The organism is Fulvivirga imtechensis AK7 (assembly GCF_000331535.1).
GTDB lineage: Bacteria > Bacteroidota > Bacteroidia > Cytophagales > Cyclobacteriaceae > Fulvivirga > Fulvivirga imtechensis.
Genome location: NZ_AMZN01000010.1, coordinates 1 through 57671, shown reverse-complemented (window position 1 = coordinate 57671; position 57671 = coordinate 1). Strand labels below are relative to the sequence as shown.

Below are 57671 nucleotides of genomic sequence, written 5' to 3'. Positions count from 1 at the left end.
GTCTACGATTTTAAATCTGGCGCCCTGTTTTACCAAAGCCCTGACCCTGCTTTCAAGCGCCCGGTCCATAGTATTGCTTCTGCTTAGAAGGCAAAAGTTGCGAGCACCTCTGGTAAACATCCACTCGACAACGGTGAAGGCAATACCCTTATACCCGGTGATCAGATGATATCCTGATCCGGAGAAAGTATTTTTATCAAAGCAAAGCTCCGGCTCATAATGCTCAAGACGGGCAAAATATACCTCTTCATTTCGAATGGCCACTTCTTTTTCATCCGAAGGCCGTTGGGTAATCAATTGGGCCAGTGTCTTTAACTCTAAAACATTGGGATTATAGCTAAGATCGATTGTTTGTAATTCATACTGCGATAGTTCATTGGCAGCCACACGGCTCACCCCAATTACCTGTGCGGTAGACATATTGATATGAGCAGATTTGATCGAATACGCGCCATGGGTGATCACTGTTAATTTTGGATAACGCAACAGTTTTTTAGATTCCAGACACTGTAGAAACCGGATCAGATCCAGGGCTGGTTTTGTAGATGATGGATCCTCCCTGGTATTATCAAAATAGATGATCTCATCAATGTTATCAATATTAGTTATTTCCTCCTGGGTGTTTGTCAGGTGGAGATCATGCCCTGCTTCTCTCAATGCTGATAAAAAGGGCGTTATATCATCTGTGCTTTCCGGTGCTACAACTAAACACGATTTTCTCGAATTATCCTTTAACTCAGGTTGTCCATGTATCCATTTAATATGGTGATACCACTTGTCTTTAGCCTCCTGAGCGTCTTCCACTCTAAAGATCTTGCCGCTCAGGCCCTTGATCTTTAGCAAAACCTTTCCTGTGACATCAGCAATAGTGGCATTGGCAGTTAGAGATATTAGTTGACCTCCACCGGATGTCTCCTGCCTGGTGATCTCGGCGCTTACCAACAGCTCATCGCAAAAGCTTATTGAACCAAGTATCTGAAGGGTGTCTATACCTGTAAGATAGGTGGTTGCAGCCTTGTCAGTAGTATTGGTTTGCGTGGTAAATAATGTTTGCATACAGGCATCCAGCACTGCCGGGTGAAAGCCATATTGGCTGAGGTGATACCTCAGGTTTTCTTTCACCCTGACAGCGGCCAGAATGTGGTTGCCATCGGTTTTAATCTTTGCTATTCCTTGAAAATCAGGTCCATAGTTGAGCCCCAGACTTTGTAGTTGCTGATACAGCGCTGCCGGAGGAATAGTGCCTTCAAAATCAGGGGTATTATTGGTTTCCTGTTTATGAGATGGATTTAGCTGATAAGTACCATTGGCGGTTTCTACCCACTGGTCGTTATTTAATTCATAAAAATGGAATTTGTTTTCACCTGCTTTGTCTTCGATCTTCAACTGAATGTTTGTTTTTTCGTCATTGCTTAAAACAATAGCTGATTTGAACATCAGGCTATTGATATCCAGTTGCTGCCGACCCGTTAGCTGTGCCACTGCAGCATGTAGCATTTCCACATAGGCGACACCGGGAAGTACCACCTTGCCGGCAACCGTATGATCTTTAAGGAAAGGGAACTCATCCAACCCTAGCTGGGCTTCCCAAAAGTGAACATGGTTCATTTGGGCCAGCTTCACCTCTTTGGCTATCCACAGATGCCCTTCGCGTTTTGAATGAAGGCTGACTTTTCGTTCAGTCAGGCTGTAGGTGGCTCTTTGGAACGGGTATGGCGGTAACGTAACAAATGGAACAATCGGATCATTGTAAAATTTCTTCCAGTTTACCTTTAATCCCTGCTGATAAAGCAGATCAAAGTTGCTGTACAGTTCGTCTGTTTCAGGTTTGTTTCTGTATAAAGAACCGGAAACTAAACCATTTCCTTTGAAGGCTTCCATACACTCATTGATTGAAGTGGTAAGCACGGGATGGGGGCTGACCTCGATAAAAACATTGTATTCATTTTTGATCAGCTCCTCCATTACACCGGCAAACTGAACCCCATTTCTTAGATTATTGACCCAATATGCTGCTGTCAGCGTTTCACCGGACACTTCCTGATTTTTTACGGTTGAATAAAGGGCAATCGTATTTTTTTGTGGCTTAAGATCTTTAATCGCTTGAGCCAGAGAGTCTTTCAGTGGCTCCATCTGTTCACTATGAGATGCTACATCAACTTTTACCTGCTTGCAAAACTTCCCGAGAGCTGCTAATTCTTCCAGCAGGGCTTCTATCATAGACTGGTCTCCTGCTATTACTGTAGATTTCGGACTGTTGTTTACAGCTACTGACAAGCCCCTGTATTTTTTGATGATCTCATTGGCCTCAGCTACTGTTAGCTCAGTTACGGCCATAGCGCCTCCCTTACCGCTGACGGTTTTCATCAGGGAGCTTCTGGTGCAGATCACTTTGGCAGCATCGCTTAGGCTGATACTCCCTGAAATATAAGCGGCAGCTACTTCACCCATGCTGTGTCCGGTAACGGCATCAGGCTCAATACCGAACGATTGCCATAGCCTGGCCAGGGCCACCTGCATAGCAAATAGTGCAGGCTGGATAACATTTATTTCGTCTAGCCGGCCCGTGTCAGCATCGGCTTGCAATTGTGCTATTAATGACCAGTCGCAGTATTTTGAAAATGCAGCTTCACATTTATCGATCATCTTTCTGAAAACAGGTTCTTGTTTGTATAATTCACGGCCCATACCTATCCACTGAGAGCCCTGGCCGGGGAAAACAAATACTATTTTCTGCTTTTCCAATGTAGAGAAGGCAGCATCAGGATCTTTTATATAGCTATCCAGTTTTTCTATCATTTCAAGTTTGCCATCAGCGGCAAACAACTTTCCAAACTCAAAGCGAGGCCTTCGCAGAGCGGCTGCTGTGGCTACATTGATAAACTCATCCACAATACCATTGATGTTGAACTCAAGGTGATGTTTGTATGCCCTGGCATAATCTACCAATGCTTTTTCTGAACGAGCCGAGATGGGTAACACAAATTGATGGTGGTGTTTATACCTGGTGCTTTTTCTGTCTTTCGTAGGTCTATATTCTTCAATTACGGTATGGCCATTGGTGCCTCCCCAGCCAAAAGAATTGATGCCGGCTTTCCGGGTTTCCCCGTTTACAACAGGCCAGGGGGTATGTTTCGCCTGCACTTTTAGATTGAGGCCGTTAAAATCTATTTTCGGATTGGGCTTATTGAAATTAAGGTTTTTGGGAAGACTGTTGTTATTGATGGCCAATACTGTCTTTATCAAACCAGCCATGCCTGCTGCTCCTTCCAAATGGCCGATGTTGGTTTTAACCGAACCCACATGCAGCGGCTTTTTACGATTCTTACTAAAAAAAGTACCCAACGCCTTACTTTCCGTAGGGTCCCCGAGCTGTGTGCCGGTGCCATGAGCCTCAACGTAGTGGACTTCGTGAGGTTGTATACCTGAGTCACGATAAGCTTCCTCAAGTACATCCATTTGTCCTTTTACACTGGTGGCGGGTAAGTTTTCATTAAAGCCATTGTTGTTGATAGCACTGCCTTTGATAACGGCATAGATGTGATCTCCATCTCTCTCTGCATCGGAAAGCCTTTTTAATAGCAGCACGCCACCTCCTTCACCCCGGACGAAACCATCAGCATTTTCATCGAATGTGCTGCATTTGCCCCTGGCAGAAAGACCGCCAAATTTGGAAAGCAGTATATTTTGGTCCGGGTCGAGCATATGATTTATACCGCCAACTATGCCCTGTTCTGTTGAGCCATCCCATAAGCTTTGGCAGGCCAGGTGAAGGGCTACAAGCGATGATGAGCAGCCTGTGTCAACCACCAGACTGGGACCTGAAAAACCATAAAAAAAAGAAATGCGGTTGGCAATGATATTGGCAGACTGCCCCACAGCCGAATGAGACGTCACCTCGGCATACTTATGTTTTCTCAGGTGTTCAAAGTCACTCCATATATTCCCGACATAAACCCCTACCTTTTTCCCGGAAATATGATCAAATGCCGTGTTGCTGTTTTCAATACACTCCCATACCAGCTCCATCATCAGCTTTTGCGAAGGGCTCATTTCTGCGGCTTCAGCCGGTGAGATGTTAAAAAATAAAGGATCAAAGTCGTCAATATGCTTCAGCATAGAACTGTGACGCTGGTGCGTTTTGTCCCTGGCACTTTTGTCAGAGTTGAAATATGCTTGAATATCCCAACGGTTGATCTCTTCGATGGTCTCTTCTCCGTTTTTCAGGAGGTTCCAAAAATCCTGCAGGCTCTGGACTTTGGGAAACCGGCAGGACATACCGATAATAGCTATTGGTTGCTTGAACATGAGTAAGTTGGTTTTAGACGTACAAACTTTGGTAGGTACAATTTGAAAAGAAGCATTGTGGAAGTAGTCAGGGGAATCACGGATTTACATAAATCAGTAAATCTTTGATAAAAACTTGTGATTCAGCCGCTAAACAAGGGTGTTTAAACATACATCGCCGGGATCAATGATCCGGTAGGGTGAATAGGATCATCAGGATATATCCCTGTTTTCAGGGATGTCCCCGATAACCATCAGAGAAACCCCTCATATTTTTGGAGGAGGAAAGAGAAAATTAAATCAATGGGATTGGTACATATTTTAAATCTTTGGTTAAATTAACGTGAGTTCGATATAGTAGAACCGATTAAATTGTATTCGTATCCAAAAATAACCTGAAAACCTCTTTTTAAGGTCATTCTGCCTGTCCCGAACTTGCTTCCATAGCCGTTAACTTAACAGTCAATATAGTTCCAGAGGACATACGCGGTAACTTAAAGAAACTATGACTTTTAGAAAATACATGTTTCACACCCATCAAAAGCCTGTGCTTTTACTACAGTCTGTACATCCCTCTCCTTGAGGAGAGGGCGGTTCTTCTGTGGCTTTTATTTCAGCCTGTTCAAGGGTGAGGTGATAACTCAATGCCAGGAATAAAAATGATTGGATTTAGAGTTATTCCATCATTTTATGAGGTCTACAGGCATTGAGTTCCTAGCGGAGTGTTTAAGTTAATGGCTATGGAACTTGCCTCGGGGAGGCACGAAGAATCTTACTAAGTTCAAGGATACTGCCGGCAACTTAGGAAGATCCTTCTCTCGAAAGCCTTAAAGCCTTCGGGATAGGATGACTGCCCTTTTTTTAAGCATTTTATATCAAACTCACGTTAAATTATGACCCTGGGACCAACGACCGCCAAGAGTATGCGAGCCTGTATTTAGACATACTCCAGCGAAGTAGTCGTTCGAATTAAACGGAAAGATCAATTGCTCCAAAGAAAAACACATTACTTCTTTCCAAGTACAAAGCTTAGTACAGGCACCCCGGCATGAAGCAGAAGTGAATCAGTAACACTCATGTGATATGCAGGCTGTCCTCTACGTCCGTGAGTGATCAATGCTACCAAATCAGGTTTACTTCTTTCCATAAAGCTCAATATCCCTTTACTCACGTCCGATTCATTGTAAATAAAAGTATTAAACTTAACTGTTCGTGATTTTGAAGCATATTTAGCCATTCTTTTTTCTGCTGTTTCAGTGTCTGCAAAATTGCCCGGTGTATTGATGTATAAAAAATCTACTCCGGCCTTTGTCTTTGAAGCTAGTTTTTCAACTGTACGAACAGCATCCGATACATTTTCTTCAAAATTGGAAGTGAATAATATCTTTTTGATGGATTTGATCTCCGTATTCTTCTTCACAGAAAGGACCGGACATGTAGCCGTCCGTATTACCCTTTGGGTAGTGGAACCTATAAACAACCTGTCCTTTTCGTCTGCGCCATGGGCTCCGATAGCGATCATGTCCATATTATTGCTTTGCGCAAAGGCGGCAATCCGATCATAGATCAGGCCGCCAATTACATATGTCTTAACCTTACAGCCTTTAAACAGCTTGTCGGCTGCCACCTTCTTAAGCTGGGTCTCTGCTTCATTGATTTGGATTTCGATGTTAGGATATTTCTTTTTTGTCTGAGCTGACAGGCCACTCCAGTCCGCAGGCGCATTGACCACATGTAGGAGATAAATGGTAGCTTTAGTTTGCCTGGCAATGAACACCGCAGCTTTGGCAGCGCTAAAAGCAAATGATGAAAAGTCCGTGGGAACTAATATCTTGGTCATAGCAATCAGGTTTTAATGAGTGATAAAGGTAGGAGCCTTGTAGCTCACCCGGTATGAGGCATGTCATGGCTTTTTTATGACTTATGTCAGGTAAAGACTGTTCGGATCAGATGGGCCACAAAAGGAGGATTTTCCCTAAATCCTTGAGACTTCCAACTAACCATCGGATATTTGCGGATTGGAATTGAACTAAATTTTTAGCAAGCAGTTTAATATAACTATGGCAGAAACATCTCACTGGATAGGATCAGATAAATACTTATGCGACCCTGCTCTGGCTCAGGCATTCCACATGGCACGTGTGTTGGGTATGCCGCTGTTGATAGAAGGGGAGCCTGGAACGGGAAAAACCGATCTTCCCATCCATTACGCAAACGACCGCGGGCTCGATCTGGAAGTATATCCTGTTGGCTCCAAAAGCAATATAGAACAATTTGTAGCGCGGTTTGACCATGTGAAGTACCTGCGTGATTCACAAATAGAGATACTCAATGCCCAGCGAGAGGAAAAAGGGCTGGCGAGTAAACTTACCACGGGCAATAGAAATCCCGAATCGCTGGCTGACTATGTGGTAAAAGGACCTGCCGCAATCGCCTATAGCAAGCCCAACTCAGTGCTGCTGATAGATGAGATAGACAAAGCTCCCAGAGAATTTCCCAACGACCTGCTGTATGCGCTGAGCCATAGAAAATTTATTATGCCGGAGTCCGGTGAGGTGATCGAAATTTCGGAGAAAGATATGCCGGCTATCGTCATCACTTCCAATCGTGAACAGGAGTTGCCCACTGCATTTAAGGGAAGGTGCATCTATCATTACATCGATTTTCCGGATAAAGAGGTGATGGCAAAGATCATTGAAAAGCACCACCCGGTCCTGGACGAGCAGGTAGTGAAGGTGGCATTGGATGTTTTCTATCATCTGCGAAGGCTGGGGCTGGAAAGGGCGCCTACTACACGTGAAATTCTGAATTGGCTGAAGTACATGAGTGATATAGCGCCAAAAGAGGCGGTGAAGAGGATCCAGGGACTGGAAGGAATAGGCGCATTGATCAAAACCCAGGCCGATATGGAGCGAGTGGCCCGTATGCTGGGCGCCAACAATGCTGCTTTCGGAGGTTTAAACTAATTTTGATATGTTAAGCTCGCTGCCGGAAAAATTTCGATCCCATGGTTTAAAAGCAGATGTAAGAACTCTGCTCCTGCTTCGTAAAGCCATGCAAAAAGGGTTGATCAAGACCCTTGGGGATGTTTACAATGTCTTGAAAGGAATTGTTGTAAAAGAGCCGGCAGACATAGGGCCGTTCACCAAGGCCTATTATGAGTATTTCCTTCACATACCTATTACACCCGGACAGACATTACAGGATGCCATTCTCCGCTCCGAAACCTTTGCTCAATGGAAAACCCAGTTTTTGGATGAGGCGGATCGGGACCTTACTGATGAAGAGTTGGTCAACACCTTTCTGGATCAGGTACATCTGACGAGCTACGACATCAAGGAAGTGATCTCAGGTAAAGAGATCTGGGATAAGGACAACCCCGACCAGGTGGATAAGGATTCTGTTGACAATGGCAGCGAGCCGGCAGAACGCCTGTTGGATAAAATGGCTGATTACTCGGACTTATCGCTCGAAGAACTGCTGGAGCGTATGGAAAAGGTTCGCCAGCAGCAAAGAAGCCGACACCAGGGAGGGAGCCATTGGATCGGCACAGGGGGTATTTCTCCTTACGGGCATGGAGGTGCTGCTAAAAATGGTATTCGCGTAGGTGGCCAGGGAGGGGGCAAGATGGCCAGAAAGGTGATGGGTGACAAAAACTATTTTCCTATCGACAGGGACGCGCTGCTCAACGATGATAATGTAGATGCAGCATTGGCCTCGATTAAAGGGGTGATAGAAGAGAGCGCCATAGAGAAACTGGATGTGCCTCAGACCATCAAATCAGGGTTAAAACGTGGGGGGCTATTTATTCCGGAGCTGTCGAGCGAAAAAAGTGAAGAGCTGAAAGTGATGGTGTTGATTGACAATGGAGGTTATTCAATGGCGCCCTACGTCAGAAGTGTGCAAAAGCTTTTCAGGAAAATGAAGACACGCTTTGCCCATGACCTGGAGGTATATTACTTCCATAACACCATTTATGACCGCATCTATACCGATGAGCGCAGGTCAAAGTCCATACCGGTAGAAAACCTCTTGACGCATAACAAAGCATACCGGATCTTCTTCATTGGTGATGCTGCCATGGCGCCTTATGAGCTAAGTACATTGAGTATTAAAAACCTGCAGGCAATAGCGCAAAAATTTAAAAAGTGCGTTTGGCTCAACCCTGAGCCGCTAAGATACTGGCCGCACACCTACACCATCCAGGTGATGAAAGAACTGATCCCCATGTTTCCGCTGACTCCCGCAGGAATAGAACGTGCCGTAAGAGCGATGAATGCTAAGAGCATGGAGGTTTAAACCACAGAGGTAACGGAGACTCTTAGAGAACATTGAGAGATTTCTCTGTGATCTCTGTTTCCTCTCAGTTTACCTCTGCGGTTAAAGTCACCGGAGTTGGTCCTGCAAAATTTTCTAATCCTTCATCAAACTAACATAATACACTCCATCCCCTTCAACAGCAACAATGTACATCCCCGCGTCAAGATCACGAACATCCAGTTCAAAAGTATCATACTTTTCTTTCACAGGAATTTCCTTCACCGTCTTTCCTGACAGACTGATTATTTTTATGGTATTTACATTGTCTTTGATTTGACTTAAATCAAGTACAGTGTAGGAAGTAGCGGGGTTTGGATATAGCTTCAGCGCTGTTGGTTTTTCCTGGTTTTCAACAACATTGGCCAGACTGGTCAATCCATATTCCCTTAGCTGTGCTGCCAGGTCCGGAATATTCTCTTCCCTGACAAATTCGGTAAGGCGCTCATTATTCAGCGCTTCTGTTTCAGTGCGTAATGCCAGGATGGATTCTTTATGTGTGCCTGGTTCATCATGCTGATCTTTTCTATACTCATCAAATTTAAGTTTTGACACAAACAGGGCTATGGGTGCACACTCCCGATGTTTAAAAGGTCCCAGCGGAACTGCAGCCACACGTCCTCCCGCTCCTCTCAAAAAGAAATTAAACCAGGCAACAACTGAGTTTGCCGGATCTACCTGGTCGTCTTCTGTGCAGTAATACAACCGGGCTTGGGTTCTTGGAGCCCAGGCATAAACATTGTTTTTCCGTAAAGCCACATTCACGGGATCAAAGTGATTATTGGCTACATCGTTTAAGAAATCATTTCGGAACATAGTTTTCCAGTTGGCCGGTAGTTGGGCATCTATTTCCTCTGTAGACAGTGAGCCATCCAGTAATACAGGTATCATTTCATCATAGGGCGGAACGTAAACTTTGTCCAACGAGCTATATATGTTTCGGTACACTTCCTGATATCCTTGCAGGATATAAGGGAAAAAGGAAGGATTAGGGTAATACGGGTTGCTAAATGCAAAGCTTTTTTGCGTGCCGGACAGGTCATAAGGGCCTGATCCGGCTGCGACAAAATCCAGATCAAATTCACTGGCGTGGTGGCGCTCGATCTCCCTTTGAGTGGCCAGCGCAGAATGTCCTCCCTGAGAATAACCTGCTATGAAGACCTGACCGTTTAAACCAACTCCGATCATGCCGCACAATTGTCGTGACGCACGCATCATATCAATAGAAGCTGTGGCCTCACTTTGTGCATGAACATAGGGATGTGGGCCAGGGCTCTCACCCAGACCAATGTAATCGGGCAAGGCCACTACATATCCATCTGTAGCCATAGCCCAGCCTATCGCTCCTTCCACACCTATCAGGTTAGAGGGTACGCTGGCCTCATCTATGATCGTGCCATGCAAATATGCTGCAAGAGGGGCTGCACCGGGATATGGCAGGGGAATATATAAGGCGCCAGAGGCAATGGTCGGGTTTCCGCGGCCATCGATGGTGTTGTAAATTACCTTGTAAACACGGACATCAAATGTGGTTGGCACTAAAAAACCAATAAAAAGACCGGGAATGCCACCGACTGATTCAGTCAGTAGTTCATCAATCTGATCAGTATTTTTTTCTGCGATCAGTTCATAGCTTACTAAATTGCCACGATCCTGCGCTTGAAGTTGAAGCAAAAAGAATAGGGCAAGCAAGAGAGTAGATATTTTTTTCATATGGGTATGGGTTAGGTGAGAAAATTGTGTTTTAATAGCATATAAACAACTTCACTTAAGGAGTTGTTGCTGCCTGAATACGCTATTTGGGGAAATAAACCATCTGCACTGAGAGGGATGAATGCGCTTATTGCACCAGCTATGAGTTATTCTTGCAAAACACCTTTCGGGTATTCAGGTAGGTCACCTTCTCACCGTTATCATAACAGGTAATTTCAATTTGGTACTTTTCAGCCTGCTGTCCGGTTTTCCTTTTGTAAATGTTAGAGGTCATTTTATAGTCCAGTGTAATAAAATGGATCTTACCGTGACGAGGATCTTTATTGAATTTGATCAGTACTTCATTTTTTGAGTGGTTTTTTTCAGCCAGCGCATTGATTTTAAGCGTGTAAAACATTGTCAAAAACGGATTTTAGAGCAAAAATCCATAATTGCTGATCGACAAATGGAAGGAAAAAATTATCTCTTGGTTAAGAAATTGAAATGAATTTTAAAAAATTGCTAAAGCTGCATTTGATCAGAAGCCATCTTCCATGATCAGCGTGTATTAGGAATAAACTTTTTAGTTGCTATTTTTAATGGTGTCATCAGAACTTCAAGTAAACACCTACAGATCATGAGAAAGGTTTCCTTTTTTTTATTTTTTATAAGCCAGGCTTGTACCCTTTATGGGCAGGACAATACTAAAAACTTAATCCAATATGTTGACCCCATGATAGGCACGGCTCGTATGGGCCACACCTACCCGGGAGCTACAGCGCCATTTGGTATGGTGCAATTAAGTCCTGATACGGATACTATACCTTATGCTGTAAATGGGAAATATACGGGAGATGTTTATAAATACTGTGCCGGGTATCAACATGAAGATAAAACCATAGTGGGCTTTAGTCATACGCATTTCAGCGGTACGGGCCATTCCGATCTGGGTGATTTCCTGGTGATGCCTACCGTGGGTGAGTTGCAATTAAATCCTGGAACTGCGAAAAATTCGGAGACCGGCTACCGCTCAGTGTTTTCGCATGAAAATGAGACTGCTGAAGCCGGCTACTACAAGGTTAAACTTGATGACTACAATATTACGGCTGAACTGACTGCCACTACCAGGGTAGGTATGCACAGATATACCTTTCCGGAGTCGGACAAAGCTCACATCATCCTCGATCTGATGTATGGGATTTACAATTACGATGAAAAAACAACCTGGGCCTTTTTGAGGGTCGAAAATGATACCCTTGTCACCGGCTACAGGTCTACCAACGGCTGGGCCAGAACGCGTACCATCTATTTTGCCATGGCTTTCAGTAAGCCATTCAAAAGCTATGGACTAAAAACCTATGAAAAGCATCCATATCGTGGTTTCTGGGGGCGATTTGACCAGGAGAATAACTTTCCAGAGGCTGCCAACGAAAAGATACGGGCGCATTTCGATTTTGATACTAGTGAGGGGGAGCAGATCAAGATCAGGTTTGCTTTATCTCCGGTGAGTACAGAGGGCGCCATTAAAAATATGCAGGCGGAAGTGCCAGGATGGGATTTTGATCAGGTTAAATCACAAACACAGGCCACCTGGAATAAGGAGCTTAACAGAATTACCGCTGATGCCGGCAGTGATGGGGAAATGACCAATTTTTATACAGCCATGTACCATGCCTTTTTAGGGCCGACTGTATACATGGATGTAGATGGACAGTACAAAGGACTGGATCAAAATATCCATCAGGCCGATGGTTTTATCAACTATACGAGCTTTTCCCTTTGGGATACTTACCGTGCTTTGCATCCTCTTTTTAATATACTACAGCCCGCACGCAACCAGGATATGATCCGGTCTATGATGGCCCACTATGATCAGAGCGTGCATAAAATGCTGCCCATCTGGTCGCACCATGCCAATGAAAACTGGTGTATGATCGGCTACCATAGCGTACCTGTCATTGCCGATGCAGTGATCAAAGGCAATGCTGATTTCGATGTGGAACGAGCTTTGGAAGCCTGTATTCAAACCGCCAACACGCGGTATTTTGACGGAATTGGTGCATACATAGACAAGGGCTATGTGCCAGAAGATATAAGCAGCGCCTCAGTGTCCAAAACTCTTGAATATGCTTATGACGATTGGTGCATTGCTCAAATGGCCGGGAGGCTGGGCAAAGAGGATATTTATAATGAATTCATCAAACGGTCAGCATCCTACAAAAATGTATATGACGCCAGGTCAGGTTTTATGCGTCCCAAACTGTCTAACGGAGAATGGAAGAAGGAATTTGACCCGTTGGATACCCATGGACAGGGATTTATAGAGGGCAATTCGTGGAATTACAGCCTGTATGTGCCGCACGACCCGGCCACCATGATCGACATGATGGGTGGGAAGCAGAAGTTCACACAACACCTGGATTCGCTTTTCTCAATGGAGCTTCCTGATAAGTATTTTGAGCATACCGAAGATATATCCAGAGATGGTATCATTGGCAATTATGTACATGGCAATGAGCCTTCTCACCATGTGGTATATCTTTACAATTGGACGGATGCACCCTGGAAAGCGCAGGATAAGATAAGAATGATATTGAAAACCATGTATAAACCTGCAGCGAACGGCCTGGGGGGCAATGATGATTTTGGCCAGATGAGCGCCTGGTACCTGTTCAGTGCCCTTGGATTTTACCCCGTAGCGCCGGGTTCCAACGAATACATGCTGGGGAGCCCTGTAGTAAAGTCAGCGACCATACATTTGAAAAATGGCAAAACGTTCACAGTTGAGGCTAAGGATCAAAGCGATAAAAATGTGTTTGTGAAGCGGGTGACGCTGAATGGTAAACTGCTGGACAGAAGATATGTTACTCATGAAGATATAGTAAATGGAGGAACGCTTACTTTTTATATGAGTAGTAGGCCGGATAAGAGATGATGCTTAGCTTTCCGTTACCATTTGTTTTTCCCGGACAATACTCTGGCCTACTTCATCTTTTAACCCCGGGTATATCAGCAGCATGTTATAATCTTTAAAATATTTATTGAGCTTCTCAGGCATTTTTCTTAATTCACCATGGTATGAAATGCTATCCTCTCGTGCTGATACCACAACAAGAAGATCATCGGTTTTTACCTCGCGGGCTAAAACCAGGAAATCGCTCAGGTCGGGAAAAGCATGATATTTTATCGGGGGGATCGACTTTTTAACGATTGATGAAATGCCGGTTCGTGTTTTTTTACTACAGAAAAAAATAGTTTCAGAGCGTAGTTGTGCGGCAAGCAGCCGGAGTTTATTGAGCCAGTAATAAAAGCCAGGCTCAAGCTCAGCATTTGGCGGACACACCACTTTTATGGTTTTGGTGGTGTTTACAGGTCTTCTGATATTACAAAACAGAATGGTTTTGTCAGTGGAACTGATGATGGTTTCAGTGATCTGGCTGAAGATCCGGCTCAGGAATGTCCGCTTCTGTGGCCATCCCATAATGAAAATTTCGGCCATTACCTCCCGTGACTTCCTTATAATTCCTTCGGCTGTATTCACATCAAATGTAACCACAGGGTTCAGGGTTGTATCTGTGGCAGACAGGTACTGCACGAAGTAATCTAGCTTACGCTTTACTTTTTGCATGTTTACTTCCGCCTCGCTGTCGTATTTCACTACGGTGAGTATATGGATAGTGAACGAACGTTTTTTCGGTTTGAAAAGAACAGCCAGATCTACCAAGGGCTCAAGATTCTTGAAATTAGCAATAGGGATCAGTACATTTTCCTCTTGTGGAGGAGCTTCGGTCTCCAGGCTCTCCAGGTTATCATGGTCCCTGGCTACTTTTTTTGCAGCATGTTCAGTAACAAATGAGGCTACGATACAGGTGATCAGGATGAGGATTATAGTGCCGTTGAGAATATTTTCATCAATGATACCGGCCCGGTAACCCACCAATATTACTGCTAATGTAGCTGCTGCATGTGCACTGCTCAGCCCAAAGATCAATTGACGCTGATGAGCACTGTACCTAAATGTTTTTTGAGTAACAAATGCCGCAATATACTTGCCTGCCAGGGCTACAGCAGACAGAGTGAGAGCAATAATGATGGCATCAGGCCCGCGGAACAGTATACTCAGGTCCACCAACATGCCGACATTGATCAGGAAGAAAGGAATAAAAATGGCATTCCCTACAAACTCGATCCTGTTCATTAAAGCAGATGTATGTGGAATAAGCCTGTTTAATGCCAGCCCCGCCATAAAAGCTCCGATAATGGCTTCCACCCCGGCAGCTTCAGCAAGAAATGCGGCAAAGAATACCAAAGACAGCACCAGCACATAGTGAGATATCCTGTCTTCCTGCAGATTGGTGAAAAACCAGGTAGCTATTCTGGGCAAAATAAGAAAGACAATAAGCAAAAAAATAGCCAGGGAAATACTCAGGCTAACCCAGAATTCCGGTGTTAATCCGCCATTGGCAGACCCGGTGATCACTGCCAGTATGATCAGCACCGCCGTGTCGGTAAGTATGGTGCCGCCAACTGTAATGGCCACCGCCTGGTCTTTCGAAATACCGAACTTCGTAGCTATAGGGTATGCTACAAGTGTATGTGTGGCAAACATACTGGAGATGAGTATGCTGGCGGTAAAACCATAGTCTAACAGGTAATAGCAAATAGGTATGCCCAGGGCCAGCGGAAAAATAAAAGTGAAAAAGCCAAAACCTAAGCTCTTGTGCCTGTTTCTCTTAAATTCAAACATATCCAGTTCTATACCAGCGATGAACATAATGTAGAGCAAACCTACTGTCGAAAATAAGGTGATGGCATCATTCTGTTCAAGTACATTGAGTCCATGTGGGCCAATAACGACTCCGGAAATAATCAAACCGATAATACCAGGCAGCCTGAGCTTTTTTAGAAGTATCGGGGCTAACAGAATGATAAAAAGGATCAATGAAAAGATAAGTACCGGGTTGGAAAGCGGCAACTCAAACTCATGGATCAGGTGATCAAAATTTCCCATATCTCATTACTTCATGAAAAAGTCAAATTCTGCCTTACAGCAACCGCTAAAAGCAGAACATTAAGAAAACAATGGATAAATATCTTTGTTATTGCTGCGATCTATGTTTATCGAAAACCGAACGATCCTTGAAACAGATTATTTGAAAACAACGTATGAAGTACTTCGGAGCAAACATGTAAACCGGGTGGCAATTATTTCAGTCTGGCTCTGGAATACATCCCTTAGTACAAATCTTCTAAAAAAGAAAAACCGGCAGATAATATGGATGAGTCTACACTTAAGAGTATAGCCGGACAGCTTCGCCAGCCTTCGGGAGAGCATGCCGTGGAGGTGGGCGAGAAAATGAATGACGGAAACCTGCATATCAATATAAATACGATTGCTGCACTTCAATTGACTGCCAATGACAATATTCTAGAAATTGGCATGGGAAATGGCTTTTTTGTGAAGGACATACTTTCAACAGATCCCTCGATCAGATATACCGGCCTTGATTTTTCCGAAGCCATGGTCAGGGAGGCGTGCAAACGAAATAGCGGATTCATAAACAAAGGACAAGCTCAGTTTCTAATGGGTGACGCTCGGAATTTGCCTTTTGATAACGCCATGTTTAGCAAAGTATTTACAGTCAATACCATTTACTTTTGGGAGGATCAGGAGCAGGTATTATCGGAGATAAAAAGAGTACTAAAGCCAGGTGGGAAAGTGTTCATTGCGATAAGACCAAAGTCTGTTATGAAGCTTTACCCGTTTGTGAAGTACGGGTTCAATATGTTTAACAAAAAAGAGCTTGCCGATTTGTTGCTGGGAATCGGGTTCAACATATGTGAAATACTGGAGAAAAAGGAGCCGGAGCAGGAAATTAATGGGGAAAAAATGAGGGTGGAGACATTAATTGTTTGCGCAGAAAAGAGTTAAGTAGTGTTTGTAAGAAACTCTAAGTGGCTTTAAGAAAACGTTAAGGTCAAGGCTTGTGAAGTGCCAAAAAGCGGAGCGTACTGGGGTACGTGAGCATTTTTAGTATCATCTCATGATCTACATTACTCAGTTCATATTTATAAAACCCGGCAAAGAGGAGGTTTTTCATCAATTTGAAGAGCTGGCCATACCTCTGATGAAAAAGTATAACGGCAGACTCATTTATCGCTTGCGGCCGGGTACCGATAGCTTCGTTGTCACAGAAGAGGAACAGCCCTATGAGATCCATTTTGTCTCTTTTGCATCTGAAAATGATCTGGAAAGTTTTATGGGGGATGAAGATAGGTTGAAGTTTATGCACCTGAAAGAGGAATCGATAAAATGGACGTTGCTGGTGAAAGGTGAAAAAATGTAAATTTCATATCTTAGGGATCAATAATACAGCAAATTGAATAATCACGATACCATACTCAATAACATCAGGCGCTTTGTGACCCTGCTTCCGGAAGAAGAGCAGGAGTTGATATCGATTATCAGAACCACGAGGATGAAAAAGCGGCAATTCCTTGACCAGCCGGGCTTCGTCAGTGGCTATCGCAACTATGTGGTAAGGGGAGCATTTCGTTCGTTTTTTGTCGATAATGATGGAAAAGATCATACTGTTCAGATCGCGATAGACGATTGGTTTGTGAGTGACTTTTATAGCTACATCACCCAAACACCAGCAACACTTTTTGTAGAAGCGTTGGAAGATTCCGTCATCTTTCAAATGAAGTATGACGACATTGAAGGCTTGTGTGCAAGAAGTCACAACATGAGTGAATATTTCAGGATTACCACAGAGCGGGCATTTGCCTATTCCCGGAAGCGGGCCCTGTCTAATATTAGCAAAACGGCCGAAGAACGGTATCTTGAATTTCTGGAACAGTATCCCGGCATTGTACAGCGTGTACCGCAAAAAGTAGTAGCTTCCTACCTGGGCATGTCAGCCGAATTCTTAAGCAAGATCAGAGCCCAATTGGCCGGTAAACCCTAACAGAGCCACTAGCCTTAAGCACCAGGCCTCTAATTTTTTGTGAAGAAACTGTGAACTGAGAACCAGAGAACTGTAAACGGCCACACCATTCAGCTACAACTACACCCCATACAGCTAAAAAATTAGGAGAAATATCGGTGTTTAGGTAATATGCCCTTGTTTTAATGCCGGATAGACGGAGTGTTTGCAACTCTATTTAACTGCATTATTTCATTACTTCAACCTAAAACCAACCAATTATGAGTACCAACTACCAACCAATTCAATTTCCTCCCGACTGGCATTCTATCATTTCGGAGCAGAGGCTTTAGAAGCCTGATTAAATCGAGATCACCCGTAGACAATCACAGCGACACTTACCAATACCATCCAGGTAATGAGGGAAATGCTTTGCATTTAAATTCTTGTAGACGGTCGATCTATGTCAAAAATAAGTCTATAGCAGCAGATCTATTTGTTCAACTAAAATTTACTCCTATGAAACCAACTATTTGTACCATTTTTCTTCTTCTATTGGGCACAGTCTTCAGTCATGCCCAATACAATTTCCCGGATTGTGCTTCACCCTGGGATCCTGATAACCCTCAACATGTGCAGGGAGATCAGGTTTCTTATAACGGTATTAACTATGAGGCGAAATACTGGACCAGCAGTACGCCTGGCAGCGATGGAAGCTGGCAGAACATGGGGGCCTGTGGGGACGGAGGCCTCGGGCCGGACTATGATGGACCGCAACGTATTATCGGATACCTGCCCACCTGGGTACAGGGCTACGACATTGCCAATGAATTTAATCCGGAGGTAGTTACGCATTTGAATGTATCGTTTTTGATGTTTAAACAAAACAACAATGACTACAACAGCAGCAATTTTGCCTCTATTGCTTTCGATGCCACCCAGGAATATAAAGTTGATTCTGTTTTATTTGACCTGGGGGTGTATGAAAAATCCAAACAGGCAGGAGTAACAGTGTCTGTAGCACTGGGAGGGGCCACGGACTTTGCCTTCCTATGGCTTATGGACAGATATTATAACAATGACCAAAAGCTGGAAGAAATTGCCGACCTCATCCTCAATTACCTCGATGCCAGAGGATTAGATGGTGTGGACCTGGATATGGAATGCTGGTGGGCCGATGCTTCAATCTCAGGTACCAGTGATCAGGGTGGTCGTGTTCGGGGCAGTAAGTGGGGAGATAGCGACCAGGGTCCGCATCAGGCAGCTATTGGTCTTACGAGGCTGGCGCAGAAGCTGAGGGAAAAAGATCCTGATAAGTTGCTTTCAGCGGCTGTGTTCGGCACCTCCTGGTATGGTAACAACTATGACGACAAACTGGTAGATTACCTCGACTGGCTCGGCCTGATGACTTATGACTTTACAGGTTCATGGAATGAGTCCCCCAAAGGGCCGCATTCATCACTCTACAAAGTGCCGTTAAGCACTTACCCTGGTCAATCGGCCAATAACCCAATCTACAGCGCTCAGGATGCACTGGAATATTGGATGGGACTGGCAGAGCCCGCGTGGAATCATGACGGAGGTTTTTCTGTGCCGAAAAGTAAACTTGCCATAGGAGTACCTATGTATGGCTACGACTTCTCACAAAGGAAGCCGGTCGGCAATGGATTTACTTATGTGCCTTACAAGGATATTGTCAACGAATTCCCTAATGCCCCCACCAGCTACGATCCGCTGGACAGTCGTATGTTATTGGGAAATGTGGCGGCTAATGGTAAAAATATTTACTTCAACACCCCCAAACTGGCAGGTGAAAAGCTGGAGTACTCCCGTGACTACGGCCATCAGGGGTTGATCATATGGGAGCTTACTCAGGATGTTCCTTTCGAATCGGAAGGCAGCATTATGAAGGCCATTAATGAGGCAGCCGGTAATACGGATATCAACAAGCACCCGAATGTTAGCTGGGTGGCTCCGGTAGATACGGACACCATAGTAATGGAAACATTTACTCCAATTACCCTGCAGGCGTCAGCGTCAGATGCAGATGGCACCATAGCTGGTGTTTCTTTCGAGGCAGCAGGTGCAACACTAAGCGGAGCGCTCAACGGGAATTTATATGAAGCGCAGTTCACACCGCAGCAGTATGGTGAGTTGACCCTGAAAGTTACTGCAGAGGATAATGACCAGGCCACTTCATCGAAGATCATCAAGGTTTACATTATTAATGAAATCGGCAACCAGCCTCCGGTGGTGAGCATGTTAAGCCCTGCTGATGGTCAGGTCATTGAGCAGAGCGAATTCAGTGAAATAAGACTTAGCGCTTCCGTTACAGATGACACGAGTGTGCAAAATGTGGTGCTGAGCATCGATGGACAGCTTTTGAATGTAAGTACAGCAGGAGATGAGTACTATGCCCTCTGGACACCTACAGCAGAAGGAAGTTACGTCTTCAAAGTAGAAGCTACCGATAACGAAGGCTCAACCACAATTTCAGAGGCGGCATTTGAGGTCAGGTTGCAGACCAGTACCTGCGATGCACCTCAGTGGGATGCAGGCACTACTTATGCCTCTGGAGGTAATGTGGTGCAGTACAATGGCAAGCTGTACCAAAACAAATGGTGGACACAGGGAGAGGTGCCTGGGGAGGCCGATGTGTGGGAATTTATTAAGAATTGCAATGGTGAAACAGACCCTTGTGGTGAGGCCTGGCAGCCACAAAAGGTGTATGCCGCTTCAGGTACTGAGGTGGTTTATGAAAACAAAATCTATCGCAATAAATGGTGGTCGCAGGGAAATGTTCCAACTGCTGGCGATCCATGGGAGTATGTCAGGGATTGTGACATGCAAATGCTTCAGTCGAGTTCGGTGGAGGCCGGTGATCTGGCATATCCAAATCCTTTCAGTGATAGGCTGAATATTAAAATCAACCTGAAACAGAAAGGTGATGTTACACTAAAGCTGATTAATAGCGAAGGCAGGACAGTCATTAGTCAGTATGTTGGCGGCCTTGATCCGGGTTGGTATGAGTTGACACTGAAAGATAGTGGAAAAGTAAAACCAGGGATATATCTATACCAGGTAGAAGCCAATGGCCAGGTAATCGGTAATAAGCGGGTGATCCGGGAATAGTAAACAGAAAATCTAACCGCTAGAACAAGCAGAGAATTCTCTAAAGAAATTTTGAGGAGAATTCCCTGCTACCTCTGAGCTTCTGCACCTGGCGCAAGTGTTAAGCGATAGTGTCACTTGTGCCTTTTGCCGGAGAGTTCTCTGTGTCCTATGAGTCTCTTCCCATTTCTCTGGCCATCCCATCTTCAGGACAAGTTGAACTAGTTCAAGTGCCTTTCCTAATCCAGTTCATTTTTCCACGGCACAAACTGGCAGACCTTTGTAAAGTCAATTTTATTAATTACTTAAAGCGATTTTACAAATGAAAACTCAAACTACAAACTTCTGTAAGGCAGCGTTTCAGAGATATTTCCGCCTCATAACAGGCAGCATTTTCATTACGCTGCTACATGGCGCAGTCAATGCACAAACTACAAAATGGTTCTATGACGCCTCACATGCTAAGGTAGGTTTTGCCATTTCACATTTCGGTATCTCTGAGACAGAGGGAAAGTTCAATAAATTCGATGGGATTGTGTTATCGGATAAGACCGATTTTTCGGATGCAAAAATTGACTTTTCCATTGATGTAAACAGTATTGATACGGAAAATGAGCAGCGGGATACACACTTGAGATCATCAGATTTTTTTGATGTAGCCAAATATCCCTCGATTACCTTCAAGAGCCGTTCATTGAAGCCGGTAGGGAAAAATAAATATAAGCTTACCGGTGATTTCACCATGCATGGGGTAACGAAACAAATAATACTCGATGTACTGTACCGCGGCACAGTGACTGACCCATTCGGAAATATAAAAGCCGGATTTAAAGTAACCGGTGCTATCGATCGTACAGACTGGGGTCTCGACTGGAACGGTACCCTGGCTGCAGGTGGTCTGTTGGTGGGCAATGAGGTGGAACTGGACATAAACATCGAACTAACAAAAGCGAAAGAATTATGAGAAAAATCTGGTTGATAACAGGTATATCCAGCGGTTTGGGCAAGGCTATTGCCCAAGCTGTTATGGAAAAAGGCGATTTTGTTATAGGCACATTCAGGAAAGCATCTCAGGTGGAGGAGTTTAATGCAAACTTTCAAAACAAAGGATTTTCATATCAGTTAGACGTCACCCAGCCAGATCAAATACGGAAAATGACGGCCGCGATCAGAGCAATGTTTCACCGTGTGGATGTACTGGTCAATAATGCAGGTGTTGGTATGGTTGGGGCTGTAGAAGAAACTTCGATGGATGAGGTAAGGGCTATTTTTGAAGCTAATTTTTTTGGTACATTAAAGCTTACTCAGGAGGTACTGCCGCTTATGAGGGCTCAAAGAAGTGGTCATATTGTACAGATATCTTCACATGGGGGAGTGAAGGCCTTCGCAGGTTTTGGCATCTATAATGCCAGCAAATTTGCGGTTGAGGGATTTAGCGAAGCGCTTGCCCAGGAGGTAGCCCCCTTGGGCATCAAAGTTACAATAGTGGAGCCAGGACCTTTTCGGACAAGGTTTGCAGGCGATTCACTGGGTACCGCAGTGCGTGTGATTGAAGATTATAATGAAACGGCCGGAGCATTTCGCATGAAGCTGAAAGGAGTGAACGGCAAGCAGGAGGGAGACCCGCAAAAAGCCGCTCAGGCTATCTACCGGTTGGTAGATAGTGAAGTCCCACCTTTGCGCCTGCCGTTGGGTAAAACAGCGCTGTTGACAATAGGTATGAAGATAGATAGTGTAAAGGCGGACCTTGAAGCAGCACGAACAATAGCTGAAGGTGCGATATATTCGTGAGTAGCTCCGGGCACGTGACGGGTATGAGCCGTATGACGCCTGAATCAGGATAATATTAATGTGAGTTCGATATAACAAAACCGGTTAAAGGTATGCATATCAGGAAAATTGACTCAAAACTCTCTGTTTAAGGTCATTCTGCCTGTTCCGAACTTGCCTAACTTGCCTCGGGGAAGAATGAAGAATCTTACTAAGTACAAGGGTACTTATTCACAACTTAGGAAGATCCTTCTCCCGAAAGCCTTAAAGCCTTCGGGATAGGATGACAGCCTATTTTTAGGCATTTTATATCCAACTCACGTTAATATTACTTGCAGTATTGTTGCGTTCAAAGTGAAGGTTTATATATTTGCAACAATGTTGCATTTAAAAAATATAATATGACCGATCCACACTACGATGTTGTAATTATCGGGGGCAGTTTTGCAGGCTTGTCCGCAGCCATGACCCTTGGAAGGTCTTTGAGAGACGTGCTGATCATTGACAGTGGAAAACCCTGTAACAGGCAAACGCCCGCTTCTCATAACGTGATCACTATGGATGGTGAAAAACCTGCCGCATTACTTAATCGTGCCCGGGAGCAAGTGCTGTTCTACAATACTGTTGGTATCATGAATGACGAAGTCAGGTTTGTAAAGAAGAAAACAACGGAGTTTGAAGTGCAGGTGGGTGATGGAAAAGTTATAACCTCTCGAAAGATCATTCTGGCCAATGGTATCAAAGATATTATGCCTGAGGTTTCCGGATTTGAAGATTGCTGGGGTATATCGGTATTACACTGCCCATACTGCCATGGATATGAAGTAAAAGGCAAAAAAACCGGGGTATTGGCTAACGGAGAAATGGCCTTTGAATTTGCAAAAATGATACACCACTGGACACCCGAGCTGACATTATTTACCAATGGTATTTCTACATTAACAAATGAGCAGGAGTTAACATTGAAAAGCCATAACATAGCAATAGTCCAAAGCAGGTTGGTAGAAATAATTCATAAAAAAGGCCATCTTTCGAAACTTGTCTTTGATGATGGGACTGGCATTCCATTGGAAGCTCTTTATACCCGTCTGGCCTTTGAGCAGCATTTGCAAATACCACAACTATTGAGTTGCCGGCTCAACGAGGGTGGCTATATTGAGGTGGATCAACTCCAAAAAACATCTGTGCCTGGTGTATTTGCCGCTGGTGACAACACCAATCCCTTTCGCTCGGTTAGTGGGGCTATTGCTGCAGGGAGTATGGCTGGTGCCGCTTTAAATAAAGAGCTTATCGAAGAAGATTTTTAGAACATTTCAGATCCTTTTTATTATAAAATGGAAATGTAGCCAAACATGCAATACCATTGCACGTCATTTTTCGTTAGCTTTGCAGCGAAATGAAGCGCTTCTTTTCCATATCATTGCTGGTTTTATTCCTGATCAGAGGGCTGGCGCCTACTATGGATCTATGTTGTGAGCTACAAAAATTGCCCGTGCTATTTGAACACTACGAGGAGCACAAGGCTTGTAGTGGAGGATCATTCTGGAAGTTTTTGGTACAGGAATATGCCAGCGAGCATGTGGATTCCGATCAACATCACGACAATGCAGATCATGACAAGCTGCCCTTCCACTCGAATGATCAATGTTGTAATACTGCCATCTTTTATGTAAGTGATCAGCATTTTGAGCTGCGAGCGCTCGATAGTACGTTGCCTGTCAAATCAGACTTTTATATATCTTTTTTATCCTCCCGTTTTCCCGATTCTCTTTTTCAGCCGCCACAGGTTTGATCAATAACTTTATCCGGACAGGTCTGTTCCTGTCTGAATTTAATTGAAGTTTATTGATTTAACCCTGAATGAATGTTTGATTCAATTATTAGTTTTTCTATAAAGAATAAACTGGTTATCGGGCTGTTTGTAGTTGCCCTGATCAGTTGGGGGGCGTATTCCCTCACGCGCATCCCTCTTGATGCCGTGCCGGATATTACCAATAATCAGGTGCAGGTAATTACGCAGGCGCCTGATCTGGCTACACAAGAGGTGGAGCAGTTCATTACCTACCCGTTGGAGGTGTCGATGTCGTTTATTCCTAATGTGGAGGAGATCCGGTCCATATCGCGCTTTGGACTTTCGATGATCACTATAGTTTTTGAAAAACAAGTGGACCCTTACCTTGCCAGACAGTTAGTAAACGAGCAGATACAGACTGCTGTAAAGGACATCCCCGAAGGCTTTGGCTCCCCACAGTTGGCGCCCATGGTTACCGGCCTTAGCGAAATATATCAATATACCATCGCAAAGGAGAAGGGATACGACACAGCATATTCCCCGATGGAGCTTCGCACAATCCAGGACTGGATCGTAAAACGCCAACTGACCGGTATACCCGGAGTAGCAGAAGTCAGCAGCTTTGGAGGATATCTGAAGCAATACGAAGTGGCTATTGATCCTGAAAGGCTTCGCGCTTATCACCTTACTGTGGAAGATGTTTACAGTGCGATTGCCAGAAACAACCAGAATACCGGTGGCTCATATATCGAGAAGTCCAGCAGAACCTACTTTATACGTGGAGAAGGGATGGTCAATTCATTAGACGACATCAAAGAGGTGTTGATCAGGAATGTTATGGGCACCCCTGTATTGATCAGAGATGTGGCGAAGGTACAATTCGGCCATGCTCCACGCTTTGGAGCTATTACCAGGAATGGCGAGGGGGAAACGGCGGGAGGGCTGGTGCTCATGCTAAAAGGTGAAAATTCGCATCGTGTAACACAAGCGGTAAAAGCACGCATGGAGCAAATTCAGGAAAGTTTACCGGAGGGCCTTTACATCGACCCGTTTTTGGACCGGTCCAGGCTGATAGACCGTGCCATTACCACAGTTACTACCAACCTTGTTGAAGGGGGGCTGATCGTTATATTTATCCTGGTATTGCTATTGGGCAACCTGCGTGCCGGTCTTGTGGTGGCTTCTGTCATACCATTGTCCATGCTTTTTGCCCTGGGTATGATGAACATCTTTGGTGTCTCGGCCAACCTGATGAGTCTCGGAGCTATTGATTTCGGGATAATAGTCGATGGGGCGGTGATTATTGTAGAGGCTATTGTACACCGTATCTATGGCACCTTCAATGGCCAACGATTGAGTCAGCAGCAAATGGACATCCAGGTAGGGAAGGCTGCCAGCCATATCAGGAAATCTGCAGCTTTCGGAGAGATCATCATTTTAATCGTATATCTGCCCATTCTTGCATTGGTAGGCATAGAAGGTGAAATGTTCAGGCCTATGGCTCAGACGGTGAGCTTTGCCATACTGGGAGCGTTCATCCTATCGCTGACCTATGTACCCATGATGGCGGCTCTGGTGATGAAAAAGAAGATTGTGGTCAAGAGGAATATCTCGGACATGATCATGGATTTTTTCCACCGGCTTTACCGTCCGGTGATCGGGTTTGCCTTAAGGGCCAAACCACTGGTAATTATGGCAGCCGTTCTGCTCTTTGCCGGTAGTATTTGGATATTTTCAACATTGGGAGGAGAATTTATACCTACACTGGATGAAGGAGACATTGCATCACACCAAATATTGCCAACAGGTACATCATTGCAGCAGATGATTGAGGTATCTAAAAAAATACAAGACGCCCTGATGAAAGAATTTCCTGAGGTGAAGGAAGTAGTAACAAAGATCGGGACATCAGAGATACCGACCGACCCGATGCCTATGGAGTTGGCAGACATCATTATTGTAATGAAAGATAAAAAAGATTGGGTCAGCGCTTCTTCAAGAGAAGAGATGTTTGAAAAGATGGAGGCGGTTATCTATTCCATTCCAGGTGTTGCAACCGAGTTTACCCAGCCCATCCAGATGCGATTCAATGAACTGATCACCGGGGTCAGGCAGGATATTGCGGTAAAGATCTATGGTGAAGACCTGGATCTCCTGTTTCGGAAGGGCAATGAAGCCAATGAGCTGATCAGCCGGATTGAAGGTGTCGGGGGTACGGTGGTAGAGCAGCTAACCGGCTTGCCACAAATCCAGATCAACTATAAGAGAAATAAAATGGCGCAGTATGGGCTGTCCGTAGAAGATGTTAATAGAGCTATCAATACAGCTTTTGCCGGAGGTACTGCCGGGGTGGTGTTTGAAGGAGAAAGGAGATTTGACCTGGTAGTACGTTTTCAGGAAGGGTTCAGGAAAGATATCGGTAATGTGGAAGCCATGTATATTCCACTTCCTTCCGGGGAACAGGTGCCTTTAAAGGAAATAGCCCGTGTCTCTTTAAAGGAGGCTCCGGCACAAATTTCCCGTGATGATGCCAAACGCAGGATCGTACTCGGGGTAAATACCCGTAACAGAGACACCGAGAGCGTGGTGGAAGACATTCAGCAGGTGCTGGGCAAACAGCTCGAATTGCCACCGGGTTATTACATTACCTATGGAGGTCAGTTTGAGAATCTGATAAAAGCCAGGGAAAGGCTGTCCGTTGCGGTGCCGGCTGCCCTGCTTCTTATTCTGGTGCTTTTGTTTTTTACTTTCGGATCGATGAACCAGGCACTATTGATATTTACAGCGGTACCGATGTCTGCCATAGGTGGAGTGCTGGCGTTGTGGCTGCGTGATATGCCTTTTAGTATCTCCGCAGGTGTAGGATTTATCGCTTTATTTGGCGTAGCTGTACTCAACGGCATCGTATTGATCTCCGAATTTAATGCCCTTAAAGCAGAAGGGGTAAAGGATCTGAATGAACGTATTATGAAAGGAACATCTATTCGCTTACGCCCTGTGATCATGACAGCTTCTGTGGCTTCACTGGGATTTTTGCCTATGGCGCTTTCCACTTCCGCGGGAGCAGAGGTACAGCGGCCCTTAGCCACTGTTGTGATTGGTGGGCTGATAACAGCTACATTATTGACGTTGGTGGTGCTGCCTGTTCTTTACTACTATTTGGAAAAAGGTATATCATTTAAGCCTAAAACAGCGATTATATTGGTGGTTTTTATGTTTGTGACTGGGAAAACGGGTATGCTGATAGCCCAGGAAAAGGAGGATAGTACATTCCTGACCCTGGAGCAGGCCATTGACCTGACGCTAAAGAGCCACCCCTCACTGCAGAAAGCAGACTTACAGGTAGAACAACAAAAGGCGCTGGAGAAAACGGCTTTTGATTTTGAAAGAACCAGTATTTTTCATCAGCGTGAGGAAACCAATGGAGATGATATTGAAGGAGTATCTTCTTTTGGGGTCCAACAAAATATCGACTTTCCCACTACTTATATTCAAAAGCACCATTATCAACAGGAATTGGTGACCAGGAGTGAGAAATATCGAAATATTTCTGCCAATACATTGATCGCTGAAGTTAGTCGAGCTTACAATAGCTGGTTACTGGCGGTAAGCAAACTACAGCTAATACGTCAACAGGATAGCATCTTTCGGAATTTTGAGGCTGCGGCTCGATTGAGATTTGAAACCGGAGCCACAGGTAAGCTGGAGCTGCTGTCTGCAACCAGCCAGGCAAAGAAGGTAGCAGTTATGTTCGAACAGGCCTCAGCCGACTATACAGCAGCAAGTCAGAATTTGAGTACCTGGCTTAATATTGATAGTGTTATCTCACCTCCCGCAGGCCTGTACAAATTTCAGAGTAGTGCAAGAACTGCCGATGGTGTGCAGCCTGATAATCCTGTTCTGGAGTACTACACTCAGAATCAGAAGGTGGCGGATGCAGCAGTAAAAATGGAGCGGTCTCAGTTTCTTCCCGGCATTTCATTAGGATATAGCGACCAAACCATTAACGGCCAGGAAGGTTTTTATCAATACCGGATAGGGCTGAACGTTCCCCTCCTTTTTTTCGCCCAAAAAGGAAAGACTCAGGCTGCTCGTATTCAGCAGTCTATTGCAGAGAGAGAGTACCAGATGCAGATGCAAGAGCAGAATCGGCAACTGGCATCTGCCATAGCCAGTTTGGAAAAAGCCCGGGCGTCTTTAAAATTTTATGAAGAGGAGGGGCTGCAGCTTGCCGAAGAACAGATACGGACAGCGGAGTTCGGGTATAAAGCGGGTGAGGTCGATTATATAGCATTTATCCAAAACCTGGGGCAGGCCCTGACGCTGCGTGAGGACTACCTGAACAGTGTTTACCAGTATAACCTGGCGATCATTGAATTTAAGAGCCTTACGGGTCAATTTCTGGAAGATTATAACCAACAGACAAATCGATAAAAATATTTAGTAATAATGGATTTAGCTAGTGCTTGTAAGAAAACTTTAAGTGTCTTTAAGAAAACGTCAAGGTCAAGGCTTGTGAAGTGCCAAAAAGCTGAGCGTACTGAGGTACGTGAGCATTTTTGGGACAAGCGTAACGTAGACATTGGCGCTTTCTTAGAGACACTAGCTATAAAAAATAGTTTGAAATACGTGGTCGCGACCATATTATTATTTGGTTGCGGAGAGTCCGGCAGACCGGCAGAAGATGAACATGATCATGGTGGTGATGCACACGAGGAGCACGGAGCAGAAACCCACCGAGAAGAAGGTATGGTATCGTTAACCGAAATACAACTGGCCAATGCTGATCTTCAATACAGTACTTTGGATACGCTCAACATCTCCGGTTTCGTGAAAACAAACGGGATCCTGGACCTTCCTCCGCAAAATATAGCGGCTGTTTCAGCTCCTATGGATGGGTTTGTAAAAAAAGTCAATTACCTCGTGGGTGATTATGTTAAGAAAGGAGCAGTCTTGGCTGTATTAGAGCATATGGACTATATCAAGCTTCAGGAGGAATACCTGAACGTAATAAACAATCTGGAGTATCTGGAGTCGGAATATGAACGCCAGAGACAATTGGATTCAGCTCAGGTCACAGCCAAAAAGCAGTTTCAGGCTGCCAGTGTAGCGTACAAAAGTGCATTGACCCGTAAGAAGGCCCTTGAAAAACAGTTGCAATACATGGGCTTGTCACCGAAAAGTATTGCAGCAGGGGAGATCTCCGGCTCCATTGCAATCCGGGCGCCATTAAGTGGCTATATCACAGCGCTTAATGTTCACAACGGAGCATTTGTACAATCACAGGAGGAGATCTATGAACTGGTAGATACTGATCATATGCATCTTGAACTTAATGTATTTGAGCAGGATATCAATAAAATAAAAATCGGGCAACTCATACTTTTTACGGTGCCAGGCTTAGGAGAGGAAAGATATAGAGGAAGTGTTTTTCTTATAGGTAAATCCTTTGACCGCGACAGTAAGACCGTAAAGGTGCATGGGCATATTGAAGAGGAGCATCACGAATTTCTAAGAGGACTGTATGTGGAGGCGAAGATATATTCAGGAGATGAGCACATGGCTGCTCTACCGGAAGAATCAATTGTAAACGACCAGGGGCAGTCGTATGTATTTGTTTTAGTAAAAGACATAGAAGAACATGAAAATGAGGAACATCACCATGCAGAAGGTCATAGTGAAGCCGTAGAAGATCATGGAATTACTTTTCGCAGGGTTCCGGTGGGCACTGGTATAAAGGATCAGGGGTATGTTCAGATAAAGCAAATAGCCGACCTTCCCCACGGATCGCAGTTTGTTACTAAAGGAGCCTATTACCTTTACTCCGAAATGAAAAAAGGGGAGGGCGGTCATCATCATCATTAGACAAATCAATCAATGTTATTGGGAACAAATGTTAAAATGCTTTCCTAAGCCTCTGAGGACCAGGAAAGCTAATTTGTGTTTGTAAGAAAACTCTAAGTGGCTTTAAGAAAACGTTCTCGCTAAAGAGCGGGATGAAGTCCAAAAAAGCGGAGTCCCGTACAGTTGTTACAGTTGTCGGGAAAAGCATTTTTGGGACACGCGTAGCGCAGACATTGACGTTTTCTTAGAGACACTAGTGTTGAGTTAAGTGTACTGTGCCGTATAAGTTGCAGTTATTTTTGTTCCAGGCAACGCAAAAAATATGAGCATAGCCATAGCTACGTAAGTATTTTTTAAGGCAGCATGGGACAAAAAGAACAAAGCTTGGTATGGCTAAAGTATGCTTAACTTAACACTAGTTTGCCTGTCTGTGCTTCTGAGCAGTTCAGCTTTACCAAATTTTTGGAAGTTTAGTAAAGCAGCGCTGAAGTGTTGAATTTGTAATCAGGTCAATAAGTAGTATCTCTAAGAAAACTCTAGCCGTCATCGCACCTGTCCCGGGCTTACCTCTAAGCTTGGTGGTTCTTAGAATCGAAAGGATGGAACATTCATTTTAGACTCTTTGTTTAATATTACACACCTTTCACCAAAACTGGTCTACTATGGAAAAGCAACTTGAAAAACTATCTCATGAGGACAGAATGCTTTTGCTCAGAGCGCCTGCGCTGGTTTCGATGCTGGCAGCCTGCTCAGATGGGGGCATCGATCGAAAAGAAAAGGCCGATGCCATTGAATTGTCTCATCTGAGAACTTTTACCTCTCCACCTATACTGCACCCATATTACAAAGAGGTGGAAAAAATATTCGAAGAGGAGCTTGAACGGATGATACAAATGTACTGCCCCATGGGTGAACCCCAGGAACAAATGTTGAAAGAAGAAGTCGAAAAAGTGTATGAGGTGCTCGACCAACTGGACGAAAAATACAGGTTGGAACTGTGGATCAGTCTGGACAGTTATGCCCGCCATGTCGGTAGCGTTCACCAGCATTTTCTCGAATTCTTCGTATTCCCTTTGAGCATCAGGGGTATTACGGAGTAACAGTTGCCAGTAAGTTAACTTTTAGGCCAGGCTACTTTTAAGTCTCCGATAGTTTAACCCGAGTTTGACACAAGAGAACCAATTAAAGGTATGTATAATCAGAAAACAGGCAAAAACTCTTTTTAAGATCATTCTGCCTGACCCGGGCACTCTCTCCGGGAAATGAGGGATCTTACTAAGTTCAAGGGTACTTTTGCCACTTAGTAAGATTCTTCCTCCTTTCAGAATGACCGCCTATTTTTATCCTTTTATATCCAACTGATGTTATTTTACAAAATACCTTTCTAATATTTGGATACGCATGATATGTTGTTTAAACACAAAACAATAGCTATTTATGTAGTTATATTTTATTTATATTCTTATTATTGTTCTTATATTTCAGAATTTACACTGTGCTGAATTATTTTAAATAGTTTGTTGTATTAACCCTTGTAGCTACTAAAGCTGTTTGAATATGAGTCAAATTCTGAATTGCTTCCTGGTTGACGATGATCCCGATGATCGGGAAATTTTTGCTTTGGCTTTGCATGACATCAATCATTCATACAAGTGTACTACAGCAAAAAACGGGGTTGAAGCTTTGGAGAAGTTGAGTAAAGACCAGGCGTTTCTTCCTGATTTTATATTTCTGGATCTCAATATGCCCAAGTTATCAGGTAAGAATTGCCTAAAGAAGATCAGGGAGAATTCCCGTCTTTTGCAGGTGCCTGTAATCATTTATTCCACGTCATCCTATGAAAATGACATAGAAGAAACCAGACAATTGGGCGCTACACACTATTTGGTGAAACCGGCTAGCATCAGCTACCTGTCAGAACTCTTGTTTGCAATTTTTGATGGGCAGGAAATGCCATTTCTACTTGGTTTTGAGAGGTAAAACTGCATTTAAACGCTGCATTTTGTATCTTTATTTAACCATGAAATAAAACCAACATGCATCATAAATTAAATACTCGCTCTTCCGGTAAAGCTGACCTAACTGCCCTAAGCATGCATGAAACAGGAGATTGGTCCCTTATCGAACAATTACCCGTTGCGATCTATGCCTGTGATATGCAGGGCCGCATTACCTTTTTTAACGAGGCGGCTGTCAAACTTTGGGGCCGCACTCCGGTGTTAGGGAAGGACTTGTGGTGCGGATCATGGAAAATCTATGATACAGGCGGTGTTCCAATGTCTTTAGGGGATTGTCCCATGGCAATAGCCTTAAAAGAAAAACGCGATGTTCTGGGCTATGAGATTGTCATTGAGCGGCCGGATGGCGTTCGTATGAATGTGCTGCCTCACCCCAAACCACTGCTGGACCCAGCGGGGAAGATGACCGGGGCTATCAATATGTTGGTGGATATTTCTGAAAAGCGAGAAAGGGAGCAGATCCTTCGGAAGAATGAAAAAAAATATAAGTCTCTGACGGAATCATTAGAGAAGATAGTCGAAGAGCGTACACTGACCCTAAAGAAGAGTGAGGAGCGCTACCATAAGATGATTGAAGAAGTACAGGATTACGCCATTATCCTGCTGGATACCGATGGAAATATTTCTAACTGGAACAAAGGCGCTCAGCAGATCAAAGGGTATTCGGAGGATGAGATTATTGGCAAGAACTTCAGGATATTCTACAGGCAGCAGGATCGTGATAAGAAGTTTCCGGAGCAGCTTATTGAAATGGCTAAAAATGATGGCAGGGCAATTCACGAAGGCTGGCGCGTAAGAAAGGATGGCAGTACGTTTTGGGGAAGCATTGTAATCACAGCCTTGCATGACGATGAAAATAACATCATAGGTTTCTCCAAGGTGACACGCGACCTTACTGAAAGGAAGCAGGCAGAAGACAAAATGAAGAAATACCTGCGTGACATAGAGATCAGGAACAGGCAGTTGGAAGAGTTTGCCTTTGTTGCGTCACATGATTTGCAGGAGCCACTGCGTAAAATACAAATTTTCAGTGAGCTTGCAGAGAGGAATATCGATGATAAGGAAGCAGCAAAAAGAAACCTGTCAAAAATAAATTCCTCAGCGCAGCGAATGGTGATGCTCATCAAGGGTGTTTTGGAGTACTCCAAGCTTTCCCGGCATGAAGAGCTGTTTGCTACTGTAGATCTTAGCAAAACCCTACGCAATGTTAGAGAGGACTTTGACCTGCTTATCAGAGAGAAGGGGGCAGACATTATATACACTAATCTCCCCACAGTAAAGGGAATCCCCATCCAGATCCATCAACTCTTTTCGAATCTTCTCAGCAATGCCCTGAAATTCACTGACAGAGACCCTGTGATCGAGATTGAAGCGGAAACTTTGGCAAATGAGGAGATAAGAAAATATCCCAATCTTTCAGCCAATGGCAAGTACATTAAATTCACATTTAAAGATAATGGGCAAGGGTTTGACAGCCGGTACTCTGACCAGGCTTTTAAGCTTTTCCAGCGTCTGGACCATTCAGAACGTGGAGCAGGTGTTGGTCTTGCATTGTGTAAAAGGATCATAGAAAATCATAAAGGACATATTGAAGTCTTGAGCAAGCCCAACGAGGGCACAACATTCTTAATTATCCTTCCTGCTGAATGATATTTATGGAGGTGGGCTATTACCTTATGGCTATTTGGCGTATTAACAGCATAAGATCGGCTTTGGATTTCTTACCGAATGATAGGCCGCATATTTTGATTTTTTGGTTTTGCAACTATCTTTGCCACTACTTTTACCAGAATGGCGACTGCTGATAAAAACTTTTCACTCCTTATTGCACTAAAGCTTGCTATAATCCTGCTGCTGTCGGTTACGGGTGTCGATCTATCCGCGGCTGACGGTTCCTCGGTGCAGCCTTATATTTATGCTTCAGGTAGTGAATATTCTTCTCAGGTGTTGATGGCCTACACCACCCATACCAATGAGCAGGGATTACCAGAGCTACCGGAAGCCCCGATCTCTAAAGAAGAAGGTGAGGACGATAATAACACTGAAGAAAAGTCAGGCGAAAAGCATCTTTCATACTTTGATGGCCAATCATTTATACCGACCAGATTAGCTGTATCAATAGCATCGTCTTATTACCAGGTATTTGCTTATACCAAACTATTTATTCCCCTTTATGTGCTTTTCCACTCCTGGAAAAGCTTTCTTTTCTGATTGGGTTGTCCTTTGTTTGTTTTTGATCGCCTCAATACTCCAACAGGAGATCTGAGTTGACATATGGAATGCTGCTACCGGGTTTTTGGGCAGACGTGAAGCAAAACAAGTCAAGCTTTCGTTCCCATATCCCAACCGGAGCATCAGACACACCCATTACCGCAAAGACAACCTCCAATAACTTTTAGCATTTAAGCACCTAAAATTTTTTTAGACAATTAACAATAGTATGAAAAGAAATATCATACTGGTGGGGTTCTGCGCGGTATTGTGCATTACAGCCTGCCAGTCACATAAGGAAGAACATGGGTCTGAGACCAAATTTTTAGTTACAAACCCGGTAAAAAAGGACACATCAATTACCAAAGACTATGTATGCCAGGTCCATAGTTCTCAGCATATAGAAATGCGAGCGCTGGAACGGGGGTATTTGGAAAATATTTATGTAGACGAGGGCCAGTTTGTAAAAAAAGGCCAGTTGATGTTTCAAATTATGCCGAGGCTATATGAGGCACAGTTGAAAAAAGCACAAGCGGAAGCCAGCTATGCGCAGATCGAATATGAAAACACCAAACAGCTTGCCGAAAAGAATGTTGTTGCTCCTAATGAACTGGCTTTGGCTAAGGCAAAGTTAGATAAAGCCAAGGCGGAGGTTTTACTGGAGCAGGTGCATCTTGATTTTACTAAGGTCAAGGCGCCTTTTGATGGTATTATGGATCATTTTCATGTAAGGCTTGGGAGTCTTGTGGAAGAAGGGGAGCTCCTTACTACACTATCTGACAATCATGAAATGTGGGTCTATTTTAATGTACCCGAGGCAGAATACCTTGACTATAAAAGTAAAGTTAGGAAGGATAGTGTGGCAAATGCCAGGTTGTTAATGGCCAACAATAAGCTATTCGATCATGTAGGAAAGGTTACCACCATAGAGGCTGACTTCAATAATGAAACGGGAAATATTGCCTTCAGAGCTACATTCCCAAATCCTGATGGCCTGCTTAGGCATGGAGAAACAGGGAACATATTAATTGAAACACCACTGCCAAATGCACTTCTTATTCCACAGAAAGCCACTTTTGAAGTATTAGACAAGAAGTATGTTTTTGTGGTTGATGAAAATGATATCCTTAGGTCCAGGGAAATTAAGATCGGAGCTGAACTGACACACCTCTATGAGGTGAAGAGAGGACTTAGAGAAACAGATAATATTCTATTAGAAGGTCTGCGAAAAGTGAAAGAAGGGCAGAAGATTGTCTACGAATTTTTAGAACCCGAAGGCGCCATCTCTCAGCTTCATCAACTTCATGCTGAGTAGTTCTTTCCACCTAAAAATAAAGAAGATATGAATTTGAGCAGAATAATTCACAGACCCGTATTGGCTATTGTCATCTCGGTTGTTCTACTTTTCACAGGAGGGTTGGCGATTAATTATTTGCCAATATCACAGTTTCCCCAGATAGCCCCAACTACTGTAAATATATTCATTGCATATCCCGGATCGAGCGCTGAGGTTTTGGTTAACTCCACACTTATTCCTCTTGAAAGAGCTATCAATGGAGCTCAGGGCATGCGATACATATCATCCGATGCTACCAGTGCCGGAGAGGCTACCATTAGGGTGGTCTTTGAACCGGGCACCGATCCTAACCAGGCCGTAGTCAGAGTAAAAACCAGGGTTGATCAGGTAATGCCATTACTCCCACCCCTTGTGCAACGCGAAGGAGTGGTTATTACTCCTATCCAACCTAGCATGTTGATGTATGTAAACCTCTACAGCCAGGATAAGGATGCTGACGAGAAATTTTTGTACAACTATGCCAATGTTAATATTATCCCGGAGATAGAACGTACAAAGGGAATTGCAAGGGCACAAATACTGGGAAGCCGTCAATATGCCATGAGAGTGTGGCTAAAGCCGGATCGAATGAGAGCGTATAAGATCTCGGCTGAAGATGTGATGGAAGCCATGATGGAACAGAGTATTATAGGAAGGCCGGGTAGGTTAGGGCAAAGTTCAGGTAAGCAGGCTCAGTCTCTGGAGTATGTGCTTACTTATCAGGAACGGTATAACAAACCCGAGCAGTACGAAAACATCATTATTCGAGCCAATGGAGAAGGGCAACTCATTCGCCTGAAAGATATAGCTACAGTAGAGTTGGGCAGTGAATTCTTTGATATCTATTCCAACCTGGATGGACATCCGGCTGCCTCTATTGTTTTGAAGCAAACCGTTGGCAGTAATGCTTCAACCGTGATCAAAGAAGTAAAAGCAAAGCTGAAAGAAATGGAGGAAGTCTTTCCTCCCGGTATGGACTACAAGATAAGTTATGACGTATCACAATTCCTGGATGCATCATTTGAGCAGGTGATGCATACTTTTAGAGATGCATTTATACTGGTAGCCCTGGTGGTATTTTTATTTCTGGGCGACTGGCGTTCTACACTGATACCGATTTTGGCTGTACCTGTATCCCTGGTAGGTGCATTTTTTGTGATGCAGCTTTTTGGACTGTCTATCAACCTGATCACCCTGTTCGCCCTGGTGCTGGCTATTGGTATTGTAGTTGATAATGCCATTGTAGTGGTTGAAGCGGTACATGCCAGGATGGAAGAAAGTAATATGTCGCCTTATAAAGCCGTGAGGGCTGTTATGGGAGAGATCAGTGGCGCTATTCTGGCTATTACCCTGGTAATGGCGGCTGTATTTATCCCGATAGCATTTATGTCGGGCCCTGTGGGTGTTTTTTACAGGCAGTTTTCAATTACAATGGCTAGTTCCATTGTTATATCAGGACTCGTAGCGCTTACACTAACCCCGGTATTATGTGCCATTCTGTTGAAAAACAACCATGGAAAATCTAAGAAAAAGACAGTGTTTAGCCGGTTCATGGCGGGCTTTAACAATGGCTTTGACCGGCTTACAGGGAAATATGTCGGTTTACTGAAATTAATTGTAAACCGCAGGGCGCTCACTTTGGTCATACTCCTGCTTTTTGGGGCAGGGATTTTCGTAGAAAACCAGTTACTGCCATCCGGGTTTATTCCTAATGAAGATCAGGGGGTTATTTACGCTATTATTCAAACCCCTCCGGGAGCAACACTTGAAAGAACCAATCATGTAGCCCTGGAGCTTCAGCAGATCTGTGAAAAAGTAGAAGGTATTGAGTCGGTTTCGGCGCTGGCCGGATATGAGATCATGACAGAAGGTAGGGGATCAAATGCGGGTACTTGTCTGATCAACCTGAAAAACTGGTCGGAGCGAAAGCACACTGTTCATGAAATAATGGAGGAACTGGAGCATAAAACCAGGGATCTTGGAGCGGTGGTGGAATATTTTGAGCCTCCGGCTGTTCCCGGCTTTGGCTCTTCAGGTGGTTTTTCCCTGCGTATGCTGGATAAGACAAATTCCACCGATTATCAAGAGTTTGAGAGAATCAACAATGAATTTATGGATGCGCTGAGGGAGCGAAAAGAGTTGACAGGATTATTTACATTTTTTGCTGCCAACTATCCTCAGTATGAACTAAAGATCGATAACCAGGTGGCTATGCAAAAGGGTGTGAGTATTGGCAGGGCTATGGAAAACCTCAACATCCTGATAGGCAGTACCTACGAACAGGGCTTTATTCGGTTTGGCCGGTTTTTTAAGGTGTATGTACAGTCAGGGCCGGAATATCGAAGATTCCCATCCGACCTCAACGACCTGTTTGTGAAAAATGAAGCGGGTGAAATGGTACCCTACTCTTCCTTCATGAAACTGCTTAAAAAGCAAGGGCCTAACGAAATCACCCGGTATAATTTGTATAACTCAGCTTCAATCAGAGGCCTTCCGGCCGAAGGTTATACTACCGGAGATGCAATTAGAGCCATTAGGGAAGTGGCGCAAGCTACATTACCCACAGGTTATGATATAGCATGGGAAGATCTGTCTTATGATGAGGCGAGCCGCGGAAACGAGGCCTTGTTCATTTTTGTTGTCGTACTCATCTTCGTCTATTTGGTGTTAGCCGCACAGTACGAGAGCTTCATCATGCCTTTGGCAGTGATCTTATCACTTCCTGTGGGAATATTTGGTTCATTCCTGCTTTTAAAATTGATGGGGCTGGCCAATGATGTTTATGCCCAGGTGGGTATGATCATGCTGGTAGGCTTGTTGGGAAAAAATGCCGTGCTTATCGTAGAGTTTGCTGTTCAGAAACACAGACAAGGCGCCTCGGTGTTTGAAGCAGCCATAGAGGGGGCCAGGGTCAGGTTCAGACCAATATTGATGACTTCATTTGCGTTTATAGCCGGATTAATCCCTTTAGTGCTTTCCTCGGGAGCAGGTGCCATTGGAAATAAAACAATCGGCTCATCTTCTTTAGGAGGCATGCTGATCGGGACAATTTTCGGAGTGGTCATCATCCCTGGGTTATACTTCATATTTGGAAAAATAACCGAAGGCCGCAATTTAATAAAGGATCAGGACCACGAGCCTTTATCCGAAGAGTATGTACATTCTATCGAAGAATACGATCGGCTTGTGCATAAGGATGACGACAACTCAGAATCGGAAAATGGCAATAAAAATTAAACGAAAATCAAATGAATATTCAATATATCATAAAAGGTTTAGGAATAGGTGTTTTGGTTATTACTATTAATGCGTGTGTTCCCGAACTAACAAACAGGGAAGCAAACAGGACCTTACCAGGTAAGTACCCCATAGATGTAGCTGATTCAGTCAATTCAGCTAAAGCAAATTGGCGGGAATATTTTCACGACCCCAATCTCATCGCCCTGATCGACACAGCACTTCACAACAACCAGGAACTAAATATTGTGCTACAAGAGATGGAGGTTGCCAGAAGTGAGGTTCGGGAGCGTAAGGGAGAATATTTGCCATCTGTGGGGATTGGCGCTGAAGCCGGCCTTGACAAGGTAGGCCGGTATACCAGGAACGGAGCGCTGGAGGCCAATAATGAAATCAGACCGGGGAAGGAGTTTCCGGAGCCATTTACTGAATTAGAAGCGGGGTTATATGCGTCCTGGGAGGTCGATATCTGGCGCAAGCTTCGGAATGCAAAAAAGGCCGCCTTTACCAGGTATCTTGCTACCATCGAGGGTAGAAATTTTATGGTTACAAACCTGATTGCAGAAATAGCCACAGCCTACTATGAGTTACTTGCGCTGAAAAGTCAGTTGGCCATAGTACAGCAAAATATCAAGATCCAAAGTGATGTGCTGGAAATAGTTAAGCTGCAAAAGCAATCTGCCAGGGTTACTGAGTTAGCTGTAAAACGGTTTGAAGCACAAGTATTGGCTACCAGAAGTTTGCAGTATGCCCTGCAGCAGGAAATAGTCGAAACCGAGAACGAGATTAATTATTTGGTGGGCAGGTACTCAGGAACCATCCCTGGTGATCCTAATGCGTTCGAGGATATTATTCTGGACAGTATTAGATTAGGGATACCATCCCAGTTGCTTGAAAATCGGCCGGACATACGGCAGGCGGAATTTGAGCTTGCTGCGGCCAATTTGGACATTAATATAGCCAGAGCTGATTTTTATCCATCGTTAGGGCTGAAAGCTGGCATAGGTTTTCAGTCATTTACCCCAGCATATTTGGTAAAAACTCCCCAATCGCTAATGTATGGTCTCGTGGGTGAGCTTTCTGCTCCATTAGTAAATAGAAATGCTATTAAATCGCGGTATTATATCGCTAACGCTAAACAGGCGCAGGCAGTGTATCATTATGAACAAACGGTGTTGAAGGCTTACATGGAAGTAGTTAATCAGCTTGCCAGCATTAGCAACCTGGCCAACAGCTATTACTTAAAACTTCAGCAGGTGGATGCATTGACAGAGGCTGTAGAGATCTCCAATATACTCTTTAAATCCGCAAGAGCGGATTATATGGAGGTATTGTTGACCCAACGTGAGGCGTTGGAATCGAAATTTGAATTGATTGAAACAAAGAAAGAGCAGCTCGATGCCAAAGTGAATATATATCGTGCCTTGGGTGGGGGGTGGAATTGATTATAAGTTGCTAATCTACCTCCGATAAAAAAAGAATCTCAAAAGTTGATTCGTCATTCCAAACTTGATTTGGAATCCCCTTGCAATGTGGAGTAACAGACGAGGAGGTTCTGAATCAAGTTCAGAATGATGTCAGAAAGGGGCCTTTGAGATAGATTTTTTCATGTAGTGTCTCTAAGAAAACGCCAATGTCTGCGTTATGCTTGTCCCAAAAATGCTCATCCTGACAACTGTACGGGACTCCGCTTTTTGGGACTTCATTTCTTAAAGCCACTTAGTTTTCTTACAAACACTATGAATGTAGTTAAATATAGAGGGTTGTTTTTACCTGGAAATATTAAAATAAAGCACTTCCCACTCGTCATCAGGGTTCGGATAGAATTTATAGTGCTTTTTGGCTCCGGGTATGGGTTCGGAGGATATTACAACCGCTGCCGTTGGAGGCATTTCTCCCTCTTCTACAAAACTGACTTTACTTCCTATCTCCCATAGCCTGACAGGATTAAGCTCCACCGTGCTGTAAAGTGGTTGTTCGGCTATTGTCGTAATAGTTCTGACTCCTCTCAAGTCCGTGTAAAGAGGATTGTCCCCCATCATATTTGGCAGAAAAGGCCATGAAGTTAGACAAATGAATAACATCACAGTGATCGTTGCAGCATAGACATGGCTGATCCTTCCTTTTGAGATTGGCCAGCCAATTATAAAAAAAAGGAGTAATGCTAAAAAACTCAAAAAGATAAATGTGGGTAATCTCATGTCTCCGGTTTTATAGCCATATAGCCATAGGAAAGCGGGAATAACAAGCATGGCGGAGAGCATAAGTATCCCCTGTATTTTCAATACAACCTCATCAAGCTTTTTCATTGATCGCTTGCTAAGTTGGTCAAGGTGGTGGCTGATAAACATACCGCATAGCATGGCCAGAGGTGGCAGAGCTGGTAGGAAGTACCTTTCCTTCTTCTCAGGTATAACAGATAAAAGCACAAATGCCGCTAAGAACCAAGTGATAATGAGCCGTACCTTCGAAGGTTCGAAACCGGCTCCTGCCTTTCGCAAACCGATCAGTGCAGATAGAAGTACGAATGTCCAGATACCGGTAAAAAGCGGAAAGTGCAGGTAAAACCACACGGGACGATTATGCCTGTTTACCCATGCACTACTTTCCTCCTCCACCATCTTTGCGGCAAGATCAGGTATTTTGAAATAAAGATAGACTGGCCAAAAGGCGCTTGCCACCAGGAAAATGGTGAAAAATACCGCTAACCCACGACCAATAGGGGAGGAAAACCTGTTTTTGCCTAGAAAAAAGGCGATCAGAAAAGGCAGTAGCATGGCGTAGAAGGAGACGGGCCCTTTGCTCAAAAATGAAAGCGCCATTAGTAACCCCGCAAGAGACCAATATTTAAGTTGTCCGGTTTGTGAAGACTTGTAAAACATCCAGACTCCTCCAAGCATAAAAGCATTGCTATAGATGTCCCATGCCCCGCTTCTTGCCTCTTCAATAAACATGAAGGATGTAGCGAGCACGGCAGCCGAATAAAAGGCCGTCTCCTGGTTTTTTGTAATATCTTTAACGAATCCATACAGAAAGAGGATCATCAATGTGGCAATGAGCGCTGCCGGAAATCGGAGTGCAGTCAGACTGTTAGGATCTCCTGCAACAGCAATTGAGGCGGCCGTTATCCAGGTGGGGAGTGGCGGTTTTCTGATCCTGATATTTCCATTGAGGGTGGGGATCATCCAGTCACCGGTTTCAAGCATTTCCCGGGCCGAGATGAAATTGCGTGCCTCCATAATGGTAGGAGGGGAATAGCTGGCCAGATGCGAAAAGAAGGCCAGACTACAGATTACCAATAGCAGGGGAATGTGATAAGGATATTGATCTTTGCTCATGAAGCAGGTTGTTCTTTCCTGGCTACTTGTTTATAGTGGATCAGTAAATTTCGTGAATAAATGGCTGTTCCGAACACCTGGCCCACAATCAGTACAGGATCAAGCCTGAAGATGCCGTATGCAATGATCATCAATGACCCTATAAGGCTGATGATCCAAAACCCTGGAGGTAGCACCGACTCCTGCACCTTTTCTGACTGAAGCCATTGATATACAAACCGGAAGGTAAAGATCACCTGGCCGACAGAGCCCCACACCATCAGGGGAATGGAAATATTCGGATTATGCAGTAACTGATTGATGAGGAACTGTTTGTTGAGTAGCAAGTAAATAAAGGCCATTATAGGGCTGGTCAAAGCGGTAAATCTAAACCATATCGGCAGTGAATTCCACGCCCTTTTAAATCGCAGATTGCGAATGTAGATAAAGTAGGATACTACCTGCCCGCCTATAATAACGATGTCGTTCCTCAATACCCCGTAGACGATCAGCAAAAAGGAGGCAAGCAAGCTTAACTGCCAAAAAAGAGTAGGGGATAATACTCTTCCCGCTCTTTCCGACTTGATCCACTGTACTAAAAGCCGGGCAGAGAATAGTCCCTGGGCGATAAAGCCGATAGCAAAGATCCAGGTGTTATTCATGTACTAATTGCTCGCGTTCATGTATCAATTCGAATTCAGAAATTTTATACCTGATATTTTTCTTTCGCATCCAGACAAACACCAACGTATCAAGAAATGGGCCCACCAGTCGATTAAAAAGGTGGAACTTAGCGGTGCCGGCATAACGGGGAAAATGCTGCACCTCTATTTGCTTTACAGTGCATCCTTTAAGCTGTACCAAGGCCGGAATAAAGCGGTGCATACCTTTGAAGAAGGGTAGCTGCTTAGCCACATTTGTCTCCATTATTTTTAGTGGGCAACAGGTGTCTTGAATGCCATCATTGATCATAAGCCTGCGAAAGGCATTGGCGATTTTGGAGGATAGCTTTTTTATCAATGAATCATTTCGTTTCGCCCGGATACCGTTGATCAGGCAGTAACTATCCAGGTATTGAAAGTATTTGAGGAAATCAAGCGGAGAAGTCTGCAGATCGGCATCTATATAGCCGATGTAGCGGGTTTCGCAGAGGTCTATTCCAGTTTTAATAGCTGTGCTCAGTCCGCAGTTCCTTTCAAGAGAAACAAAATAATAATCTTCATGGTGGTGACAAATGTCTTTGATGATTTCCAGGCTACCATCATTAGACCCATCGTTGACAAAAAGTATCTTTGATGGAATAGGTGTTAATGAAATGTATTGGTCCATCTCCTGCTTGAAACGCGGCAGACACTCTGCCTCATTATATACAGGTACTATAATGGTGAGTTGATACTCATTGTGCGTCATGATAATAGCCCTCCAATGCTTGAATATTTTTCTTTAAATTAGCCTGCTTTCCTTTTTCCAGTTTTTTTTGTCCGTAGGCTGTGCAATAATTGTGTTGGTGTAAAAAATCCAAATTTTGGAGGTGCCATTGATCATCACTTACTTTCGAATCAAGTACCGTTTCCCACTCCTTTCGTAACAGACCGAGCCATTTGAAATAGTTGCTGCTCGAAAGGTGATACAGGTCAGCATCACGAAGTACTTTTTCAGAAATTTCTTTCGGTGCCTTTTCCAGTTGAGTGGCGGCAATGCAGGTCAGTACTTTGCTGATTTTTAGAGGAGTATATTGGTTTTTTTGTAAAAATTCTCTGGCAATATTCTTACTTTCCTCTTCGTGTCCTGCATAGGTTCTGATATAACCCGTATCATGGAACCAGGCGGCTATCAATATTATTTCCCGTTCTTCATTGGTAAGCTGCATTCCTTGGCTGATCTCTTTGCTCGCTTTTACTACCATCTCGGTGTGGGCAAGATTATGGAAACATAGCTTATCCGGCAGTTGCTTACTAAAAAGCTGCCGTACATAACTTTCTGCCGAAACTAAAATATTACTACCAGACACAGTTAGATGTTTTAACAGTTAATGTTTTTAGACATCACGCAGAAATTTCCTCAGCGGTTGGTCGGTCAAATAGAAAACTTCAGACCGATTAAAGTCATAAAAAATGATGAGAAACGTTCTTTCGCAACCAACCCTTTCAGAATACCTTGCGTGTAGACATTTACAACAACAATAGTGGAAGAGAATCAAAGTTTTTACCGGTTACTTGATTCCTGCAAAAAGGGAAACGGCACAGCCCAGGAAGAGCTTTATAAAAGCTTTTATAACTATGTTATGGGTATTGCACTCCGGTATTCACGTGACAGGGAGGAAGCTATTGAAATTGTAAATGACGGATTCTTTAAAGTTTTTACAAACCTTGACAAATTTACCAAAGGACTGTCATTTAAAGGATGGCTAAGAAGAATAGTGATCAATGCGGCTATCGATTACTACAGGCGTAATGAAAAACACTACCACGGTGTGGATATTTCGTACGCGAAACAAGAGTATATCCCTGAGGATGTGCTGGATGAAATCTCAGAGAAAGAGATTATAACTTTAATTCAAGAACTGCCAGCATCTTATCGGATAGTATTTAACCTGTATGTAATCGAGGGCTATAAACATGAAGAGATAGCCCAAAAGTTGAATATCAGTGTGGGTACGTCAAAATCCAATCTTTCAGTGGCCAGAACCAAACTGCAGCTTGCAATTAACAAAATGAGAGAAATAAAGGGTAAAAAGCATGGATGACAATACGTTTGATAAGAAAATTAAAGAAAAAGCCGAGGCTTATCGTGATACCGGTTTTGACGAACATGCGCTACAAGGGTTTAGAGATCGTATGTCTGGTGCGGCATACGAGCCCTGGTATACACCTTATAGAAAAGTAGCAGGCTATGCTGCAGCCGTTGCGATCATCAGCCTGATCAACTTTGGCCTGTTCTCCTATTTCTATGATGCACATGATCAGGAGTTGTTGACAACAATACAAAAACTCAAAGCGTGGGAGGTGGCCTACGATCAGTTGGAAAGAGAATACCAGGTATTAAAAATGTCCGCTGTCGACACCGTTTATATCTACAGAGAAAGGAGCAATGGTATCAGGCAGGCTAATAGCAATGCGCAAGCCAGGAAGTCAACAGGTAACTATCAACTGGTAGCCTGGTATGGATCGTCAGATGACAGACATGTCAGGCTGGGCGCTGTAGAAGAGTTGTCCGAAGAAATAAAAGGGTTTTTAGCAAAATATAAACTAGGCTATCTGGATGAGGAAGGGGATGTATACCTACGTCAGGACAACCTGGATGAACCAAAGTTCGTTGCCAAAAAGGGATATGAAGGATTGCTTGATCCCACTACTTCTGACATTTTGATAGCAGCAGTTGATCAAGAAGTAACACCTAAGATTGCCGAAACGAAAAAGTCCGCGAAAAAACGACTGTCTGTTGAAATACTCAGAGATATTGAAAAACAGAAAATGGACGGTGTGGGCTTTCAGTACGGCCCCGAAGTGGATATCCTCAAAGCAAATGTTGATCTGGGTAACAGAGGTGTTGGGATAAATGCCGGTATCATGACAGAATTCATACTTTCTCCGGCCTTACGCATAGAAAGTGGTGTGAAATATCAATTTACACACTACAGTATTTCGAAAGAGAAAGACCTGCAGAGGGAGGAGATGCTTGATTTTCCGGCTCTACAAAATGAGTTGGGTGTAATTTCAGATATAAGAGTTGATAATCATTCACTCGGGTTGCCATTACATCTGAAGTATAACTACCCGCTTTCAAGGGATAATTATGTTTTTATCTCTGCCGGGGTGACACCCCAAATGCTTTTCCTGCAAAAATTCAGGTATTCCTACCAGTATGATATCGATACAGGCAGCGAAGATGACTACGCTGTTAATATTGAAGCTAATAAACATGTTGATGATGTATACCTGAACCCGGGTACAATGGATGTCGCTTTTGGCGTTGAGAAAAAATTAAAAAACAGCTCGATTTTGCAGCTTTCTGCATTTTATAATAGAAGTATAAGGACCTTGGGGATTGAGGAACAGGAACTGGCAATGGTGGGTTTAAGATCAGCATTAAAGTTTCGGGTGAAATAATAGTTGGATAATAAAAAATGAATATGAGGAGAATAGTTGTAGGAACCGTGTTGGTTTGCTTAACCATGGCTGCAAATGCACAGGAGTGGTTTACCAATTATGATGAAGCTAAGAAAGTAGCGGCTGAGAAAGAGCGTAACATAGTGATTGTGTTTCAAGGCTCTGACTGGTGTGCGCCTTGTATCAAATTAGACCGGGAGGTTTGGAGTACTGATGAGTTCCGGGACTTTGCTAGAGACCATTTTGTGATGCTACAGGCGGATTTTCCCCGCAAGAAGCAAAATGCCCTACCCATAGAGCAGCAGGAGCACAACAAAAAGCTGGCAGAGCGGTATAACAGGAACGGCTACTTTCCTTTCGTTGTGGTGTTGACTGAAGAGGGCGAGGTGCTAGGGGAGACAGGATATCAAAAGATGACCCCGCAGGAATATATCGAATTGTTGAGATCTTTTGAAAAGGTAAATCCTTGAAAAAATACCTGCTTTTTGTTGTAGTGCCATTGTTTTCAACGGTGGTAAATGCCCAGGAGGCATATCAGCGTGTACTTAAGCTCATGGGCAGCCGTTTTGATATCACCGTGGTGGCAAATGACTCCGTGGTGGCAAATCAGTACATTGAAATGGCCATTGACGAGATCACCAGGATTGAAAAGCTGATATCGTCATGGGATCCAGCCTCTCAGACTTCAGAGATCAATCGAAATGCCGGAATAAAACCTGCCAAAGTTGATCAGGAGTTGTTTGATCTGATCCAGAGGGCTATTGGCATTTCGAGACTAACAGATGGTGCTTTTGATATCAGCTACGCTTCGATGGATAAGGTCTGGAAATTTGATGGCAGCATGACAGAAATGCCATCGGAGGCAGAGATCAGAGAATCTGTGGCTAAGGTGGACTATCATAATATCATTCTCGATCAGGAGAACCTGACCGTTTTTTTAAAACTTCAGGGGATGAAGATTGGTTTTGGAGCTATTGGTAAGGGCTACGCTGCGGATAAGGCGAAGTCGCTGCTAATATCGAAAGGGGTTAGGGCAGGAATTATCAATGCTTCTGGCGACATGGCCACCTGGGGTAATCAGCCAGATGGTAGCGATTGGAAAGTCGCTATTACCAACCCTATGAATAAGAATAAAGTTTTTGCACTCCTTCCTGTAAAAGAAGGAGCAGTAGTCACCTCAGGGAATTATGAGAAGTACGTGACGTTCAATGGTCTGCGCTACTCCCATATTATTGACCCTAGAACGGGCTATCCTTCCAGAGGGATTATTAGTGCAACCGTTTTTGCCCCGAAGGCTGAGCTTGCCGATGCATTGGCAACCTCTGTTTTTGTAATGGGCGTGCAGGTAGGAATAGACAGGATCAACCAGTTGCCCGGGGTGGAGTGTATTATAATTGATGATCAGGGAAATATTCAAACATCAGACAACGTGAAATTAGAAAAGCAATGAAAAAAATAGTCTTTATGGTTGGTGTAGTGATTACACTGGGCTCATGTGCCGCAGTGAAGGAATATGATAAAATAAATATAAATGACCCTGACATGATACTGTCTACGAAAAAAGCTGACCGGTTCGAGAATAATTTTCAGGCATATCGTGAGGCGGCAGCCGGTGCCAACGGAGGAAAAACAGGTGGAGGTTGTGGTTGTAATTAAGGCGATGAAAGCATTATTTGTAATACCTGCGTTGTTAGTTGTATTATCAGGCTATGCGCAGGAACAGGATTCTGTGAAAGTATATAAAAAGCGTGTACTTGAAAGTGCGGAAATAGATATATTGACCAGTTACTATTCTCAAGATGGAGATAATGCCGCAGTTAGCGGTGGTATTGGTACCGAAAAGCTAACAGATATGGCGCCTTCAATAATTGTATCCATACCACTAAACGATGACGATGTATTGACGGTGGATGCAGGGATATCAGCTTATTCATCGGCTTCCTCCAGCAATGTTAATCCTTTTGATCGTGATGATGCAGATGAATTCCAGGCTTCTTCAGGGGCTTCCTCCAGCGATGTTTGGTTCAATGTCACCGGCTCTTACAGCCATAGCTCCGATGACCGGAACAGCATTTGGTCGGCAAAAGCATCTGTTGCAAGTGAATATGATTACTTGTCAATAGGTTTTGGCGGTAGTTATGCCAAATTGTTCAATGAAAAAAATACAGAAGTCAGCATAACCGGTAATGTCTACCTGGATACCTGGAATGCTATTTATCCTATCGAGTTGCGACCTTTTTCGCCTGATGGCAACGGAATTAATAACAGCCTGTTTACACAGAATACGATAACAGGGAATGTCAATTACAGCCCTTCGTTTACACGGTTTGACAGTGAAGGCAGGAATTCTTACTCACTGGGGTTTGGCTTTTCGCAAATCATCAATAAAAATATGCAAGGGTCTTTGGCGCTTGACCTGGTCAGGCAGCAAGGTCTACTGTCCACACCATTTCAAAGGGTATATTTTAGTGATGTCGCAGACTCGTTTATCGAGGGTTTTCACTTGGCTGATGATGTCGAGCGACTGCCGGATACACGATTTAAATTGGCTATCGGAGGAAGGCTAAATTATTATATTAATCAGATGTTTGTCGTGCGTACTTACTATCGCTATTACTCTGATGACTGGGGTATCAGATCTACTACAGCGAGCGTTGAATTGCCTGTAAAAATCTCTGACAAATTCACGTTGTATCCCTCATACAGGTATTATAGTCAAACGGCTGCTGATTATTTTGCTCCGTATGACCAGCATTTGTCAACGGATGAATATTACACATCGGATTATGACTTGTCAAAGTTTAATGCTAGCCAGTATGGTTTAGGAGTTTCATATACGGATATTTTCACGGGGATCCACATTGGAAAACTCGGCATGAAAAGTATTGATCTAAGGTACCTGATGTACAAGCGGGATTCGGGACTAACAGCGAGCATGATTTCCGTGGGATTTAAGTTTGTATTGGATTAATGGAGAGCCGCAAGCTTTACGCTTCAAGCTGCAAGCAAACCAGGACTCGACCTGAAACCAGATTAAACCAGCAGCCAGCAACCAGAAACCAGAAACATTATATTAAAATCATATCACTATCAGATAATTTTCAACAACTGTTGCATCAACTTCTTTCTTAAATTGGAGGTTTATTAATTTAAATTTCATGTTGACTGGATCCGTTCAAAATGAAATCAATTGACAACCTAAACCAAAAATCTATGACAGATAATAAGAATACTCTTCATCTCAGGAAGCCGCACTTGATCAAAGACCTGTCGATACTGATCTTGTAAACTTCTAATTCTATCAGATGACATTGTAATACCGGCATTCTCCTGCAGTCTAATGATGTGTAGGGAGGGATTACTATGCTTTTTTTTAGAGTGCAACAGGAATAGTCGGTAGTTGACAAAAGCAGCAGGTAACAAAGGTGTGAGTAATAGTCGAGCCCTACTTAGTGTCTATAAGAAAACTCTAAGTGGCTTTAAGAAAACGTCAAGGTCAAGGCTTGCGAAGTGCCAAAAAGCGGAGCGTACTGAGGTACGTGAGCATTTTTTGGGCGAGCGTAACGCAGACATTGGCGTTTTCTTAAAGACACTACTTAGGGTCTTCTGGCTATCTCATACTCAATGCTAATATCTCAATACTAAATTTAAACAAATGAAATATAACCTTAACTTAAAGAAATATATGCTTCTGATGATCTTGATCGTAGGAGCAGTTAGTTTTAGTTATGCCCAAATCAAAAAACCATGGGATGTTCTCCGGGAAGGAGGTACATATGAAGAAGTGAAAAAAGCAACAGATGCTTATTATGATACCCACGAAACCGGAAGGGGTAGTGGATATAAGCAAATGCAACGGATTTTGTATTTTATGAAAAGAAGAAGCCGGCCTGATGGTACTATCATTAGTCAGGATGAAAGCTGGAAGGAATTTTCTTCTTTTAAAACCAAAGCGATGGCGGCATCTCGCACAAGCTCAGTCAACGACTGGTCGCCTCTTGGGCCCGGAAGGCTTGAGCAGATAACTACCAGTTGGGCTCCGGGTGTAGGAAGGATACAGGCTTTTGCCAGGCTGGAAAATAACCCTGACTTGATGTATGTAGGGTCCCCATCCGGTGGAGCATGGAAATCTACAGACGGGGGTAATTCATGGATACCCATAGCAGATGACCTGGCTGCCATCGGAGTGTCAGATATTGTTATTGACTACAGTAACCCCAGCACAGTTTATATTACCACTGGTGATCCTGACTCATGGGATACTTACAGTATTGGAGTGATGAAGTCAACTGATGGAGGAGCCACCTGGCAACAGACAGGGCTGCAGCATGATATATCACAACGAAGGGCTTTAGGGAGGATCATTATGCATCCCGGTAACCCAAACATTTTACTGGTGGCAGGCTCAGACGGAATTTATAAGACCACCGATGCGGGCGCCACCTGGACGCAGATCTACAACCAACGCGTTTATGATATTGAATTTAAACCGGGTGATCCTAATACAGTGTATGCTACAGGTTCTAATTTCTTAAAATCGGTTAACGGAGGTAATTCATTTACCGTAATCTCAGGAGGATTGCCATCTTCTTTTTCTTCATCATACAGGGCATTTCTGGCGGTAACTCCGGCAGCGCCAGGTTACGTTTATATCGTCTACGGTATCGGTGGAGGAGAAATATACAGATCAACAGATAGTGGAAATTCGTTTTCTAAAAGGAAAAGCTCGAACAATGGATATAATATTATGGGCTATAGTCCCAGTGACAACGCCAGTCAGTCATGGTACGATCTGGATATTGCCGTTTCCCCGACCAACCCCAATGAGCTACACGTTGGGGCTGTGGTAACATACAGATCACTTGACGGGGGTCTTTCATGGACTCAAACATCAAAGTGGACCCACGTATTAGGTCCCGAGGGAGTACCTGCTGTACATCCCGACATCCATGTTATGGAGTATATTGGCAATACACTCTATATAGGGAATGATGGCTATCTGGTAACGACAACCGATCGCGGTGACTCCTGGTCGAATTTATCTAACGGTATTGCTACGCGTCAGTTTTATGGTATTGGAGTTGCCAAACTGGACCACACCATGGTAGCAGGCGGTGCGCAAGACAATGGTACCAGTGTGTATAAAAATTCTACATGGTATGAATGGCTGGGGGCTGATGGTGGCGAAGCTATTATTGATAAAGATAATCCCAATATAGTATATGGCACCACTCAAAATGGCGGATCGTGGTATAAAAGTACTTCAGGAGGTGAAAACTCCATCAGCCTGAGTGGCCCCGGCACAGGAGCCTGGGTAGTACCCTACGCCCAGGCGCAGGATGTATCCAATACCTTCTATGTAGGGCTTTCCGGTGGAACGGTTAAGAAAAGCTCGAATGGCATGCAGTCGTGGACAAATGCAGGAAAGGCCGGAAATTCAACAATTGAAAGTATAGCCATTGCCCCTTCCAATTCCAACTATATATATGCTGCCTCTCAAAGTGGGATTTATCGGACTACCAATGGAGGGAGTGGCAACTGGACAAATATCACCAATAACTTGCCCGCGATAGTTAATTATATTGCAGTTCATCCAGATGACCCTCAAAAAGTGGCTGTTGCTATTCGTGGCTACAGTGGGCAAAAAGTATATATTTCTACCAATGCCGGCAACAGTTGGACTAATATATCCGGAACGTTACCTGATATAAATGCCAACTGCGTGGTTTGGCATAAAAACTCTCCCAACGGAATTTATGCAGGTATGGATGTAGGAGTTTATTATAAAGATGATAATACTGGCGACTGGATCCTGTTTTCTCAAAGCCTTCCCAATGTGATAGTAAATGAGTTGGAAATACATGAAGAGACAGGGAAAATATATGCGGGAACATATGGCCGTGGCCTTTGGGTAGCTGATGTTTACACGTCTGGTGGCACAACGGCTCCTGTCGCAGCATTTGTGGCTGACGCTACTGTAATAACGGCCGGTAATAGTGTCAGCTTTACAGATCAGTCTACCGGCTCACCGGTGGAATGGAGCTGGAGTTTTCCGGGAGGCACACCATCAGCAAGTGTCGAACAAAATCCTGTTGTTACTTACGCCAATGCGGGTATTTATACAGTCACACTTACTGCAACAAACAACGCTGGTTCCGACACACATACAAAAACAGCATACATCACTGTGGAAGATCCGGGAATAACATACTGCGTTTCGACCAGCGGCAATTCCTCCTATGAACATATTGCCAGTGTTGCTGTCGGTAGCTTCTCCAACCCGTCAGGAGCAACCAATTATTCCGATTTCACAAATATGATCATACCGCTTTCACAGGGAAGCAACAGCATCGCTCTAACTCCGGGATTTAGTGGACAAACCTATCAGGAATACTTCAGAGTATGGGTGGACTTTAATCAGGATGGTGATTTTGATGATGTAAATGAACTGGCATTTGACTCAGGAAGTACCAACCAAACAGTAGAAGGGGTGCTTAACGTACCTTCTAATGCTTTGTTAGGTGCTACACGACTACGTGTATCCATGAAATATAATGGGACACCCACTGCGTGTGAGAGTTTCCAGTACGGAGAGGTGGAAGATTATACCGCTAATATAGAAGCCGGAACCACCCTTGCAGCACCAGGTAATTTGACGGCAGTAGCTGTTTCCAGTACTCAAATCGATCTTGCATGGAACGATAATTCGACTGATGAAGAAGGGTTTGAGATACAACGGTCTGAAAATGGAGGCACATATATCTCGTTAACCGAGCTTAATGCAAACACCATCTCATACTCAGACCACAACCTTCAGCCTGCTACAAATTATAGCTATAGAATCAGGGCAAGAAAGCAAAGTACTTACTCAGGTTTCTCAAACAGTGCGAGCGCTACCACACATCAACCCGTTTCTTATTGTGCCGTTACTAATGGAAACCCTTCAGGTCAGTACATCAAACGTGTTAAATTTGGGAGCATCAACAATACTACTACCTATGAGGCAGACGGATACTCGGATTTTACAGCTATATCGACCACGCTATATCAGGGTACACCGGCAACTTTGACAGTTACTCCGCACTATAGCTGGGCGAACACCCAAACTAAAGCCTGGGTAGATTGGAACAGAGATGGTGATTTTTATGACACCGGGGAAGAGGTGCTTAACGGAATGGGTGCACACACCTCTTATTCATCATCTGTTGCTGCTCCCACCGGTGCCAGTGGCACTTACAGACTAAGAGTGAGGATTGCATATAACGAGACCCCAACACCATGTGGTGCAAAGTGGTTTAGTGAAGTGGAAGATTATACCATCAACGTTGTTCCTGCCGCAGCAGTATCCCCGGAAAGAGAAGAGATCTCTGCTGATATAGGGCAATTGGTGGTTTATCCCAATCCAACGCAAAAAACAATTTATATCCGGCTGGCAGACGGACAAATGGAGAACGCACGAGTGAGTATATTGAATGTTGCAGGAAAAATTGTTTATGAAAGTAGTTATGCTGGTGAGCCCATTCATCTTGATAAGCTTGTTAAAGGTGTTTATATAGTGAAGTTGATAGTAGATAACAGCAGCTATGAGCAGAAAATAATCCTGGAGTAGATAAGTAGTTCAGTACAAATTAAAAAATCCGGCTTTCTAAAAGTGCCGGATTTTTTGTTTTCCAACCACCAACAACCAAACGTCAATCGGCAGTTGGCAGAAGCAGTAGGCAGGTAGAGCATCAAGCCTTAAGCATCAAGCTGTAAGCGAAAAAAAGAAGGTACAACGTACACACATCAAACATCAAACACCAAACATCAAACACCAAACATCAAACACCAAACAGAAAACATCAAACAGAAAACATCAAACAGAAAACAATCATCAGAAAATCCTAACTTTGCACCCATGGCAAAAATGAAATTTGAAGACCTCATCCTCTGGGAAGATGATAATTATATTATTATAAACAAGCCCGCCTTTATTTCCACATTGGCTGATAGAAGTGATGACAAGAATATACTTTCTATGGCGAGGCAGTATCACCAAGACGCACAGGTTTGTCATAGATTAGATAAAGAGACTACCGGGGCATTGGCCATTGCTAAAAATCCGGAGGCATACCGCCATTTATCCATGCAATTTGAAGGCAGACAAGTGACCAAGATCTACCATGCAGTGGTAGACGGTATACATGATTTCAATAACCTAAGAGTGGAAGCTGCCATTCAAAAACTTTCAACAGGCACAGTAAAACTAGACAAACTCAAAGGCAAAGAAGCCGTCACCATATTCAATACGCAGAAAGCGTTTAAGGCACATAGCCTGGTAGAATGTCAGCCAGTAACCGGGCGTATGCACCAAATCAGAATACATTTGGCCAGCCGGGAAGCGCCTATTACAGGAGATGAGGCCTATGGTGGAAAGCCTGTGTTTTTATCTCAGCTCAAAAGAAATTATAATTTAAAGAAGTTCACCGAGGAGCAACCTTTAATCCAGCGACTGGCTTTACATGCGTTTAGCCTGCAATTTAACCTGCCGGATGATAAGACGGTACGGGTAGAGGCGCCCTATCCAAAAGATTTTAGAGTGTTGGTTACGCAGCTTGAGAAGAATTCCTAATAATTTAATAGCACCTGTTGCATTTCAAAATATATACATCTATCTTTGTGTCCCTTTTTGAAGGGGAGAATTATCTATTGTCAAAAAAATAAAGCTTTTACAGCGTGGATACTTTAAGTTATAAGACAGTTTCGGCTAACAAAGCAAGCGTAACCAAGGAGTGGGTGGTCATTGACGCTGATTCCAAAGTTTTAGGACGCTTGGCTAGTGAAGTTGCCAGAGTGATCAGAGGTAAAAATAAGCCTAGTTTCACACCAAATGTAGATTGTGGGGATAATGTAATTATTATCAATGCCGATAAGATCAAACTTACCGGTAAAAAATGGACCGACAAGGTTTACGTTTCTCACACAGGATATCCCGGAGGTCAGAGATCTGCTACTCCTAAGGAAGTAATGGCAAAATCATCTACCATCCTGGTGGAAAGAGCCGTTAGAGGTATGTTGCCAAAGAACAGATTGGGAAGAGCATTATTTAGAAATCTATATGTATATGAGGGTGCTGAGCATCCGCATGAAGCTCAGAAACCTAAAGAAATTAAATTATAATCAATGGAAGTAATTAGTTCAATCGGAAGAAGAAAGACCTCAATTGCCAGGGTTTATGTATCTGCTGGTAAAGGAGAGATCATTGTGAATAACAAGACTGTGGAAGATTACTTTCCTGCTGGTATTTTGCAAACTATAGTGCGTCAGCCACTTAACACTGTTAATCAGGATGGCAGCTACGACATAAAAGTAAATGTTGATGGTGGCGGACCTGCCGGTCAGGCAGAAGCTATCCGTTTGGCGGTTTCACGTGCTTTAGTAGAGATTGACCCTGAGCACCGTTCTCCTCTTAAAAAAGAAGGTTTTCTTACCAGAGATCCCAGAATGGTTGAGAGAAAGAAATACGGTAGAAGGAAAGCAAGAAGAAAGTTCCAGTTCAGCAAGCGTTAATAGTTCCGCTGACGGATAACAATAAAGAAAAACAATTAATTATTAATGGCTGATAAATTAGAATATAAGGACTTACTAGATGCTGGTGTTCATTTCGGACACTTAACGAGAAAGTGGGATCCCAAAATGGCTCCATATATATTTATGGAGAAAAATGGCATCCACATTATTGATTTAAATAAGACCCTTGAGTGCCTCGACAAAGCATCTTATGCACTTAAGAACATAGTAAGATCAGGTAGAAAGGTATTGTTTGTAGCTACTAAGAAGCAGGCGCAAGATGTGGTGACTGCTGAGGCTAAGAGACTGAACATGCCTTATGTAACTGACAGATGGTTAGGTGGTATGCTTACCAACTTCGCAACAATCAGAAAATCGTTGAAGAAAATGTCTTCTATCGACAAGTTGATGAAGGACGAGTCTTACCTGAACCTGGCAAAAAGAGAACGTTTGACCGTTTCTCGTGAGAAGGAAAAGCTGGAAAGAGTATTGGGTGGAATTTCCGACCTTAACAGGCTTCCTGCCGCTTTGTTTGTTATCGATGTAAAAAGAGAACACATTGCTGTGAAAGAAGCTCAGAAGCTGAACATCCCTGTATTTGCTATGGTTGATACCAACTCTGATCCTACAGGTGTAGATTTCCCTATACCAGCTAACGATGATGCTTTTAAATCTATCTCGCTTATCACGCAGCAGGTAGGTAAGATCATCGAAGAAGGGCTGATGGAAAGGAAGAAAGATAAAGAAGAGGCTAGTCTACAGAAAGAGGAGGATGCCAAAAGATCGGCAGACGAGAAGGAGACAGTAGAATAAACCTACAACGATATCATAATAGATAATTCAGAAATTGAACATTGGCCATAAACTGATGTTCAATTTTTTATTAAACCCGGACTATAAGACAGGCTAAAGTCGGTTTTCGTATGATCCGGATGAACACAAAATCAATATTAAGAATTAAAATATAAGTAACTATGGCTATTACAGCGCAAGACGTAAATAAGCTTAGGCAAATGACCGGTGCCGGAATGATGGACTGCAAGAAGGCATTGACTGAAGCAGAAGGTGATTTTGATAAAGCAATCGACCTGTTGAGAAAGAAGGGACAGAAAGTATCTGCTTCCCGGGCTGACCGTGAAGTTACCGAAGGATCCGTATTTGTCAGAACCAATGCTGACAACACAGAGGGCATCCTTATCGCTCTTAATTGTGAGACTGACTTCGTGGGTAAAAACGAAGAATTCCAAAATCTGGGCAATGCCATTCTTGATGTGGCTTTTGAAAAGCAACCTGCTGATATAGATGCACTAAGAAAGGAGAAATTAGGTGACCTTACTGTGGAAGAAAAGATTACCGAACTGGTGGGTAAGATAGGTGAGAAAATCGAGATCAGCGAATACGTAAAGGTACAAGGTGAAGCTGTAGTGCCGTACATCCATGCCGGAAGCAAATTAGGAGTACTTGTATCTCTTAAAGGAGTGAATGGAGCTGACGTACAGGAGGCCGGAAAAGATGTAGGGATGCAGATAGCGGCTATGAATCCTGTGGCGGTTGATAAAGAAGGTGTTGATTCATCTACCATCGAAAAAGAACTTGAAATAGGAAAAGAACAAGCCCTGGCTGAAGGCAAACCGGCAAATATCGTTGATAAAATTGCTGAAGGTAAACTACAGAAGTTCTTTAAAGATAATACATTACTTAATCAGCAGTTCGTAAAGGATAACTCTGTTACAGTAGCAAAATATCTGGATGGCATATCCAAAGGATTAACTGTGGCTGAATTTAAGAGAGTGTCTATTGGCTAATTAAGCAGTAATTACTTTGTGAAACGCCCGGGAGATATCTCGGGCGTTTTTTGTTTGTAGCTTCCTCAGATTGTGACCGTACAACATCGATTACTTCTTGAACCTGACCCCCACCTCATCTTTTTCGATTTTATTCTGCTTACCTTATATTTCGAAGGAAATCTAAGTTTGTCTGTGTCTAATATATGGCCTGTTAATTACTTTACTTTATATGCGATAATGTTACTGTGAATCTTTGCAATTGCCCTTGATAACTTATAGGATGTTTCATAATTTAAACTTTAAACTATAACAACTAATAACTATTACTACTTTGTCATATTTAAGTCATTGATATTCAAGTTTGTAAT

General features: G+C 43.6%; 41 protein-coding genes (1 of these 41 running past the window's edge). 32 read left to right on the top strand and 9 right to left on the bottom strand.

Annotation, left to right across the window (positions count from 1 at the left end; translation table 11 throughout):
* Nucleotides 1-4308, bottom strand: the 5' portion of a protein-coding gene (locus tag C900_RS04145; RefSeq protein WP_009578358.1) for a type I polyketide synthase. It extends 1653 nt beyond the left edge of the window; only the first 4308 of its 5961 coding nucleotides appear in the window; the start codon lies at nt 4306-4308; its stop codon lies off the left edge, out of view.
* Between the two features lie 985 nt (nt 4309-5293).
* The gene (locus C900_RS04140) at nt 5294-6127 is read right to left on the bottom strand and encodes a universal stress protein (protein WP_009578357.1); all 834 of its coding nucleotides are present in this window, start codon (nt 6125-6127) and stop codon (nt 5294-5296) included.
* Nucleotides 6128-6347: 220 nt separating this feature from the next.
* Here C900_RS04140 and C900_RS04135 point away from each other — a divergent pair, with 220 nt between their 5' ends.
* Together C900_RS04135 and C900_RS04130 are read left to right on the top strand one after the other, a co-directional pair.
* Complete coding sequence (locus C900_RS04135; protein ID WP_040495587.1) at nt 6348-7253, top strand: AAA family ATPase; 906 nt, start codon at nt 6348-6350, stop codon at nt 7251-7253.
* Nucleotides 7254-7260: 7 nt separating this feature from the next.
* On the top strand, nt 7261-8586 hold the full coding sequence (locus tag C900_RS04130) for a hypothetical protein (RefSeq protein ID WP_009578355.1): 1326 nt from the start codon (nt 7261-7263) through the stop codon (nt 8584-8586).
* Nucleotides 8587-8700: 114 nt separating this feature from the next.
* Here C900_RS04130 and C900_RS28090 read toward each other — a convergent pair whose 3' ends face one another.
* Nucleotides 8701-10317, bottom strand: coding sequence for a T9SS type A sorting domain-containing protein (locus tag C900_RS28090; protein WP_009578354.1), 1617 nt, complete (start codon nt 10315-10317; stop codon nt 8701-8703).
* Between the two features lie 139 nt (nt 10318-10456).
* Entirely contained in the window at nt 10457-10714 is a 258-nt protein-coding gene (locus tag C900_RS04120; RefSeq protein WP_009578353.1) for a hypothetical protein, read from the bottom strand.
* A 216-nt stretch (nt 10715-10930) separates the two neighbouring features.
* Here C900_RS04120 and C900_RS04115 point away from each other — a divergent pair, with 216 nt between their 5' ends.
* Entirely contained in the window at nt 10931-13231 is a 2301-nt protein-coding gene (locus tag C900_RS04115) for a GH92 family glycosyl hydrolase (protein WP_425401994.1), read from the top strand.
* A gap of 3 nt (nt 13232-13234) precedes the next feature.
* On the opposite strand, the gene C900_RS04110 is transcribed toward C900_RS04115, so the two are convergent.
* Nucleotides 13235-15307, bottom strand: coding sequence for a cation:proton antiporter (locus C900_RS04110; RefSeq protein ID WP_009578351.1), 2073 nt, complete (start codon nt 15305-15307; stop codon nt 13235-13237).
* Between the two features lie 264 nt (nt 15308-15571).
* Between C900_RS04110 and C900_RS04105 the strand changes: the two genes are divergently transcribed.
* From C900_RS04105 to C900_RS04025, 17 genes are all read left to right on the top strand, one after another.
* Nucleotides 15572-16228: a class I SAM-dependent methyltransferase gene (locus tag C900_RS04105; RefSeq protein WP_009578350.1), complete on the top strand. Its 657-nt coding sequence runs from the start codon at nt 15572-15574 to the stop codon at nt 16226-16228.
* 112 nt (nt 16229-16340) lie between these two features.
* The gene (locus tag C900_RS04100; protein ID WP_009578349.1) at nt 16341-16643 is read left to right on the top strand and encodes a hypothetical protein; all 303 of its coding nucleotides are present in this window, start codon (nt 16341-16343) and stop codon (nt 16641-16643) included.
* Between the two features lie 33 nt (nt 16644-16676).
* The gene (locus C900_RS04095) at nt 16677-17264 is read left to right on the top strand and encodes a Crp/Fnr family transcriptional regulator (protein ID WP_040495584.1); all 588 of its coding nucleotides are present in this window, start codon (nt 16677-16679) and stop codon (nt 17262-17264) included.
* 477 nt (nt 17265-17741) lie between these two features.
* Entirely contained in the window at nt 17742-20354 is a 2613-nt protein-coding gene (locus tag C900_RS04090; RefSeq protein WP_009578346.1) for a glycosyl hydrolase family 18 protein, read from the top strand.
* A 301-nt stretch (nt 20355-20655) separates the two neighbouring features.
* The gene (locus C900_RS04085; RefSeq protein WP_009578345.1) at nt 20656-21297 is read left to right on the top strand and encodes a YceI family protein; all 642 of its coding nucleotides are present in this window, start codon (nt 20656-20658) and stop codon (nt 21295-21297) included.
* Complete coding sequence (locus C900_RS04080) at nt 21294-22124, top strand: oxidoreductase (protein ID WP_009578344.1); 831 nt, start codon at nt 21294-21296, stop codon at nt 22122-22124. The genes C900_RS04085 and C900_RS04080 overlap by 4 nt, the downstream gene beginning before the upstream one ends.
* Nucleotides 22125-22504: 380 nt before the next feature.
* Nucleotides 22505-23410: an NAD(P)/FAD-dependent oxidoreductase gene (locus C900_RS04075; protein WP_009578343.1), complete on the top strand. Its 906-nt coding sequence runs from the start codon at nt 22505-22507 to the stop codon at nt 23408-23410.
* 89 nt (nt 23411-23499) lie between these two features.
* Complete coding sequence (locus C900_RS04070; protein ID WP_009578342.1) at nt 23500-23895, top strand: hypothetical protein; 396 nt, start codon at nt 23500-23502, stop codon at nt 23893-23895.
* A gap of 72 nt (nt 23896-23967) precedes the next feature.
* Entirely contained in the window at nt 23968-28329 is a 4362-nt protein-coding gene (locus C900_RS04065; RefSeq protein WP_009578341.1) for a CusA/CzcA family heavy metal efflux RND transporter, read from the top strand.
* Nucleotides 28330-28410: 81 nt separating this feature from the next.
* The gene (locus C900_RS04060) at nt 28411-29760 is read left to right on the top strand and encodes an efflux RND transporter periplasmic adaptor subunit (RefSeq protein ID WP_245558398.1); all 1350 of its coding nucleotides are present in this window, start codon (nt 28411-28413) and stop codon (nt 29758-29760) included.
* A gap of 641 nt (nt 29761-30401) precedes the next feature.
* A complete protein-coding gene (locus tag C900_RS04055; protein WP_009578339.1) occupies nt 30402-30839 on the top strand; it encodes a hypothetical protein in 438 nt (145 codons plus the stop codon).
* A gap of 457 nt (nt 30840-31296) precedes the next feature.
* Entirely contained in the window at nt 31297-31719 is a 423-nt protein-coding gene (locus C900_RS04050; protein ID WP_009578338.1) for a response regulator, read from the top strand.
* Nucleotides 31720-31775: 56 nt separating this feature from the next.
* Nucleotides 31776-33407: a PAS domain S-box protein gene (locus tag C900_RS04045; protein ID WP_009578337.1), complete on the top strand. Its 1632-nt coding sequence runs from the start codon at nt 31776-31778 to the stop codon at nt 33405-33407.
* A 141-nt stretch (nt 33408-33548) separates the two neighbouring features.
* Nucleotides 33549-33968 (top strand): hypothetical protein, encoded by a 420-nt coding sequence (locus C900_RS04040; protein ID WP_009578336.1) that lies wholly within the window; start codon nt 33549-33551, stop codon nt 33966-33968.
* A gap of 229 nt (nt 33969-34197) precedes the next feature.
* Nucleotides 34198-35283, top strand: a complete 1086-nt coding sequence (locus tag C900_RS04035; RefSeq protein ID WP_009578334.1) for an efflux RND transporter periplasmic adaptor subunit — start codon at nt 34198-34200, stop codon at nt 35281-35283.
* A 27-nt stretch (nt 35284-35310) separates the two neighbouring features.
* A complete protein-coding gene (locus C900_RS04030; protein ID WP_040495582.1) occupies nt 35311-38541 on the top strand; it encodes an efflux RND transporter permease subunit in 3231 nt (1076 codons plus the stop codon).
* A gap of 11 nt (nt 38542-38552) precedes the next feature.
* Nucleotides 38553-39986 (top strand): TolC family protein, encoded by a 1434-nt coding sequence (locus C900_RS04025; protein WP_009578332.1) that lies wholly within the window; start codon nt 38553-38555, stop codon nt 39984-39986.
* A gap of 324 nt (nt 39987-40310) precedes the next feature.
* On the opposite strand, the gene C900_RS28085 is transcribed toward C900_RS04025, so the two are convergent.
* The 4 genes from C900_RS28085 to C900_RS04005 are packed head-to-tail and all read right to left on the bottom strand — an operon-like array spanning nt 40311 to nt 43869.
* Nucleotides 40311-41879 carry an ArnT family glycosyltransferase gene (locus C900_RS28085; protein WP_009578331.1) on the bottom strand — a complete coding sequence of 523 codons (1569 nt, stop codon included), beginning with the start codon at nt 41877-41879 and terminating at the stop codon, nt 40311-40313.
* Entirely contained in the window at nt 41876-42520 is a 645-nt protein-coding gene (locus C900_RS04015) for a lipid-A-disaccharide synthase N-terminal domain-containing protein (RefSeq protein ID WP_009578330.1), read from the bottom strand. The genes C900_RS28085 and C900_RS04015 overlap by 4 nt, the downstream gene beginning before the upstream one ends.
* Complete coding sequence (locus C900_RS04010; RefSeq protein ID WP_040495581.1) at nt 42513-43268, bottom strand: glycosyltransferase family 2 protein; 756 nt, start codon at nt 43266-43268, stop codon at nt 42513-42515. The genes C900_RS04015 and C900_RS04010 overlap by 8 nt, the downstream gene beginning before the upstream one ends.
* Complete coding sequence (locus C900_RS04005; RefSeq protein WP_009578328.1) at nt 43255-43869, bottom strand: HD domain-containing protein; 615 nt, start codon at nt 43867-43869, stop codon at nt 43255-43257. Before C900_RS04005 ends, C900_RS04010 begins: the two co-directional genes overlap by 14 nt.
* Before the next feature lie 174 nt (nt 43870-44043).
* Here C900_RS04005 and C900_RS04000 point away from each other — a divergent pair, with 174 nt between their 5' ends.
* The 12 genes from C900_RS04000 to tsf all read left to right on the top strand — a co-directional run bounded on the left by C900_RS04000 (nt 44044) and on the right by tsf (nt 57321).
* Nucleotides 44044-44604, top strand: coding sequence for an RNA polymerase sigma factor (locus C900_RS04000; RefSeq protein ID WP_009578326.1), 561 nt, complete (start codon nt 44044-44046; stop codon nt 44602-44604).
* Complete coding sequence (locus C900_RS03995) at nt 44597-45967, top strand: outer membrane beta-barrel protein (protein ID WP_009578325.1); 1371 nt, start codon at nt 44597-44599, stop codon at nt 45965-45967. Before C900_RS04000 ends, C900_RS03995 begins: the two co-directional genes overlap by 8 nt.
* Before the next feature lie 23 nt (nt 45968-45990).
* A complete protein-coding gene (locus C900_RS03990) occupies nt 45991-46437 on the top strand; it encodes a thioredoxin family protein (RefSeq protein WP_009578324.1) in 447 nt (148 codons plus the stop codon).
* Nucleotides 46434-47417 (top strand): FAD:protein FMN transferase, encoded by a 984-nt coding sequence (locus C900_RS03985; RefSeq protein WP_009578323.1) that lies wholly within the window; start codon nt 46434-46436, stop codon nt 47415-47417. Before C900_RS03990 ends, C900_RS03985 begins: the two co-directional genes overlap by 4 nt.
* Complete coding sequence (locus C900_RS03980; protein ID WP_009578322.1) at nt 47414-47623, top strand: DUF4266 domain-containing protein; 210 nt, start codon at nt 47414-47416, stop codon at nt 47621-47623. Before C900_RS03985 ends, C900_RS03980 begins: the two co-directional genes overlap by 4 nt.
* A 4-nt stretch (nt 47624-47627) precedes the next feature.
* A complete protein-coding gene (locus C900_RS03975; RefSeq protein ID WP_040495579.1) occupies nt 47628-48938 on the top strand; it encodes a DUF3570 domain-containing protein in 1311 nt (436 codons plus the stop codon).
* 684 nt (nt 48939-49622) lie between these two features.
* Nucleotides 49623-53576, top strand: coding sequence for a GEVED domain-containing protein (locus C900_RS28080; RefSeq protein WP_009578320.1), 3954 nt, complete (start codon nt 49623-49625; stop codon nt 53574-53576).
* Between the two features lie 288 nt (nt 53577-53864).
* Nucleotides 53865-54578: an RluA family pseudouridine synthase gene (locus tag C900_RS03965; RefSeq protein ID WP_009578319.1), complete on the top strand. Its 714-nt coding sequence runs from the start codon at nt 53865-53867 to the stop codon at nt 54576-54578.
* Nucleotides 54579-54682: 104 nt separating this feature from the next.
* Nucleotides 54683-55126 carry a 50S ribosomal protein L13 gene (gene rplM, locus C900_RS03960; RefSeq protein WP_009578318.1) on the top strand — a complete coding sequence of 148 codons (444 nt, stop codon included), beginning with the start codon at nt 54683-54685 and terminating at the stop codon, nt 55124-55126.
* Nucleotides 55127-55129: 3 nt separating this feature from the next.
* A complete protein-coding gene (rpsI, locus tag C900_RS03955; RefSeq protein ID WP_009578317.1) occupies nt 55130-55516 on the top strand; it encodes a 30S ribosomal protein S9 in 387 nt (128 codons plus the stop codon).
* 45 nt (nt 55517-55561) lie between these two features.
* Nucleotides 55562-56329: a 30S ribosomal protein S2 gene (gene rpsB / locus C900_RS03950; protein WP_009578316.1), complete on the top strand. Its 768-nt coding sequence runs from the start codon at nt 55562-55564 to the stop codon at nt 56327-56329.
* Nucleotides 56330-56490: 161 nt separating this feature from the next.
* A complete protein-coding gene (gene tsf, locus C900_RS03945) occupies nt 56491-57321 on the top strand; it encodes a translation elongation factor Ts (protein ID WP_009578314.1) in 831 nt (276 codons plus the stop codon).
* Nucleotides 57322-57671: the final 350 nt, after the last annotated feature.

Bases quoted from the DNA above. Each gene is read 5' to 3' on its own strand.
- C900_RS04025 (WP_009578332.1), top strand. From the start codon at position 38,553: ATGAATATTCAATATATCATAAAAGGTTTAGGAATAGGTGTTTTGGTT.
- C900_RS04120 (WP_009578353.1), bottom strand. From the start codon at position 10,714: ATGTTTTACACGCTTAAAATCAATGCGCTGGCTGAAAAAAACCACTCA.
- C900_RS04110 (WP_009578351.1), bottom strand. From the start codon at position 15,307: ATGGGAAATTTTGATCACCTGATCCATGAGTTTGAGTTGCCGCTTTCC.
- C900_RS04075 (WP_009578343.1), top strand. From the start codon at position 22,505: ATGACCGATCCACACTACGATGTTGTAATTATCGGGGGCAGTTTTGCA.
- C900_RS04045 (WP_009578337.1), top strand. From the start codon at position 31,776: ATGCATCATAAATTAAATACTCGCTCTTCCGGTAAAGCTGACCTAACT.
- C900_RS28085 (WP_009578331.1), bottom strand. From the start codon at position 41,879: ATGAGCAAAGATCAATATCCTTATCACATTCCCCTGCTATTGGTAATC.
- C900_RS28080 (WP_009578320.1), top strand. From the start codon at position 49,623: ATGAAATATAACCTTAACTTAAAGAAATATATGCTTCTGATGATCTTG.
- C900_RS04140 (WP_009578357.1), bottom strand. From the start codon at position 6,127: ATGACCAAGATATTAGTTCCCACGGACTTTTCATCATTTGCTTTTAGC.
- C900_RS04040 (WP_009578336.1), top strand. From the start codon at position 33,549: ATGGCGACTGCTGATAAAAACTTTTCACTCCTTATTGCACTAAAGCTT.
- tsf (WP_009578314.1), top strand. From the start codon at position 56,491: ATGGCTATTACAGCGCAAGACGTAAATAAGCTTAGGCAAATGACCGGT.
- C900_RS04135 (WP_040495587.1), top strand. From the start codon at position 6,348: ATGGCAGAAACATCTCACTGGATAGGATCAGATAAATACTTATGCGAC.
- C900_RS04055 (WP_009578339.1), top strand. From the start codon at position 30,402: ATGGAAAAGCAACTTGAAAAACTATCTCATGAGGACAGAATGCTTTTG.
- rpsB (WP_009578316.1), top strand. From the start codon at position 55,562: ATGGCTGATAAATTAGAATATAAGGACTTACTAGATGCTGGTGTTCAT.
- C900_RS04035 (WP_009578334.1), top strand. From the start codon at position 34,198: ATGAAAAGAAATATCATACTGGTGGGGTTCTGCGCGGTATTGTGCATT.
- C900_RS03990 (WP_009578324.1), top strand. From the start codon at position 45,991: ATGAGGAGAATAGTTGTAGGAACCGTGTTGGTTTGCTTAACCATGGCT.
- rpsI (WP_009578317.1), top strand. From the start codon at position 55,130: ATGGAAGTAATTAGTTCAATCGGAAGAAGAAAGACCTCAATTGCCAGG.
- C900_RS04080 (WP_009578344.1), top strand. From the start codon at position 21,294: ATGAGAAAAATCTGGTTGATAACAGGTATATCCAGCGGTTTGGGCAAG.
- C900_RS04130 (WP_009578355.1), top strand. From the start codon at position 7,261: ATGTTAAGCTCGCTGCCGGAAAAATTTCGATCCCATGGTTTAAAAGCA.
- C900_RS04050 (WP_009578338.1), top strand. From the start codon at position 31,297: ATGAGTCAAATTCTGAATTGCTTCCTGGTTGACGATGATCCCGATGAT.
- C900_RS03995 (WP_009578325.1), top strand. From the start codon at position 44,597: ATGGATGACAATACGTTTGATAAGAAAATTAAAGAAAAAGCCGAGGCT.
- C900_RS03975 (WP_040495579.1), top strand. From the start codon at position 47,628: ATGAAAGCATTATTTGTAATACCTGCGTTGTTAGTTGTATTATCAGGC.
- C900_RS04015 (WP_009578330.1), bottom strand. From the start codon at position 42,520: ATGAATAACACCTGGATCTTTGCTATCGGCTTTATCGCCCAGGGACTA.
- C900_RS03965 (WP_009578319.1), top strand. From the start codon at position 53,865: ATGGCAAAAATGAAATTTGAAGACCTCATCCTCTGGGAAGATGATAAT.
- C900_RS04105 (WP_009578350.1), top strand. From the start codon at position 15,572: ATGGATGAGTCTACACTTAAGAGTATAGCCGGACAGCTTCGCCAGCCT.
- C900_RS04100 (WP_009578349.1), top strand. From the start codon at position 16,341: ATGATCTACATTACTCAGTTCATATTTATAAAACCCGGCAAAGAGGAG.
- C900_RS28090 (WP_009578354.1), bottom strand. From the start codon at position 10,317: ATGAAAAAAATATCTACTCTCTTGCTTGCCCTATTCTTTTTGCTTCAA.
- C900_RS04065 (WP_009578341.1), top strand. From the start codon at position 23,968: ATGTTTGATTCAATTATTAGTTTTTCTATAAAGAATAAACTGGTTATC.
- C900_RS04030 (WP_040495582.1), top strand. From the start codon at position 35,311: ATGAATTTGAGCAGAATAATTCACAGACCCGTATTGGCTATTGTCATC.
- C900_RS04070 (WP_009578342.1), top strand. From the start codon at position 23,500: ATGAAGCGCTTCTTTTCCATATCATTGCTGGTTTTATTCCTGATCAGA.
- C900_RS04085 (WP_009578345.1), top strand. From the start codon at position 20,656: ATGAAAACTCAAACTACAAACTTCTGTAAGGCAGCGTTTCAGAGATAT.
- C900_RS04010 (WP_040495581.1), bottom strand. From the start codon at position 43,268: ATGACGCACAATGAGTATCAACTCACCATTATAGTACCTGTATATAAT.
- C900_RS04090 (WP_009578346.1), top strand. From the start codon at position 17,742: ATGAAACCAACTATTTGTACCATTTTTCTTCTTCTATTGGGCACAGTC.
- C900_RS03980 (WP_009578322.1), top strand. From the start codon at position 47,414: ATGAAAAAAATAGTCTTTATGGTTGGTGTAGTGATTACACTGGGCTCA.